This window comes from Paraburkholderia translucens (genome assembly GCF_020881035.1).
Taxonomy (GTDB): domain Bacteria; phylum Pseudomonadota; class Gammaproteobacteria; order Burkholderiales; family Burkholderiaceae; genus Paraburkholderia; species Paraburkholderia translucens.
This window is the reverse complement of record NZ_JAJITC010000004.1, coordinates 400,851-458,521: the sequence shown is the minus strand read 5'-3', so window position 1 is coordinate 458,521 and position 57,671 is coordinate 400,851. Positions and strand designations below refer to the sequence as shown.

52 protein-coding genes, 1 tRNA gene, 2 pseudogenes and 2 riboswitches (2 of these 57 cut by a window edge) are annotated in these 57,671 nt (G+C 64.2%); of the genes and pseudogenes, 27 read left to right on the top strand and 28 right to left on the bottom strand.

Annotated features, from left to right (window positions below; genetic code table 11):
* The 3 genes from LJ655_RS09930 to LJ655_RS09920 all read left to right on the top strand — a co-directional run.
* A protein-coding gene (locus tag LJ655_RS09930) for a flagella synthesis protein FlgN (protein ID WP_230561057.1) crosses the window boundary here: on the top strand, nt 1-357 show its 3' portion. The gene continues 90 nt to the left of window position 1, outside the view; the window shows 357 of its 447 coding nt (coding positions 91-447); its start codon lies off the left edge, out of view; its stop codon occupies nt 355-357.
* 288 nt (nt 358-645) lie between these two features.
* Nucleotides 646-828 (top strand): type II toxin-antitoxin system HicA family toxin, encoded by a 183-nt coding sequence (locus tag LJ655_RS09925; protein WP_230561056.1) that lies wholly within the window; start codon nt 646-648, stop codon nt 826-828.
* A complete protein-coding gene (locus LJ655_RS09920) occupies nt 825-1,235 on the top strand; it encodes a type II toxin-antitoxin system HicB family antitoxin (protein WP_230561055.1) in 411 nt (136 codons plus the stop codon). The genes LJ655_RS09925 and LJ655_RS09920 overlap by 4 nt, the downstream gene beginning before the upstream one ends.
* 102 nt (nt 1,236-1,337) lie before the next feature.
* Here LJ655_RS09920 and LJ655_RS09915 read toward each other — a convergent pair whose 3' ends face one another.
* The 20 genes from LJ655_RS09915 to flhD form a co-directional block, all read right to left on the bottom strand.
* Nucleotides 1,338-2,072 (bottom strand): RNA polymerase sigma factor FliA, encoded by a 735-nt coding sequence (locus LJ655_RS09915; RefSeq protein ID WP_230561106.1) that lies wholly within the window; start codon nt 2,070-2,072, stop codon nt 1,338-1,340.
* A 30-nt stretch (nt 2,073-2,102) separates the two neighbouring features.
* Complete coding sequence (locus tag LJ655_RS09910) at nt 2,103-2,972, bottom strand: MinD/ParA family ATP-binding protein (protein WP_230561105.1); 870 nt, start codon at nt 2,970-2,972, stop codon at nt 2,103-2,105.
* A complete protein-coding gene (flhF, locus tag LJ655_RS09905) occupies nt 2,965-4,824 on the bottom strand; it encodes a flagellar biosynthesis GTPase FlhF (protein WP_230561054.1) in 1,860 nt (619 codons plus the stop codon). Before flhF ends, LJ655_RS09910 begins: the two co-directional genes overlap by 8 nt.
* 248 nt (nt 4,825-5,072) lie before the next feature.
* The gene (gene flhA / locus LJ655_RS09900) at nt 5,073-7,175 is read right to left on the bottom strand and encodes a flagellar biosynthesis protein FlhA (RefSeq protein WP_230561053.1); all 2,103 of its coding nucleotides are present in this window, start codon (nt 7,173-7,175) and stop codon (nt 5,073-5,075) included.
* Nucleotides 7,172-8,407, bottom strand: coding sequence for a flagellar biosynthesis protein FlhB (gene flhB / locus LJ655_RS09895; protein WP_230561052.1), 1,236 nt, complete (start codon nt 8,405-8,407; stop codon nt 7,172-7,174). The genes flhA and flhB overlap by 4 nt, the downstream gene beginning before the upstream one ends.
* A 175-nt stretch (nt 8,408-8,582) precedes the next feature.
* Complete coding sequence (locus tag LJ655_RS09890; RefSeq protein ID WP_230561051.1) at nt 8,583-9,920, bottom strand: DUF3443 domain-containing protein; 1,338 nt, start codon at nt 9,918-9,920, stop codon at nt 8,583-8,585.
* Between the two features lie 14 nt (nt 9,921-9,934).
* Nucleotides 9,935-10,483, bottom strand: coding sequence for a DUF2844 domain-containing protein (locus tag LJ655_RS09885; protein ID WP_230561050.1), 549 nt, complete (start codon nt 10,481-10,483; stop codon nt 9,935-9,937).
* Between the two features lie 261 nt (nt 10,484-10,744).
* Nucleotides 10,745-11,455, bottom strand: coding sequence for a protein phosphatase CheZ (gene cheZ, locus LJ655_RS09880; RefSeq protein ID WP_230561049.1), 711 nt, complete (start codon nt 11,453-11,455; stop codon nt 10,745-10,747).
* Nucleotide 11,456: 1 nt separating this feature from the next.
* Nucleotides 11,457-11,852 carry a chemotaxis response regulator CheY gene (gene cheY, locus LJ655_RS09875; RefSeq protein ID WP_230561048.1) on the bottom strand — a complete coding sequence of 132 codons (396 nt, stop codon included), beginning with the start codon at nt 11,850-11,852 and terminating at the stop codon, nt 11,457-11,459.
* A 61-nt stretch (nt 11,853-11,913) separates the two neighbouring features.
* Nucleotides 11,914-13,002, bottom strand: a complete 1,089-nt coding sequence (locus tag LJ655_RS09870; protein ID WP_230561104.1) for a protein-glutamate methylesterase/protein-glutamine glutaminase — start codon at nt 13,000-13,002, stop codon at nt 11,914-11,916.
* Nucleotides 13,003-13,007: 5 nt separating this feature from the next.
* Nucleotides 13,008-13,721, bottom strand: a complete 714-nt coding sequence (cheD, locus tag LJ655_RS09865; RefSeq protein ID WP_230561047.1) for a chemoreceptor glutamine deamidase CheD — start codon at nt 13,719-13,721, stop codon at nt 13,008-13,010.
* Complete coding sequence (locus tag LJ655_RS09860; RefSeq protein WP_230561046.1) at nt 13,718-14,680, bottom strand: CheR family methyltransferase; 963 nt, start codon at nt 14,678-14,680, stop codon at nt 13,718-13,720. Before LJ655_RS09860 ends, cheD begins: the two co-directional genes overlap by 4 nt.
* 204 nt (nt 14,681-14,884) lie before the next feature.
* Nucleotides 14,885-16,768, bottom strand: coding sequence for a methyl-accepting chemotaxis protein (locus LJ655_RS09855; protein WP_230561045.1), 1,884 nt, complete (start codon nt 16,766-16,768; stop codon nt 14,885-14,887).
* Between the two features lie 39 nt (nt 16,769-16,807).
* Nucleotides 16,808-17,341, bottom strand: a complete 534-nt coding sequence (locus LJ655_RS09850) for a chemotaxis protein CheW (RefSeq protein ID WP_230561044.1) — start codon at nt 17,339-17,341, stop codon at nt 16,808-16,810.
* An 81-nt stretch (nt 17,342-17,422) separates the two neighbouring features.
* On the bottom strand, nt 17,423-19,774 hold the full coding sequence (cheA, locus tag LJ655_RS09845) for a chemotaxis protein CheA (protein ID WP_230561043.1): 2,352 nt from the start codon (nt 19,772-19,774) through the stop codon (nt 17,423-17,425).
* 103 nt (nt 19,775-19,877) lie between these two features.
* Nucleotides 19,878-20,255, bottom strand: a complete 378-nt coding sequence (locus LJ655_RS09840) for a response regulator (protein ID WP_230561042.1) — start codon at nt 20,253-20,255, stop codon at nt 19,878-19,880.
* Between the two features lie 51 nt (nt 20,256-20,306).
* Complete coding sequence (motB, locus tag LJ655_RS09835) at nt 20,307-21,317, bottom strand: flagellar motor protein MotB (RefSeq protein WP_230561041.1); 1,011 nt, start codon at nt 21,315-21,317, stop codon at nt 20,307-20,309.
* Between the two features lie 22 nt (nt 21,318-21,339).
* Nucleotides 21,340-22,200: a flagellar motor stator protein MotA gene (motA, locus tag LJ655_RS09830; protein ID WP_230561040.1), complete on the bottom strand. Its 861-nt coding sequence runs from the start codon at nt 22,198-22,200 to the stop codon at nt 21,340-21,342.
* A 136-nt stretch (nt 22,201-22,336) separates the two neighbouring features.
* Nucleotides 22,337-22,987 (bottom strand): flagellar transcriptional regulator FlhC, encoded by a 651-nt coding sequence (gene flhC / locus LJ655_RS09825; RefSeq protein WP_230561039.1) that lies wholly within the window; start codon nt 22,985-22,987, stop codon nt 22,337-22,339.
* Nucleotides 22,987-23,307 carry a flagellar transcriptional regulator FlhD gene (flhD, locus tag LJ655_RS09820; protein ID WP_230561038.1) on the bottom strand — a complete coding sequence of 107 codons (321 nt, stop codon included), beginning with the start codon at nt 23,305-23,307 and terminating at the stop codon, nt 22,987-22,989. Before flhD ends, flhC begins: the two co-directional genes overlap by 1 nt.
* A 725-nt stretch (nt 23,308-24,032) precedes the next feature.
* On the opposite strand from flhD, the gene LJ655_RS09815 reads away from it, so the two are divergent.
* A complete protein-coding gene (locus LJ655_RS09815; RefSeq protein ID WP_230561037.1) occupies nt 24,033-25,097 on the top strand; it encodes a glycosyltransferase family 4 protein in 1,065 nt (354 codons plus the stop codon).
* 297 nt (nt 25,098-25,394) lie between these two features.
* On the opposite strand, the gene LJ655_RS09810 is transcribed toward LJ655_RS09815, so the two are convergent.
* A complete protein-coding gene (locus LJ655_RS09810) occupies nt 25,395-25,697 on the bottom strand; it encodes an H-NS histone family protein (protein ID WP_230561036.1) in 303 nt (100 codons plus the stop codon).
* Nucleotides 25,698-25,982: 285 nt separating this feature from the next.
* On the opposite strand from LJ655_RS09810, the gene aqpZ reads away from it, so the two are divergent.
* From aqpZ to LJ655_RS09795, 3 genes are all read left to right on the top strand, one after another.
* The gene (aqpZ, locus tag LJ655_RS09805; RefSeq protein ID WP_230561035.1) at nt 25,983-26,723 is read left to right on the top strand and encodes an aquaporin Z; all 741 of its coding nucleotides are present in this window, start codon (nt 25,983-25,985) and stop codon (nt 26,721-26,723) included.
* 141 nt (nt 26,724-26,864) lie between these two features.
* Complete coding sequence (locus LJ655_RS09800) at nt 26,865-27,581, top strand: histidine phosphatase family protein (RefSeq protein WP_230561034.1); 717 nt, start codon at nt 26,865-26,867, stop codon at nt 27,579-27,581.
* A 285-nt stretch (nt 27,582-27,866) separates the two neighbouring features.
* Nucleotides 27,867-28,160, top strand: coding sequence for a PXPV repeat protein (locus LJ655_RS09795; RefSeq protein ID WP_230561033.1), 294 nt, complete (start codon nt 27,867-27,869; stop codon nt 28,158-28,160).
* A 119-nt stretch (nt 28,161-28,279) separates the two neighbouring features.
* Here LJ655_RS09795 and LJ655_RS09790 read toward each other — a convergent pair whose 3' ends face one another.
* Entirely contained in the window at nt 28,280-29,101 is an 822-nt protein-coding gene (locus LJ655_RS09790) for a Cof-type HAD-IIB family hydrolase (RefSeq protein WP_230561032.1), read from the bottom strand.
* A 48-nt stretch (nt 29,102-29,149) separates the two neighbouring features.
* Nucleotides 29,150-30,040, bottom strand: coding sequence for a glucosamine kinase nucleotide-binding domain-containing protein (locus LJ655_RS09785; RefSeq protein ID WP_230561031.1), 891 nt, complete (start codon nt 30,038-30,040; stop codon nt 29,150-29,152).
* A gap of 140 nt (nt 30,041-30,180) precedes the next feature.
* Between LJ655_RS09785 and LJ655_RS09780 the strand changes: the two genes are divergently transcribed.
* Together LJ655_RS09780 and LJ655_RS09775 are read left to right on the top strand one after the other, a co-directional pair.
* Nucleotides 30,181-30,777, top strand: coding sequence for a DNA-3-methyladenine glycosylase I (locus LJ655_RS09780; protein WP_230561030.1), 597 nt, complete (start codon nt 30,181-30,183; stop codon nt 30,775-30,777).
* Nucleotides 30,778-31,002: 225 nt separating this feature from the next.
* Nucleotides 31,003-31,290: pseudogene (locus tag LJ655_RS09775) on the top strand (hypothetical protein).
* A gap of 102 nt (nt 31,291-31,392) precedes the next feature.
* Here the strand turns inward: LJ655_RS09775 and rpsU are convergent.
* On the bottom strand, nt 31,393-31,605 hold the full coding sequence (gene rpsU / locus LJ655_RS09770) for a 30S ribosomal protein S21 (protein ID WP_006050883.1): 213 nt from the start codon (nt 31,603-31,605) through the stop codon (nt 31,393-31,395).
* Nucleotides 31,606-32,187: 582 nt separating this feature from the next.
* A complete protein-coding gene (locus LJ655_RS09765; protein ID WP_230561029.1) occupies nt 32,188-32,442 on the bottom strand; it encodes an aldo-keto reductase family protein in 255 nt (84 codons plus the stop codon).
* Nucleotides 32,443-33,049: 607 nt separating this feature from the next.
* Between LJ655_RS09765 and LJ655_RS09760 the strand changes: the two genes are divergently transcribed.
* The 10 genes from LJ655_RS09760 (at nt 33,050) to LJ655_RS09715 (ending at nt 43,744) form a co-directional block, all read left to right on the top strand.
* Nucleotides 33,050-34,198, top strand: coding sequence for a flagellin (locus LJ655_RS09760; RefSeq protein ID WP_230561028.1), 1,149 nt, complete (start codon nt 33,050-33,052; stop codon nt 34,196-34,198).
* A gap of 157 nt (nt 34,199-34,355) precedes the next feature.
* Nucleotides 34,356-35,861, top strand: coding sequence for a flagellar filament capping protein FliD (fliD, locus tag LJ655_RS09755; protein ID WP_230561027.1), 1,506 nt, complete (start codon nt 34,356-34,358; stop codon nt 35,859-35,861).
* Nucleotides 35,862-35,864: 3 nt separating this feature from the next.
* Entirely contained in the window at nt 35,865-36,179 is a 315-nt protein-coding gene (fliT, locus tag LJ655_RS09750) for a flagellar protein FliT (RefSeq protein WP_230561026.1), read from the top strand.
* A 262-nt stretch (nt 36,180-36,441) separates the two neighbouring features.
* Entirely contained in the window at nt 36,442-38,847 is a 2,406-nt protein-coding gene (locus tag LJ655_RS09745; protein WP_230561025.1) for a tetratricopeptide repeat protein, read from the top strand.
* Nucleotides 38,844-39,989 carry a dTDP-4-amino-4,6-dideoxy-D-glucose aminotransferase VioA gene (gene vioA / locus LJ655_RS09740; RefSeq protein WP_329959690.1) on the top strand — a complete coding sequence of 382 codons (1,146 nt, stop codon included), beginning with the start codon at nt 38,844-38,846 and terminating at the stop codon, nt 39,987-39,989. The genes LJ655_RS09745 and vioA overlap by 4 nt, the downstream gene beginning before the upstream one ends.
* A 5-nt stretch (nt 39,990-39,994) precedes the next feature.
* Entirely contained in the window at nt 39,995-40,693 is a 699-nt protein-coding gene (locus tag LJ655_RS09735; RefSeq protein ID WP_230561024.1) for a WbqC family protein, read from the top strand.
* The gene (locus tag LJ655_RS09730) at nt 40,690-41,667 is read left to right on the top strand and encodes an aspartate aminotransferase family protein (protein WP_230561023.1); all 978 of its coding nucleotides are present in this window, start codon (nt 40,690-40,692) and stop codon (nt 41,665-41,667) included. Before LJ655_RS09735 ends, LJ655_RS09730 begins: the two co-directional genes overlap by 4 nt.
* Entirely contained in the window at nt 41,664-42,188 is a 525-nt protein-coding gene (locus LJ655_RS09725) for a GNAT family N-acetyltransferase (RefSeq protein ID WP_230561022.1), read from the top strand. The genes LJ655_RS09730 and LJ655_RS09725 overlap by 4 nt, the downstream gene beginning before the upstream one ends.
* An 82-nt stretch (nt 42,189-42,270) precedes the next feature.
* Nucleotides 42,271-43,002, top strand: a complete 732-nt coding sequence (locus LJ655_RS09720) for a phytanoyl-CoA dioxygenase family protein (protein WP_230561021.1) — start codon at nt 42,271-42,273, stop codon at nt 43,000-43,002.
* Nucleotides 43,003-43,006: 4 nt separating this feature from the next.
* Nucleotides 43,007-43,744 carry a class I SAM-dependent methyltransferase gene (locus LJ655_RS09715; protein ID WP_230561020.1) on the top strand — a complete coding sequence of 246 codons (738 nt, stop codon included), beginning with the start codon at nt 43,007-43,009 and terminating at the stop codon, nt 43,742-43,744.
* A gap of 225 nt (nt 43,745-43,969) precedes the next feature.
* Here LJ655_RS09715 and LJ655_RS09710 read toward each other — a convergent pair.
* Together LJ655_RS09710 and LJ655_RS09705 are read right to left on the bottom strand one after the other, a co-directional pair.
* A pseudogene (locus LJ655_RS09710) lies at nt 43,970-44,185 on the bottom strand (toxin-antitoxin system HicB family antitoxin); the annotation flags it as partial.
* Between the two features lie 271 nt (nt 44,186-44,456).
* A tRNA-Arg gene (locus LJ655_RS09705) sits at nt 44,457-44,532 on the bottom strand.
* A 307-nt stretch (nt 44,533-44,839) separates the two neighbouring features.
* On the opposite strand from LJ655_RS09705, the gene LJ655_RS09700 reads away from it, so the two are divergent.
* Nucleotides 44,840-45,751: a c-type cytochrome gene (locus LJ655_RS09700; RefSeq protein ID WP_230561019.1), complete on the top strand. Its 912-nt coding sequence runs from the start codon at nt 44,840-44,842 to the stop codon at nt 45,749-45,751.
* A gap of 119 nt (nt 45,752-45,870) precedes the next feature.
* Here the strand turns inward: LJ655_RS09700 and LJ655_RS09695 are convergent, their stop codons facing one another.
* Complete coding sequence (locus LJ655_RS09695) at nt 45,871-47,961, bottom strand: UvrD-helicase domain-containing protein (protein ID WP_230561018.1); 2,091 nt, start codon at nt 47,959-47,961, stop codon at nt 45,871-45,873.
* 305 nt (nt 47,962-48,266) lie between these two features.
* Here LJ655_RS09695 and LJ655_RS09690 point away from each other — a divergent pair, with 305 nt between their 5' ends.
* The 7 genes from LJ655_RS09690 to LJ655_RS09660 form a co-directional block, all read left to right on the top strand.
* Complete coding sequence (locus LJ655_RS09690; protein WP_230561017.1) at nt 48,267-49,316, top strand: oxidoreductase; 1,050 nt, start codon at nt 48,267-48,269, stop codon at nt 49,314-49,316.
* Between the two features lie 202 nt (nt 49,317-49,518).
* Nucleotides 49,519-49,869, top strand: coding sequence for a hypothetical protein (locus LJ655_RS09685; RefSeq protein ID WP_230561016.1), 351 nt, complete (start codon nt 49,519-49,521; stop codon nt 49,867-49,869).
* 217 nt (nt 49,870-50,086) lie between these two features.
* A riboswitch (glycine riboswitch) is annotated at nt 50,087-50,189 on the top strand.
* A gap of 21 nt (nt 50,190-50,210) precedes the next feature.
* A riboswitch (glycine riboswitch) is annotated at nt 50,211-50,358 on the top strand.
* Nucleotides 50,359-50,437: 79 nt separating this feature from the next.
* The gene (gcvT, locus tag LJ655_RS09680; protein ID WP_230561015.1) at nt 50,438-51,556 is read left to right on the top strand and encodes a glycine cleavage system aminomethyltransferase GcvT; all 1,119 of its coding nucleotides are present in this window, start codon (nt 50,438-50,440) and stop codon (nt 51,554-51,556) included.
* 61 nt (nt 51,557-51,617) lie between these two features.
* Nucleotides 51,618-51,998, top strand: coding sequence for a glycine cleavage system protein GcvH (gene gcvH, locus LJ655_RS09675; RefSeq protein ID WP_230561014.1), 381 nt, complete (start codon nt 51,618-51,620; stop codon nt 51,996-51,998).
* Between the two features lie 82 nt (nt 51,999-52,080).
* Nucleotides 52,081-55,017, top strand: a complete 2,937-nt coding sequence (gene gcvP / locus LJ655_RS09670; RefSeq protein ID WP_230561013.1) for an aminomethyl-transferring glycine dehydrogenase — start codon at nt 52,081-52,083, stop codon at nt 55,015-55,017.
* 136 nt (nt 55,018-55,153) lie between these two features.
* Nucleotides 55,154-56,281: an alginate lyase family protein gene (locus tag LJ655_RS09665; RefSeq protein WP_230561012.1), complete on the top strand. Its 1,128-nt coding sequence runs from the start codon at nt 55,154-55,156 to the stop codon at nt 56,279-56,281.
* 29 nt (nt 56,282-56,310) lie between these two features.
* On the top strand, nt 56,311-57,671 hold the 5' portion of the coding sequence (locus LJ655_RS09660) for an L-serine ammonia-lyase (protein ID WP_230561011.1). It continues 28 nt past the right edge of the window; only the first 1,361 of its 1,389 coding nucleotides appear in the window; the start codon lies at nt 56,311-56,313; its stop codon lies off the right edge, out of view.

The following is a 57,671-nucleotide window of genomic DNA, read 5'->3' as shown; positions in this document are numbered from 1 at the left end:
ACCGCGGTCTCGCCGCTGGAGCAGTTGCCAGCGATCGTCGAGAAGAAGACCGAATTGATCGGCGTACTCGCGAGGCTCGAATCAGCGCGCGACGCGCAACTCGCCGAGCTCGGCTTTCCGGGCGGCTGGTCCGGCATGGAACTCGCGGCGAGCACCGACACGCGGATCGCGACGCAATGGAAGCTGCTGCAGAAGGCCGTCGAGCGCGCGCGGCGCGTCAACACCAACAACGGCGAACTGATCCGCGTGCGGATGGACTACAACCAGCGCGCGCTGCAGGCGCTGCAGGTCACCGTGCCGCGCAAGGCGAACCTGTATGGGCCGGATGGGCGAATTCCGGCCTACTCCGGACTTTGACCGGCCCGCCTGCCCGGCCTGCAATCGAGCACGATCCGAAATGAATCAGAAGGCCCGTCATCGACGGGCCTTCTCCTTTCTGCTGCCCCTTTTTCACCGCCTGCCCTCTCCATTTCACACCGCGTTAGCCGTCCGGCTAGCTAGCGCTAGTCCGCCTCGTCGCGGCGAAATGATGCCTTCGCTCAAGTTTTCGCCTGCGCTGCGCGTCGACGTCGCCGCGCATCCACAGGCGGTATCTTGCCCGCTGGTATGTTTGTGTATTCGTGTGTATGATGGAGGGTGTGATGTATGAACAGTGCCGAGGTCGTCAAATTGATTCAAGCGCATGGGTGGCAGCTCGTGCGCATCGCGGGCAGTCACCATCATTTCCGGCACGCGGAAAGACGAGGGCTCGTAACCGTCCCGCACCCGAAAAAAGATTTGCCGGCCGGCACCCTGAACAGCATTCTGAAACAGGCGGGGCTCAAATGAAGCATCTGATCTTTCCGATCGCCATCGAACCCGGAGACAACACGCACGCGTTCGGCGTCGTGGTGCCCGACATTCCGGGTTGCCACTCCGCAGGCGACACGCTCGAAGAAGCGTACGTGAACGCGAAAGAGGCGATCGAATCGCATCTCGAAACGCTGCTCGACGAAGGGCTGCCGCTGCCCGAGCCGCTCACGCTCGGAGAGCATCGGCGCAATCCCGAGTTCGCGGGTTTTACGTGGGGTTTCGTGACAACGCGCAACATTCCGGCGTTGAAGAAGGCGGTCCGCATCAACATCTCGCTGCCCGAGGCGCTGGTGCAGGAGATCGACGCGTATGCGCAGGCGCGCGGCATGTCGCGCTCGGCTTTTCTGGCACTCGCCGCCGAGCATGAGATGGCGGACGCATGAGCAGCCGCAGGGGAGGTCGTGCGCTGCGCGGCACGTCGGCAGCAGCGCGCTGCCGTGTCTGAAGGCCCCGCGAGAAAAGCGGCGCGCTTGCCCGCGGTCGTCTCAGTTCGTTTCGGCGTTCGCCCAGGCCATTTCGCGCAGCCGGGCACGCAGGCGTGCCACGGCCTGACTGTGCAGCTGGCACACGCGCGATTCGCTGACTTCCATTACCGCGCCGATCTCGCGCAAATTCATCCCGCGTTCGTAGTAGAGCGACATCAGTAGTTTCTCGCGCTCCGGCAACCGGTCGATCGCATCGACGACCGCCGAGCGCAGGCTCTCGTCGAGCAGCGCCGAGAGCGGATCGGAATGATCGACGCAATAGCGGTCCAGGAAAGGCTCGTCGTCGGCGGAGCGGTCGAAGTCTTCGTAGTAGATCAGCTGGCTGCCGTGCAGGTCCTGCAGCATCGACTGGTATTCGTCGAGCGGCATTTGCAGGTGCTCGGCGATCTCGGCCTCGCTCGCCGAACGCCCGAGGCTCTGCTCGACCTTATGCACGGCGGTTTCCACTTCGCGCGAGGTGCGTCGCAGGCTGCGCGGAAGCCAGTCGTTGCTGCGCAGCTCGTCGAGCATCGCGCCGCGAATCCGCTGACTGGCATAGGTCTCGAACTGCGCGCCCTGGTCTTCCTTGTAGCGGCCGGCCGCATCCAGCAAGCCGATCATGCCGGCCTGGATCAGGTCGTCGAGATCGACGCTTGCCGGCATCTTCGCGACAAGCTGCAAGCCGAGTCGACGCACGAGCGGCGCGTACTTCGTCAGAACGTCGGCCTGAGAAATCTTTCCCTGGGCGTTGTACATCGTGCTCCCCTTGTCCATCGTGCGCCCCTTCTAAGCGTGCTGCGCGGACGGTTGGTCGGCGTGGTGCGCCGCTGAAACTGTCGCGGGCGCCCGCCGGGGCGTTTGCGACGACATCGCTGGCCGCATCGGCCAGTACTGCAATTCCGCCGCGAGATGGCGGAAGTCGCGCGCCGCCGGCGTCGACGGAAACGCGTCGACCACGCAGCGCGACAATTCGAGCGCCCGCACCACGCGCACGTCCGCTGCGATGCAGCCGGCGTCTTCGAGCGAGACCGTCAGGTAACGGCCGGCCACGCCGGCGAGTTTCGTGAACGCGGCGTGCGCGTCGCTTGCGCTTTGCACGTGATTCGCGAGCACGCGCAACTGCGCGATCGCGTGCGCGTAATGCAAACGCTTGACGCACGCGTACGCGTCGGTGATCGCCTCGCCCGACACGCGCGCGACGATCATCACGTCGTGCGCCTGCTTGGCGAGCGGCGACAAATGCCCTTCGTCGTCGAGTTGCGCGTCGATCAGCACGATGTCGGACGAGCCGCCGAGCAGCACGCTGAACTCGGCCTCCGTATGGCCCTCGCGGTTGTTGCGCGAGGCGGCCAGCACCGAAAAACCGAGCGCATGACGCGCGGCCGCGAAATCGACGGGCGTCTCGCCGCGCATGACGGCGGCGAAGTTGCCCGCGCCGCGCAAGCCGCCGAGCATCGCGCTCACCGATTTTTCACCGACGCATTCGTCGATCACGAGCACGTCCTTGCCCTGCTGCGCGAGCGCCGCGGCGAGGTTGACCGCCACGGTCGTCGTGCCGACGCCCGCCGACGCACCCGCCAACGCGATCACGCGCGCACCGCCGCGCGCGAGCAGCCGCCGCAGCCCTTCCGCCTGATCCGACACGTACTTATCCAAAGCGAACCTCATGCAGCTCGGCCGTCGAACGCGCGGACAGCGAGGACAGCAAAGCGGGGATGTCGTCGTCGTGCGGCACGAACGGCGAGTTGTCGCGCGGAATGCAGAACGTGCTCTTGATCAAAAATTTCTTCGTCGCGACGTACAGGTTCTCCGGCACCTTCTGCCCGGTCGAGACGTAATGCACGGGCAGCTTGTAGCGGATCACCGCATCGAGCACGCCGCCCAGGTTGGTCGCTTCGTCGAGTTTGGTCAGGATGCAGCCGGCGAGCGGCTGCTGGTCCGGCGCGCGCTGATACGCCTGCACGACTTCGTTCAACGTGTCGCCGTGGCTCGTCGCGTTGAGCAGCAGCAGACGCTGCACCGGCTGGCCGGCGCGGCACAGCATCGCGATCTGGTCCGACACGAGGCGGTCGCGCTGGCTCATGCCGATCGTGTCGATCAGCACGATGTGCTTGTTGCGCAGCTCGGAGAGCGCGAGTTGCAGATCGGCGCTGTCTTTCACCGCGTGCACCGAAACGCCGAGAATCTTGCCGAAGATGCGCAGCTGTTCATGCCCGCCGATGCGATAGCTGTCGGTCGTCAAGAGCGCCACCTTGCTCGCGCCGAAGCGCATCACGCAGCGCGCGGCGAGCTTCGCGGTAGTCGTCGTCTTGCCGACGCCGGTCGGCCCCATCAGCGCGAACACGCCACCGCGCTCCATCAGCGCGTCCTCGTCTTCCATCACCGGCAGGTTCGATTCGAGCACCGAACGCACCCAGTCCATGCCGCCGTCCATCGTGTCGATGTCTGCGGGCAGGTTGTCGGCCATCATCTGCACGAGCTGCGCGGAAAAGCCCGCCGCGAACAGATGCTTGGTCAGCGCGGCGCGTGCCGGATTGCGGCGCTGCCGATCGCCCCACAACAGACCCGCGAAGTGCTCTTCCATCATGTCGCGCATCGACGAGAGCTCGTGCATGACGGTGTCCTTGACGACCTGCTCCATGCGCCCCTTGATCGCTTCGGCGACCGCGGCCGACGTGCGGCTTTCGTCGGCGGCGGACGGCGCGGGCGCGATTTTCTGCGCGGTGCGGCGCGCGGCGACTTCAGCGGCTTCGCGCGCCCAGGCCGGCGTGTCGATCACCGGCGGCACGACGGCCGGACGCGCGTCGACCGCGCTGCCGAGGCCTTTGGCGGTGGCGACGGCGGGCGTCATCGCGGCGGGACGCGCGCTGTATACGCCGCTCTGTTGCTGCTGCTCGGCCGCGATGCGGCGCGCGTGATCGATGAGCCACGGATTCGACTCGGCCATCGTGCGCGGCGCGGTGGCTTTGCTCGAGGCGGCGGAAGCGGCGGGCGCGGCCCCGGGCGCCACGGCTGCCGATGCGGCCGTTGCGCCCGGCATCGCCGGGCCGGCCGGAGGATTGCCGGGCAAGGCGGTCGTCGGCACGGACGCTTTCGAGGCGGCGAGAGGCGTTTCATTCGCGGACGCATCGATCGCCTGGTCGACCGTCAGATTCGCCGGCGTCCTGAGCGGCGCGCCGGTCATCAGATCCTTAGCCGCATTCATCGGCGCATTCACCGGCATCGCTTCAGCCCCTGCTTCCGGGCTCGCGCCGAACACCGACGAAAACACGTCCGGCATTGCGCTTGCATACGGATTCGCCGGTGACACGGCCCGTGCGCCGGCCTGAGCCACTTCGCGTGCTTTCGGCGTGATCGCGGCGAGATCGCTGTCGGCGAGCGCGACGATTTCGACGCTGCCGTCGTCCATCGTACGATTCGACAGCACGACCGCATCGGGGCCAAGTGCTTCGCGAACGAGACGCAAGGCATCGCGACTGGTAGCACCGACAAATTTACGAATGTTCAAGCTGGACCCCCGATGAGGTAGACGGACTGACGGACCGGCGATACACCGCTTCCCATTGCGATCCATTATTGCGAAACGTCTCGCGCGACGATCGATGGATAAAGGCCGTTAAAGGTCGGCAATTCGTGCGATGGACGCACGGCAGCCACATTGACCGATGAGCCCGGCGGCGGCGCGCAAACAGAAACCGGCGCCCCACTGGAGCGCCGGTTTGCCAGATACCCACAACGGCGAGCGAGCGGACTTCGTCAGCCGTGCGCGCCGATCAGATTGACCACCTTGACGCTGCGCGTATCGGGCACTTCCGCATACGACAGCACCTTCAGTTGCGGCAGGCTGCGGCGCAGGAAGCGCGCCAGCATCGGCCGCAGCGCGTGCTGCACGAGCAGCACCGGAGCGAGGCCGAGGTTCTGCTGACGCGTCATCGCCTTCTGCGTTTCGGTGAGCAGCGTATTGGCGAGGCCCGGCTCGATGCCCGGGTTCGGTCCGGTCGATAGCGCCTGCGAGAGCACCCGTTCGAGATTGGCGTCGAGGCCCATCACCTGCATGTCGCCGGTGCCCGGGAACCATTGCTGCGTGATCGCGCGACCGAGCGCGAGGCGCACCGCGGCGGTAAGGTCGTGCGCGTCGGTGAGCTTCGTCGCGTGCTCGGAGAGCGCTTCGAGGATCGTGCGCATGTCGCGGATCGGCACGCCCTCTTCGAGCAGGTACTGCAGCACCTTCTGCAACGTGGTGAACGGCAGCACCTTCGGCACCAGATCGTCGACCAGCGACGGCGTGTCCTTCTGCATCCGCTCGATGAGCGCCTGCACCTCGCTGCGGCCGAGCAGCTCGGAGGCGTGCGTGACGACAAGATGATTCAGGTGCGTCGCGACCACCGTGCTCGAATCGACGACCGTGTAGCCGTACACCTGCGCCTGTTCGCGCAGGCTCGTATCGATCCAGATCGCCGGCAGGCCGAACGCCGGGTCCTGGGTCGGCGTGCCCGGCAGCGCGGCCGATACCTGACCGGGATTGATCGCGAGCCACTGGCCCGGATACGCCTCGCCCGAGCCGACCTCGACGCCTTTGAGCGCAATGCGATAGCCGTTCGGCCGCAATTCGAGATTGTCACGGATATGAATGACCGGCGGCAGGAAACCGATTTCCTGCGCGAACTTCTTGCGGATGCTCTTGATCCGCTTGAGCAGCTCGCCGTCGGAGTTCTTGTCGACGAGCGGGATCAGCCGGTAGCCGACTTCGAGGCCGAGCGTGTCGATCAGCGTCACGTCGTCCCAGCTCGCCTCGGCGTTTTCGACCGGCGCCAGCGCGGCCGGCGCGACGTCGACGTGCGCGGGCGCGTTCTTGCGCTCCTCGGCGCGCTTCTTCATGGTGCGGCCGAGCTGGATCAGGCCGCCGCCGAGAACCAGGAACGCGAAGTGCGGCATGCCCGGAATCAGCCCCATCAGCACGAGGATGCAGCCGGTGATCATCAGCACGCGCGGATTCGTGAACAACTGGCCGGTCAGCTGCGTGCCAATATCTTCGTTGGTCGCGACGCGCGACACGATCACGCCGGCCGCCGTCGAAATCACCAGCGACGGAATCTGCGCAACGAGGCCGTCGCCGATCGTCAGCAGCGTGTAGTTCTTGCCCGCCGCCGCGAAGTCCATGCCGTGCTGGACCATGCCGACGATCAGCCCGCCCACGATGTTGATGACCATGATCAGCAGACCGGCGATCGCATCGCCGCGCACGAACTTGCTCGCACCGTCCATCGAGCCGTAGAACTCGGCTTCCTGCGAGACTTCCGCGCGGCGCTTGCGGGCCTGCTCTTCGTTGATGAGGCCGGCGTTCAGATCGGCGTCGATCGCCATCTGCTTGCCGGGCATCGCGTCGAGCGTGAAGCGCGCGGACACTTCGGCGATCCGCCCCGCGCCCTTCGTGATCACCATGAAGTTGATCACCATCAGGATGATGAAGACGACGATCCCGACCGCGAAGTTGCCGCCCACGAGGAAGTGGCCGAACGACTCGATCACCTGACCGGCCGCGTCCGGCCCGGTATGGCCTTCGAGCAGCACGACCCGCGTCGACGCCACGTTCAGCGACAGCCGCAGCAGCGTCGAGAACAGCAGCACGCTCGGGAACGCGGCAAAGTCGAGCGGCTTCATCGTGTACATGCTGACGAGCAGCACCATCACCGACAGCGCGATGTTGAAGGTGAACAGCAGATCGAGCAGGAACGGCGGCAACGGCAGAATCATCATGCCGAGGATCATGCAGATCAGCACCGGCCCGGCGAGGGCACGCAGGTTGGTGCTGTTCAAGGCATCCGGCCGTCGGGCGAGGAAACCGGCGCGAGCGTTCATGCGGAGGCTCCCTTGTTGTCGTTGCTCGTGTCGTCGTTAGCGACGTCGTTGGCGGGGTTCAGCGCGTCGGCGGCTTCGTCGGCGGCGTCCTCGTCCGATACGCCGCCCTTGTCGAGTTCGGGCGGCACGTCGAGTTCGGTCGGCGCGACCGGGGCGTCGCCGCCTTCGGTCTTGAAGCGGCGCAGCTGATAGACCCACGCGAGCACTTCAGCGACCGCCCCATACAGCGACCCCGGAATCTCGCGATTCAGCTCGACGTTGTGATAAAGCGCCCGCGCGAGCGGCGGCGCTTCGAGCAGCGGCACGTTGTTTTCGGCGGCGATTTCGCGAATGCGCGCGGCCACGAGGTTCACGCCCTTTGCGACCACCTTCGGCGCGCGCATCTCGCCATCCGTGTATTGCAGCGCAACCGCGAAGTGCGTCGGGTTCGTCACGACCACGTCGGCCTTCGGCACCTGCGCCATCATGCGGCGCCGCGCGATCGCACGCTGCTGCTGGCGAATCTTGCCCTTGATGTGCGGATCGCCTTCGCTCTCGCGATGCTCGCGCTTCACTTCTTCCTTCGTCATGCGCAGCTTCTTGTGGAACGTCCACAACTGGTAGGGCACGTCGAGCGCGGCCACCGCGAACATGCCGGCCACCGTCATGCCGCAGCACACCGCGATCAGATGTACGGAGTTGGCGAGCGCGAGATCGAGCGGCTGCGTGGCGAGCGCAAGGAATTGCTCATGGCGATTCCAGATCGCCGTCCCGCCGATGAGGCCCACCACGAGCGTCTTCGCGAGCGACATGCCGAGCTGGATCGGCCCGTTGATCGAAAACATCCGGCTCAAACCCTCGATCGGATTGAGCCGGCTGAACTTCGGTTCGAGCCCTTTCGCCGACAGCAGCCAGCCGCCAAGCGCCATCGGCGCAAGCAAGGCGGCGAGTCCGGTGAGGGCGAGGATCGGCAGCAGCGCATAGAGTCCTTCACGGCTCGCGGCGCCCGCGCCGATCAGCATGCGGCTCGTGTCGAACACGCTCGCCCGATTGAACGTGAGCGAGGTGCGCAGCATGTTCTGCAAATGATCGCCGATGCTGCCGGACATGCCCCACACGCCATAGAACCCGGCCGCGAGCAGCGCGAAGGTCGACAGTTCCCGCGAACGCACGATCTGCCCTTCCTCGCGCGCCTTCTGCAGGCGCCGAGGGGTGGCGGATTCGGTTTTTTCGAGGTCGCTGTCCTCTGCCACAAAGCTCTCCGGTCGGCCGAGGCACAACGCCTCTTTCCAGTGACAGCGATTATTCCCGCTCGACGCAAGCGCCGATCGGCGGATAAGGGCCGAGAAACGGGGGTATTTCGACGGATGGCCGGACGGCGTGCGCGTGTCTCACGCGCACGCCGTCCGGCATCGGATCGACGCGGCTTCAGTAGCCGACGTAAGGAGAGGGGCCGCCGCTCGCGGTCTGATCGAGATGGTAGTAGACGTAGCGGCCGTAGAAGAACGGCAGACCGAGGTCGAAGCTGGTGTTGTTGCCGAACTGGCCAGCGAGGTCGTTGAACGCGAAGCTGCTGCCGCTGGCGAACAGCGTCTGCGCATCAAGGATGCCGATGTCGGCGGCCGCCGACACCCCGTTCAACCCCACCAGCGTGACCGTACGGGTCTGCGCCGACGACGGGCAGTAGAAGTTCGGGAATTGGCTGCACGGCGCGAGCGTGCTATCGCCAAAGAAATAGGCGTTCGAGCCGGAATCGAGGAACGCCGTTATTTTCGTGCCGTTGAAGGTGCTGTTCTCGAGATCGCCGGAGGCGGTGGTCGTGAAGACCTGTGACGCGGCAAGCGTGTTGTTCCCCGCCGTGTTGATGCCGAACACGAGCGTGCCGTTCGCCGACGCGGCGCCAGTGCTCGACACTGGCTCCATCTGCACGATCACGCCGTTGTTGTCGACCGGGAAGCTGGCGACCGGGTTGGTGACCTGCTGCGTGAGCGGCACCGCGGTGCGCGTGCACGAGGTGCCGTTCGGGCAGGCGAAGTAGTTGCTGTAGTTCACCGCGGTCGCTGGGTTCGCGCACGTCGCGCCGCAGTCGTTCGGCGCGGTGCCGACGCCGAGAATGCCGTTCGAGCCGAGGTCGCTGACCGTGTTTTCGGACATGCCGCTGCCGCTGCAAATCGCGGGTGTCGTGCTCGCGGCCTTGTCGCCGATGATCTGCAGCGGGATGCGGCTGGCCGTCGTTTCGCCGCCGATCGTGACGGTCGCGGTGCGCACGGAGCCCCACGTGTAGCCGTCTGCGAACCTCGCGCACTCGGCAAGCTGCGCGCCGCTGCCGGCGATCGTGCTGACCGGCAGCGCGCTGAGCAGCGTCGGATTGATCGAATTGAGCACCGAGCCGACCACGCGCAAGCCGAACGAGCCGGTGTCGAGCTGGATGTTGTTGATGGTCGCGCAGTTGGTCGTCGAGCCTGGCGCGCAGATCGTCACGCTGACGGTCGGGATGTTGATGACGCCGGCCGCGCCGTGGCCGACCGTGATCTGCACCGTGTTCGCGGCGTTCGCGGCGATTGGCTGCTGGGTCGGGCTGGGTGGCAGCGAACCGCCGCTCGAGCCGTTCGACGCGCTGCCGCCGCTGCCGGAACTGGAGTTGCCGCTATTGCTGTTGCTGCTACCGCCGCCTCCGCCGCAGGCGACGAGCGTCGCCGTGAGCAACACGGCAAGCATGGCCTGCATCCAGCCCTTGAGTTTCGCGCTCGTGTGCGTGGTTCGCATCGTCGTCCTCGCCGTTACTTGATGTCGGAACCGCTGACGCCGGATGGCAGCGCGGAGGGTAGCCACGCGACGCCGCTGAACGCGCCCATGTGGCCGCCCGAGTGCACCACGAGCCCGCTGACATCGACGCTGACCGGCCCGCGCGCATTGCCGCGCGCTGCCCGCGCCGCCTTCACGCCGGCCACGTACTGCGGGAAATAACTGCCGAGCAGATCGCTGATATCCGGCATTTGCGGACCGTGCCACGAAATGCCGAACACGGCGCCGCTCGAAGAGAGATATTCGCGCACCACGGTGCCGTTGCCGAACGTGGTCTCGCGTACCGTGTAGGACGTTGATGCGGAAGACGTGGAGGACGCCGCGCTCGATTCGGCGCGCATCACACTCTGCGTTGCACCGCTGGCCGGCTGCACCACCCGGGACGATACCGAAGCGTCGGAGGGTGGCGTTAGCGGCGCACTGCCCAATGCCGCATGGGCGGACTGTGCGGCGGCGAGAGCCAAAAACGAACATGGCAAAACCAGCGCCGTGAGTCTCCCGGCGCGACCAACGCGACTCCACATAACGATGCTCCTCCCGAGCTGCAGCGCGCCTCGCCGAGTGCGCGAACCGGCCGCATATAGGCAGATGATACGGACCCGCCGCTGCCGCAAACCCAGACGGGACTGGCGCACAGGGCTACCGCCAGGCGTTACGCCGGCCGGCGCCGTACCGCTTTGACCCCGTAGTATGCCTGCCGATCCTTTCAGCCGACAGAAGGCGTGATTGGCGCCAATTGCATTTGAGCCACCAGCCCGGCGCGCACGCCGGGCCGCATCACCCGGTCAGAAGCCGAGGCTCGCGAGCAGATCGTCGACCTGCGATTGATCCTGCACCACGTCCGTCTTGCCTTCCGGGTTGATCTGCGGACCGTTGAGCAGATGTTCGGGACTGCCCGTCGACGACACCTCGGCCTTCAGAGCCGCTGCGTGCGCCGCGAACTGCTCGCGCCGTTCGAGCGCGATGTTCTCGACCAGCACGCCGAGCAGTTGCTGTTCGATCAGGTAGACGACCTCGGTGATCTTCTTGATCACCTGGCCGGTCAGATCCTGGAAATCCTGCGCAAGCATGATCTCCATCAACTGCGAGTTGGTCGCAGTGGTCGCCTCGGGCACGCCGCGCAGGAAGGTGCGCGTGTCGTTCATCAGGGCGCGCACTTCCTCGCGCTCGATCGGCGCCGCGTACCACTGCTCCCAGCGCGCGTCGAGCGCGCCCGCGTCCTGCTGCAACTGCTCCTGGATCGGCTTCGCGATGTCGATCGCCGACAGCACGCGCTCGGCGGCCTGCTCGGTCATGTTGGCGATGTACTTCAGACGATCGCGCGCATCGGGCACGGCTTCGGCCGCGCGCTCGACGTGCTTGTCGAGCCCGAGCTCGCGCATCGAATCGCGCAGCGTTCGCGTCAGTTGTCCGATGCGCGCGAGGATGCGGTCCGACGCGAGGTCGCCGCTATCGTTGCCCGCTTCGGCGCCAGGCGTTTGGGTCGGCGGCGTCACGTCAGCTCCCGGCTTTCGCCATCTTCTCGAGGATCTTGTTGAGCTTCTCGTCGAGTGTCGCGGCCGTGAACGGCTTGACGACGTAACCGCTCGCACCGGCCTGCGCCGCCGCAATGATGTTTTCCTTCTTCGACTCGGCCGTCACCATCAGCACCGGCAGGTGCGCGAGGTTCGCGTCGGCGCGGATTTCCTTGAGCATCGCGAGACCGTCGAGGTTCGGCATGTTCCAGTCCGAGATCACGAACTCGTAGCTGCCGCTGCGCAGACGCGCGAGACCGGCCATGCCGTCTTCGGCTTCGTCGACGTTCGAGTAGCCCAGTTCCTTGAGCAGGTTGCGGACGATCCGGCGCATCGTCGGAAAATCGTCAACCACCAGAATCTTCATTCCCTTGTCCATTTCTTTCCCTTTGCTTGATCCATGTTGCGGCATTCGACCGCGTCGTTCCATCCGGCACGCATCATACCCGCTGAACGCGGTCGCCCATCGATGACAAACGCGCCATCACGCGCCGGCTCATGTCCGGCAGCGCGGCAATTTCGTCGGCCGCGCCGAGTGCGATCGCCTCGCGCGGCATGCCGAACACGATGCAGCTCGCTTCGTCCTGCGCCAGCGTGTAGGCGCCGGCCTTTCTCATCTCCAGCAGACCGGCAGCGCCGTCGCGCCCCATGCCGGTCAGGATCACGCCGACCGCGTTCTTGCCCGCATGCTGCGCGGCCGAGCGGAACAGCACATCGACCGACGGACGGTGCCGGTTCACCGGCGGGTCGTCGGACAGGTGCGCAATATAGTTGGCGCCGCTCCGCGCGAGCAACAGGTGCGCGTGGCCCGGCGCGATGTACGCGTGCCCCGGCAGCACGCGTTCGCCGTGCTCTGCTTCTTTAACGGTAATCCGGCACAAACCATTGAGGCGTTGCGCGAAAGATTTCGTGAAGCCCGGCGGCATGTGCTGCGCGATCAGCACTGCTGGCGCATCGGGCGGCAACGGCACCAGCACTTCGCGAATCGCCTCGGTGCCGCCCGTCGAGGCACCGACGATGATCAGCTTCTCGGTACTGAGGAGCGGGTTGTTGAAAAGCGGCGCGGCGCCGGCCGGTGCTTGCGCGGCCTGCGTGGCCGCATGCTGCGCAGGCGTGGCCTGGCGCACTCGCGCGCGGGCCGCTGCGCGAATCTTGTCGGCGAGCTTTTCCGCGTAGTCGAGCATGCCGTCGCGAATGCCGACCTTCGGCTTGGTCACGAAATCGACCGCGCCGAGTTCGAGCGCACGCAGCGTGATTTCGTTGCCGCGCTCGGTCAGCGACGACACCATCACGACCGGCATCGGCCGCAGGCGCATCAGCTTCTCGAGAAAGTCGAGGCCGTCCATGCGCGGCATTTCGACGTCGAGCGTCAGCACGTCCGGGTTGTGCTGCTTGATGAGCTCGCGCGCGACGAGCGGATCGGGCGCCGTCGCCACCACCGTCATGTCCGGCTGCCCATTGATGATCTCGGTCATCAGGCTGCGGATCAGCGCCGAATCGTCGACGCACAATACCTTGATCTTTTGCACAGCGCTCACGCCTCCTCTGTGGTTCTGGCGTTGTTGGAATAGGTTGGGCGCGGGCTCGCGCCGAACAGTTCGATTCTCGGCCGCGCGGCGGCCGGCGACGCGAACAGCTCGACTCGCTTGCGCGCGGCGGCGAGCCGCTCGGCGCGCGCTTCGGCGCTTTGCCGCACGAGCGCCTGCTCGCGCTCGGCCACGCCCGCTTCCTGCTGCAAGCGCAACTTCTTCACCATCACCTGACCGGTGCGCGGCATGAACGCGACCTTGCGCGGATGCGATCCCTGCAGGTCCTCGGCGACGATGCGGATCTTTTCGGTGGTCAGATAGCGGCGCACGAACTCCGAGTTGCGATCGCCGATGTTCATCGTCGTCATGCCGGCGAGCACCGCGCCGCCGCCGAACACCTTCGCCTCGAAGCGCTCGCGCCGGCCGCCCGCCTTGATCAGCTCGTTGATGAGCACTTCCATGGCGTACGCGCCGTAGCGCATCGAGTCCGACGCGGCGTGCGCGACGTCGGCGCCGTCGTCGGGCAGCATGAAGTGATTCATGCCGCCGATGCCCGCGGTGCGGTCCTGAATGCAGGCCGCGACACACGAGCCAAGCACGGTCACGAGCACCATGTCTTCGCTCGTCGTGTAGAACTCGTTGGGCAACAGCTTCACGCCGGGGCGCTGGAAGTGATTGTCGTAGTACAGGTTCGAAGCGATCGGCAGTGCGCTGCTCATGCGGCGACCCCGCTCGGTTCGGGCGTGCCATGCGCGTTGGCGCGCGACGGCGCGCGAGCGCCGCTGGTGTCGCGCGTCAGTTCATAGACGGTCTGGCCGCGCAGCCGGAACGCCTCCGTCACGTACGTGAAGTTTTCCGAATGGCCGGCAAACAGCAGACCGCCCGCTTTCATCAGCGGTTCGAAGCGGGCGAGCACCTGCGATTGCGTCGGCTTGTCGAAATAGATCATCACGTTGCGGCAGAAAATCGCGTCGAACTGCGTGCGCAACTGGTAATCGCGATCGGTCAGGTTCAGTTGCTCGAAGCGCACGAGCGCGCGCACTTCGGGACGCACCTTGACCATTCCCGCATGCGCGCCCGTGCCCTTCAGGAAGAAGCGCTTCAGTCGCTCGGGCGAGAGATGCTTGACCTGGTCGAACTGGTAGACGCCGGCCTCGCCCTTCGCGAGCACCTGGGTGTCGATGTCGGTCGCGAGCACCGACGCCTGGCGCGCGCCGCTCTCGCCGAGCGCTTCGATCAGCGTCATCGCGATCGAATACGGCTCCTCGCCGGTGGACGCCGCCGAGCACCACACAGACACGGGCTGCGCGCGGCGCGCCACGAATTCGGCGAGAATCGGGAAGTGATGCGCTTCGCGGAAAAACGCGGTCAGGTTCGTGGTCAACGCATTCGTGAACGCCTCCCACTCGGCCGGATCGTTTTCCGCTTCGAGCAGATCGAGATACTGGCGGAACGTATCGATGCCGCGCGCGCGCAAGCGGCGCGCGAGGCGGCTATACGCCATGTCGCGCTTGTGGTCCGACAGCGAGATGCCCGCCGCGCGATGGATCAGATCGCGGATGCGGGCGAAATCGGCCGCCGTGAATTCGAAATCGCGCCCCGTCTCGACGGATCTGGCCGGCTCTGTCCGCTCCGGCGCGGCCCGGGCGGGGCGTTGTGGTGCGCGCGTTGCCATCATGAAAATTCCTGTCTGCGATATGAACCATCACGCTTGCCGCCCAGCGGGGCTGCCTGGGGGGAAGGAATCGTCTTCGCGGGGTCGCGCCTTCCCGCGAGTGTCATCGACCTACGGCCGGCTCGCGGCACGCGCAGCGCGCGTGCTTCGATGCTTCGCCCATCCGCGGGCGCGATGCCGGTTGACCACATGTCACTCTGCCGTTGCCTAGAAGGTTTCCCAGTCCGCGTCCGAACTTGCACTTGCCGTGCTTGCCGCGGGGGCACGCGTGGACGTGTCGGTCTTGACGCGAGCCGTGGCTGCGGCCGGCTTGGGTTTCAGTGCCGGTTCAATGCGTGCGGCTGCGTCGTGCGAGGCCGGGGCCGGGGCTGGCGCCGCGGTTGTTGTCGTTGCGTTGCCTGCATGCGTTGCGTGCATTGAGTGGCTCGCGCCTGCGCCCACCGCAGTCGCGCCGCTCGCAGCTTGCGGTGCAGCTTTGGCGAGCTGCGCGGGCGTCTGCGTACGCGCCGCCGGTGCGCTCTGACGCGCCGCCGCTGCGCCGGCCACCTTCCAGCCGCTCAGCACCGCCTGCAACTGCCGCGTCTGGTCTTCGAGCGACGCCGCCGCGGCCGCCGCCTGCTCGACCAGCGCCGCATTCTGCTGCGTCACCGAATCCATCTGCACGACCGCGCGATTGACCTGCTCGATGCCGCCCGACTGTTCTTCCGATGCCGCGCTGATCTCGCCCATGATGTCGGTCACGCGACGCACCGCCTGCACGATTTCGTCCATCGTCGTACCTGCACGACCGACCAGCTCGGAGCCGCTCTTCACCTTGTCGGCCGAATCGCCGATCAGCTCCTTGATCTCCTTGGCGGCGCTCGCGCTGCGTTGCGCGAGGCTGCGCACTTCGCCCGCGACGACCGCGAAGCCGCGGCCCTGCTCGCCAGCGCGCGCGGCTTCGACTGCCGCGTTCAGCGCAAGGATGTTGGTCTGGAAGGCGATGCCCTCGATTACGCCGATGATGTCGACGACCTTGTTCGAGCTGGTCGCGATCTCCTGCATCGTCGTGACGACCTGGCTCACCACCTCGCCGCCGCGCGTCGCGATGTCCGACGCATTGACCGCGAGCTGGCTTGCCTGGCGCGCATTTTCGGTGTTCTGCCGCACGGTGCTGGTCAGCTGGTCCATGCTCGATGCGGTTTCCTGCAGCGACGCGGCCTGCTGCTCGGTGCGCTGCGACAGATCGGTGTTGCCCATCGCGATTTCGCGCGCGCCGGTGTCGATCGATTCGGTGCCGCTGCGCACCGCGCGCAGCATCGTCGCGAGGCTGTCCTGCATCTGCTTGATGCCCGCGAACAGACGGCCGATCTCATTGCCGCCATGTACGTCGACCGTGCCGGACAGATCGCCCGCGGCGATCCGCTCGAAGCACGCGATCGCGTCGGCGAGCGGCTGCACGATGAGCCCGCGCAGCGCGAAGCGGATGGCCACCACCACCAGCAGCGCGAACGCCGTGACCGCGCCGATCAGCGTGGTCATCAGCGACGCGTTCGACTGCGCGCTCGCCTGCTGATCGGTCACGCTCTGCCGCAGCGCCTGGATCACCGCGGCGGCGGCTGCGTCGTAGGCGATGAACATCGGACTGATCTTCGTGTCCGCGACCGCGTGATACGCGTCGAGATTGTTCGCGTTCAACGCGGCGAATTCGACGTCGACGCCGTCGTGCATGACCGTCGTGTGCTTGGCGAGCACATCGTCGAGCAAAGCCTGATCGACGCCGTGCTTCGGCGCGTCGAGATACGTCTGCCAGCTCTGGTTGCCCTTGGCTAGCAGCTCCTGCGCGCGATCGAGCACCTTCTTCGCCTCGTCCGCGTTGCCGGCGGCCGTCAGCGTGTTGAAGCGATCGATCGCGATGCGCGAGCGCAGCAGATACGCGGACGCATCGTCAAGCGCATGAATCGCGACCAGGTCGCCGCGCGCGATACGATCGAGCGAACCGCTCGCGCGATTCAGCGCGGTCAGCCCGAGCGCGCCGACCAACACGGTCAGCGTTACCAGAAGAGTCCCCACCAACGTCAGTGACGTGCGGATCGACCACCTGCTCAGCATCTTGATGCTCCCTTTGCCGTGTTCCCTTGCGGCCTGTCGTTAAACGCCGAGCGTTTCGGTCAGCGCCATTTCGGAGCTGGTCATCAGCTTCTCGATATCCATCAGGATCAGCATGCGGCCGTCGACCGTGCCGAGACCTGTCAGGTATTCGGTCGTCAGCGTCGCGCCGAATTCGGGCGCCGGCATGATCTGATCGACCGCGAGCGTCAGCACGTCCGACACGCCGTCCACCACCATCCCGACCACGCGGTGCGCGACGTTCAGGATGATCACGACGGTCTGGTGGTCGTACTCGACGCGGCCCAGATGAAACTTGATGCGCATGTCGACGATCGGCACGATGATGCCGCGCAGGTTGATGACGCCCTTGATGAACTCGGGCGCGTTCGCGATGCGCGTCACGTTGTCGTAGCCGCGGATTTCCTGCACCTTGAGGATGTCGATGCCGTACTCTTCCGCGCCGAGCGTGAAGACGAGGAACTCCTGACCGCCGGCGTCCGCCTGCGCGTCGCGGCGGCCATTCGTCCCGCTCGCGTTCGCGGCGCTCGAATTGATGGATTGGACTTCTGCCACGTTAGCCCCCAATCGGTTGGGATGAGTTGAGTTGAAGTTGTGTTGCGAGGTCTGTCGTCATTGCAGTGTTCAAGGCGCGCGTCATGCGAAGCTCATCGCCTGATGCGCCTGCGCATGCCCATGTGCATGACGCGTTTCACGGTTCAGCGCCGCGACGTCCACGATCAGCGCGACGCTGCCGTCGCCGAGAATGGTTGCCGCCGAAATACCGTGCACCTTGCGGTAATTGGTTTCCAGATTCTTCACGACCACCTGCTGCTGGCCGACGAGTTCGTCGATCAGCATCGCGAAGCGCCGTCCCTCGGTCTGCATGATCGTAACGATGCCCTGGGTCGGCTCCTGCTTCGCGTCCGACACGTTGAACACTTCGTGCAGCGCGACGAGCGGCAGGTATTCGCCGCGCACGCGCACCACGCGCTCACCGTTGGCGACCGTATAGATGTCTTCGGCTTGAGGCTGCAGCGACTCCATCACGAAGTTCAGCGGCAGGATGAAGATCTCGTTGCCGACCTTCACCGACATGCCGTCGAGAATCGCGAGCGTGAGCGGCAACACGATGCGCGTGGTGCTGCCCTTGCCTGCGTGCGACGTGATTTCGACGTGACCGCCCATCGACTGGATGTTGCGCTTCACCACATCCATGCCGACGCCGCGGCCCGACACGTCGGTGACCTGCTCGGCCGTCGAGAAGCCCGGCAGGAAGATCAGGTTCCAGACTTCCTCGTCGGTCATCGTGTCGCTGACCTGCATGCCTTGCTTCGCGGCCTTGGCGAGAATCTTGTCGCGGCGCAGGCCGGCGCCGTCGTCGCTGACCTCGATGACGATGTTGCCGCCGTGGTGCGCCGCCGACAGCACCAGCTGACCGGTCGAATCCTTGCCCGCCGCGCGCCGCGCTTCCACGGTTTCGATGCCGTGATCGAGGCTGTTGCGCACGAGGTGCGTCAACGGATCGATGATCCGTTCGATGAGGCTCTTGTCGAGTTCGGTCGCCTGACCGAAGGTGACGAGTTCGACCTCCTTGCCGAGTTTCGCCGCGAGATCGCGCACCAGACGCGGGAAGCGGCTGAACACGTAATCCATCGGCATCATGCGGATCGACATCACCGCTTCCTGCAGATCGCGCGCGTTACGCTCGAGTTGCGCCATGCCGTTGAAGAGCCGGTCGTGCAGCGCCGGATCGAACGTGCTCGTGGTCTCCGCGAGCATGGCCTGCGTGATCACCAACTCGCCGACCAGGTTGATCAGCTGATCGACCTTCTCGACACCGACGCGAATCGAGCTGCCTTCGCCGCCGGCCGCCGCGGCTGCCGGACGACCCGCCTTGCGGTCCTGGTCGGCGGATGCGGTGGAAGCAGGTTTGGCCGCCGCCGGCGCCACGGCGGGTGCCGCTGGCGGAGCCGGCGGCTCGGCGCTGGCCGCGCTTGCGGGTGCAGCGGTTTGGACCGCCGCCACCGCGGGGTGCGCGTGCATGACCGGATGCGCTTGCGGCTGCGACACCGCAGCGGCAGGCACGGCTTGCGCGGTCTGCGGCGGTGTCGGGACGGCTGCGGCGGGCGTTCCAGGTTCGCCCGGCTGCGCGTCCTCCGCCGGCGCGGTGCCGCGGCCGATCGTGATCTGACTGTCGTCGATCACGAAGCAGCACACGGCGATGATGTCGTCGGAGGGTACGTCGGTCGAGAGCCACAGCATCAGATCGCCGCCGCTCTTGACCTGCCCAACGATATTGCCCAGGTTGCCCAACTCTTCGGTCAGCAGTTCCTGGTCTTTCTCTCCCACGCCCCGTAGCGTAATTTTCAGATGAGGCCCGGCGCCGTCGGCCGTGGCCGCGGCTTGCCCGGTCTGCGCCGGTTCGCCGCCCCCCCATTCGCCTGCCGCCTGCACCGCCTGTTCGACGACGTGCTCGGGCGGGATGCCGCCTGGCTCCTGTAATGCCGTTGTGTGCGCCGCCGTTTGGGTTGCCGCTGGCTGTGCTGCCACGGGCGCGGGCGGCGCGGTGTCGGCGCTCGCCGCCGCGGCTGCCGGCGCCAGTGCGCCGCCCATGCGGCTTTCCGCATGCAGTTGCTCGAGCTTCGCGCAGATCGCGCGCGCCACCGCCGCATCGGGCTCGGCGCTCGCGCGATAGTCGGCGAGCTGGCCGGACAGCACGTCCTTGGTTTCGAGGAACGTATCGATCATGTCCTTGCGCAGCACCAGCTCGTTGTTGCGCGCGCGATCGAGCAGCGACTCGAGAATGTGCGTGGTCTCGGTGAGGGCGGTAAAGCCGAACGTCGCCGCGCCGCCCTTGATCGAATGCGCGGCGCGGAAGATCGCCGCAAGGTCTTCGGGGTCCGGGCGGGCCACGTCGAGATTGAGCAGCAACTGCTCCATCTGCGCGAGCAGTTCGTCCGCTTCGTCGAAGAACGTCTGATAGAACTGTGTGATGTCGAGTGTCATGCCTGGTTCACCGCGAGAGTGCCTGTCTGGCGTGAGCTGCCGTGCAGCCGCGTCGAGAGCTATCGTTCCGTATTAGGTCTAAAGGTGGCGTCGATTGCGCGGATCACGCCGGGTCCGGTTCGGACAGCGCTGCCACCAGCTCGGTCAGCATGTCCGGGTCGAGCGGCTTTTCGATCCACCCGGTCGCACCCGCCGCGCGCGCCGCCTCTTTGAAGGGTTCGCCCGATTCCGTCGTGAGGACGAGGATGGGCGTCGCCTGATAGGCCGGATTTCCGCGCAACGCGGTGATCAGATCGAGACCGGTCTTGCCGGGCATGTGCTGGTCGGTCAGCACGAGATCGAACGCCATCGCGAGCGCGTTTTCGAGCCCTTCGTTGCCGTCCGCCGCGAGCGTGACCTCATAGCCGGCACCCGTCAGCGTGGCGGCGAGGATTTGCCGCATCGATGCCGAGTCGTCCACTGCCAGGATGTGCCTGATCATGAAAACCTCGCTGCGCTCAACACTGAGCCGCGGCCCGGCGGCCGCGACCTGTTACTGGGCCGGCGGCGCTGCCGCTGGCAACTTCGGTGCAACCGTCACCGGCTGCGCAAGTCTTTGCAGGAGCGGCTTCGAGCCGGCTGCGTCGTCCGATAGGGTCGTCGTCGTGGAGTCGTCGTGATTGAGCGCCTCCTCGGACTTCCTGTTCAGCACGATGATGCTGATGCGGCGGTTCTCCGGATCGAGCGGGTCCGCCTTGTTCAGGTTCTGCGTCGACGCGAGACCGATCACCCGCATCACCTTCGCTTCGTCCATGCCGCCCCCGATCAGCTCGCGCCGCGACGCGTTCGCGCGATCGGCCGACAACTCCCAGTTGCTATAGCCCTTCTCGCCGCCCGCGTACGGCACCGCGTCGGTGTGGCCCTGCACGATGATGCGGTTCGGCACGTCGTTCAGCGTGTGGCCGATTTCGCGCAGAATGTCGCGCATGTACGGCTCGACGACGTCGCGCGCGGTCGCGAACATCGGCCGCTTCTGCGAGTCGACGATCTCGATGCGCAAGCCGGTCAGCGTCGAGTCGATGCGGATCTGCTGCTTGAACTGGCGCAGCACCGGGTTCGCCTCGATCGCGGCCATCAGCTTGACCTGCAGGTCATGCAGACGCACCTGCTCCTGGCGTTCCAGCGCGCCTTGCAACTGCTTCACCGCGTCGTCGTTGTTGTGCGACGCGGTGCGCTCGGCGCGGCTGCTGCTGCCATCGGTCGAGCGGGTCACGCCCTGCGCGTCGGTGGAGATGTCGCGGCCGCCGCCCTTCAGGATGCTCGAATCTTCGGCGCTGCGATCGCCACCCCACAGCGTGATCTTCAGCGGCTGGTTGAAGTAGTCGGCGATGCCTTTCAGCTGCACGGTGGAGGCCGAGCTCAGCAGCCACATCAGCAGGAAGAACGCCATCATCGCGGTCATGAAGTCCGCGTACGCCAGCTTCCACGCGCCGCCGTGATGACCGGACTTTTTGGGCGAGGCGCGCTTGACGACGATTGCGCGGTCTTTGTCCTTGCTGCTCATCGGTTCGGTTCCCGTCGCCTTCTTATTTCGCCTTGACGCGGCGCACGTGCTCTTCGAGCTCCGCGAACGACGGGCGCTCGGTCGAGAAGAGCACCTTGCGGCCGAACTCGACCGCAATGGCGGGCGCGTAGCCGTTCAGGCTCGCGAGGATCGTCACCTTGATGCACTGGAACATCTTGGTCGACTCGGTCACGCGCTGCTCGGCGACGCTCGCGAGCGGCCCGATCAGCCCGTATGAAAGCAGAATGCCGAGGAAGGTGCCGACCAGCGCCTGCGCGATCATCTCGCCGAGCACCGCGGGCGGCTTGTCGGCCGAGGCCATCGTGTGCACCACGCCCATCACCGCGGCGACGATACCGAACGCCGGCATCGCGTCGCCGACCTTGGTCAGCGCGTGCGCGGGCGCCTCGCCTTCCTGGTGATGCGTTTCGATCTCCTCGTCCATCAGGCTTTCGATCTCGAACGCGTTCATGTTGCCGCCGACCATCAGCCGCAGGTAGTCGGTCAGGAACTCGATGATGTGCTTGTCGGCGAGGATCTTCGGATACTGGGTGAAGATCGGACTCTTCGACGGATCATCGATGTCGGCTTCGAGCGTCAGCGTGCCTTCCTTGCGCGCTTTCGCGAGCAGCACGTACAGGAGCCCCATCAGCTCCATGTAGACGTCCTTGTTGTACTTGGCGCCCTTGAACAGAGTCGGAATGACGCGCAGTGTCGCCCGGATCGTCTTCATTCCGTTGCCGAGAATGAACGCGCCAAGTCCAGCGCCGGCGATCATCAGCACTTCAACGGGTTGCAGCAGCGCGCCGAGATGGCCGCCTTCGAGCGCATAACCGCCGAAAACGGACAATAGCGTCACGAGTGTTCCCACGAAAATCAGCACTGCCGAGCCCTCACAAAGAAGCGACGGTAACCGTCGTTAGTCTGGTTTACGGCACCGCAGCGGAAAACTTTGGGGAAAAAGGGGGTGCTCGAGTCCGGTGTAAACCAGAGGCTTGCGCCCCGTCAGAGCTTGCCGCTCAGAGTTCGACGGGCTCGAGGGTTTTGAGCGCGGAAGCGGTGCAGAGAGCTTCGTGAGCGCGAGCGCCGGCGTCTTGCGGCGCTTGGGCCGGGACCCGGGGGGCAACGGTATTCCGCTCGGCCCGTGTTTGCGCCGCCTTCTTCGTCTTGCCCGCGCGCGAAGGCGGCTGGCACAGCCCGCAAACGAATGCGTGCTGCGGATCGTGCGCGTGCGCGACGAAGTGGCCGCCGCAACGGCGGCAGGCGCTCGTCTGCAGCATGCCCGAGTCGAAGAAGCGCACCAGTGTCCACGCGCGCGTGAGACTGAGCACCGGCTCGTCGTCGTGCAACTGGATATGTTCGAGATACAGCCGGTAGCTCTTCACGATCGATTCGATCGCGCGGCAGCCGCCGTGACCGGCCATGAAACGGTAGATGTTGTAGAACAGCGAAGAGTGAAAGTTCGGCTGCCAGGTCATGAACCAGTCGGTCGAGAACGGCAGCATGCCCTTGGGCGGTGATACCCCTTTCAGTTCCTTGTAGAGCTTGATGAGCCGGTCGCGCGACAGGCTGGTTTCCGCCTCCAGCAATTGCAGGCGCGCACCGAGTTCGATCAGCTCGATCGCGAGGGTGATTTCCCGGACTTCCAGTATGACGCTCTTGCTGGCCATCAGCCGAGCTGCTCGACCGGCTGGCTCGCCATCAAAATCGCCGAATGCGCATGCGCGATCGCACTGGCCTTGTCCTTGTCCGCGAGGGCGGACAACACCGTGTGATCGTCGAAGCGGAAGCGGCACAGCATCTGGTTGGACGCCGCGAGCTTGACGGTCTGCGCCAGGGACAGATTGGCTATCACGTCGGCCAGCTGGTCCGAAATACCCATGCGGAACATGCCCATCGGCTTGTCTTCGCGCAGCAGGCGCTGGGCGAGCAGCAGATAGGAAAGATTGACTTCCCTGATCTCGCTGAGCATCTGGCTAGTCGTGCTCATGGTTTCCCCCTCTAGGTATGCGCGGCTGGTCGGGCCGTTTTTTTGCGGAAACGTTTGCTCGGACGCGCAGGATGAACCCGCGCGATTCAACTCGTTTCTGGTCTTGCACGCATTGTGTCGAAAGGGGACACAGCCGAAAATCGGAGAGACACCCCACCCGGCTGCCGGATTAATCCGTCATTTGCGTAGGAATTTTTCCTACAAGTCTGGCTGTGGAGAGGTGCAAATTGGGAAGAAATGATACCCGCAGCGTAACTGCCGATGCGCGCTGGGAATATTCAAGCCGCGGCGCGTACTAAATGGTGAGTTTTTCGAACCGCGCGGCCGCACCGTAAGCCGGCCGACGGCGATTATAAGACCTTTTCCCTCGCCCGCAATGTGGCTCGTTTAGAGGCTTTTCCCGATCCGTTCGTCGTTCCGGGTCTGCCGCTTGCTACTGTGCTTTCCGCTCGGTGAGCGTTTGCTTTAGTCGCTGGAATTGGACTTCCCGATTATCGGGACGGTGAGTCAGTGAACGCCTCTCGAAGGCTGTAACGGCGCCTGTTTCGCGCTGTAACAACATTAAGCGTTTGAAAAATGACTCGAATTAGCGCGGCCGATCCCGATAATGAATCCATAGGGATTACCCGACACCTATTCGGAGCCACCCCCGGGTAACTAGCCAAACTGTCATGGGATCCGAGTCAGCGCCTGGCGCCCGCTCCGATCGACACAGGAGAAAATGCATGCGAATCGCACAAATCGCGCCGCTCTATGAGGCCGTCCCGCCAAAACTGTATGGCGGCACCGAACGTGTCGTGTCGTATCTGACCGAAGCGCTGGCCGATCTCGGCCATGACGTCACGCTGTTCGCAAGCGGCGACTCGGTCACGTCGGCGAATCTCGAGGCGTGCTGGCCGCGCGCCCTGCGCCTCGACCCGACGATTCGCGACGCATTGGCGCCGCATATTCTGATGATGGAGAAGGTCCGTAAGGTCGCGCACGAGTTCGACGTGCTGCACTTCCACCTCGATTACATGCCGTTCCCCCTGTTCGCGACGATGGACACGCCGTTCGTGACTACGCTGCACGGCCGTCTCGATCTGCCGGAATTGCAGCCGGTGTTCGACGCGTTCTCGCACGTACCGGTCGTGTCGATTTCGGATTCGCAGCGCATTCCGCTACCGCAGGCCAACTGGCTGAGCACGATCTATCACGGCCTGCCGGACCAGTTGCTGACACCGCAGCCGCACAAGAAGCCCGAATACCTCGCGTTCCTCGGCCGCATCTGCCCGGAAAAGCGCGTCGATACAGCTATCAGGATCGCCGCACAAAGCGGTCTGCCGCTGAAGATCGCCGCCAAGGTGGACAAGGTCGACATGGAGTACTTCAAGCGCGAGATCGAGCCGCTGCTTTCGATGGCGCACGTCGAGTTCGTCGGCGAGATCAACGAGGCGCAGAAGCCTGAATTCCTGTCGGGCGCGAAGGCGCTGCTGTTCCCGATCGACTGGTCCGAGCCGTTCGGCCTCGTGATGATCGAGTCGATGGCTTGCGGCACGCCGGTTATCGCGTTCAACCGCGGCTCGGTGCCGGAAGTGATCGACCACGGCGTGACTGGCTACATCGTCGAAGACGTGCAAGGCGCGGTTGCCGCTCTGCAGCGTCTCGACGAGTTGTCGCGCACCGAAATCCGCGCGCAGTTCGAACGCCGCTTCAGTTCGAAAACGATGGCGCGCAACTATCTCGACGGCTATTCGGCGTTGATTGAAACGACCCGGCGCCCGGTATTGCGCCAGGTGGCGGTCGGCTAAGTGCGTTTGAAAACGGCCGACGCTTTGCGCCCGGCCGTTTTCGGTACGCTTTGAACGACGCACTGTGTGCCTTCGCTTATATCCGCCAATCGTGGATGAATCCCGCAGCGAAATCGTTTGCGCGAGCGGAAAAACAAGTTCTCTTGCTGTCGGACGCCAAAAAAGCCGCCCCATATGGGCGGCTTTTTTAATCCAGGGATGGTTGCGCTTCCATACCAGATTAGTGCCCGGCCAATAAGCCGAACAACAGCAACCTTCAGTCCGCTTTCACCCCTCTCGCCTAACCGCGGGTGGAATTCAGGCGGAGCCAATCAGGAAGCGCTCGCGATTCTTGCCGACGATCCATTTCGGCGGTTTTCCACGCCCGCTCCATGTATTGCCTGATTTCGGGTCCTGGTATTTCGCCGGCAGCGGCGCCTTCTTGGGCGGACGGCCCCGTTTGGCGGCGACCGCGAAGCCGAGATCCTGCGCAGTCAGACCGTATTCGGCGATCTTCTGGCGGATGTCGGCGACGACAGTGTCGATTTCCGTGCGCCGCGCTTCCTCCGCCTGAGCCTGCAACCGGGCGATCTGCGCCTTGAGGTCTGCATATTGAGACATTCGGTTCTCCCTCTCTGGAACTCATTCGACCGCAGACTAGCTGCAATTATAAAAATTCGCAATGGCCAGTAATACCGGTTTAGAAATTTTCCTCTGATAATTATTAAAGCATGTGAATTGTAAAACCTGCGCCTTATCTCACAATAGTTTATAAATCCTGTCCGAATTGACAATCCTTGACACTCGATTTGGCGCTGCCTGCCTAAAATTGCGCGCTCAAGGTACGCACTCGTCCTTTTTCGATGCGTGCTTCTGATGCACCCATTCTTTTTAGGATTGCCAAAAATGCAGTTGTCAAAGCGCCTCGTTGCCGAACTGTTCGGCACCTTCTGGCTCGTGCTCGGGGGCTGCGGCAGCGCGGTCCTCGCCGCCAACTTTGCCGGACCGCTTCACGGTCTGGGGATCGGCTTCGTCGGCGTCTCGCTGGCCTTCGGCCTGACCGTGCTGACGATGGCTTTTGCAATCGGCCATATTTCGGGCTGCCACCTGAATCCGGCGGTGAGCGTCGGTCTGACGGTCGCCGGCCGCTTTCCGGTGCGCGATCTGCTGCCCTACATCGTCGCGCAGGTGATCGGCGCCGTGCTCGGCGCATTCGTGTTGTCGCTGATCGCGTCGGGCAAACCGGGCTTCGACCTCGTCGCGAGTGGCTTCGCGACCAATGGTTACGGTGAGCAATCGCCGGGACACTACTCGCTCGCCGCCGCCTTCATTTGCGAAGTGGTGATGACCGGCTTCTTCCTGTTCGTGATTCTGGGCGCGACCGACCGCCGCGCGCCGGCCGGCTTTGCGCCGATCGCGATCGGCCTGTGCCTGACGCTGATCCACCTGATCTCGATTCCGGTCACCAACACGTCGGTCAATCCTGCGCGTTCGACAGGACCCGCGCTGTTCGTCGGCGGCACGGCGCTCGATCAGTTGTGGCTGTTCTGGGCCGCACCGATCATCGGTGCAGTGATAGCGGGCGTCCTCTATCCGCTGATCGCCGAACATCACGGCAGCAATGCGCGGAATCTGGCGCTCGACTGATGGCTAGTTAGCATCGATGGGCGCCCCGGCGCCCATTCTCATTGCGGCATCTGCTGGATATGAACGGCGCAACGGCCCCGTGCAGGCGCGCACCGCTGCTAGAATCGGGCGACTTTCCAGCTTCGAATACAGGTGCTTTCGATGAACCGTTTCCGCGGATTCCTGCAAGGCGTCGCACTGTCGCTCGGCGGCTTGTGCGCTTGCATGGCAGCGTTGCCGGCCGTGGCCGCGGCAAGCGGCAATATCGAAACACTCGTATTCGTTCGGCATGGCGAGAAGCCTGCACAAGGCTATGGCCAGCTCGACTGCCAGGGGCTCAACCGTGCGCTCGCGCTGCCGGCCGTCATCGCCGCCAAATTCGGCAAACCCGATGCGATCTATGCGCCGGACCCTGGCCAGCAGAAAGACGACAGCGGTCATCCGTATTACTACGTGCGCCCGCTCGCGACGATCGAGCCGACCGCGATTCAATTCCAGATGCCGGTGCAAACGCCGTACGGCTTTGCCCAGATCGACCAGCTCGGCAACGCGCTCGTCGTTCCGGCCAATCGCGGCAAGCTGATCGTCATCGCGTGGGAGCACAAGCTGATCGAGAAACTGTTGCGGCAGATGTTGAGCGCGCATGGCGGCAACGCCGCCGATGTGCCCGAATGGCGCACCGACGACTTCGACAGCATTTACATCGTGCGACTCGACTGGCGCGACGGCACACCGCGCGCGAGCTTCAAACACGATCGCGAAGGACTCGACGGACGGGCAACCGATTGCCCTTGCGCGGCACTGCCGGGAGTTTCGGCGCCCTCCGCCGGCGCAGCCGCTTCAGCAATTTCGGCCGCTTCGGCGCGTGCCGCGGATTAATCGGCCAATACAGATGTAAGCCGCGATTACGCGTGCTGGCGCGTCCATCGGCAAACGCGCGCGACCGGCCGCCGCCTGACTTCAGCTGAACGGCCGCCAATGCCGGTGCGGTGCGGCTCCTGGCGAAGCAGGCTGATCAGGCGCAGCGCACGGGGGATCTTTCCGGCTGCAATCGATGGCCCGGACGATGCTTGCAGTCCGTAACATCTCGTCGCAGTCCACCTTGCCCCGAGTGCGTACATTGGTCCTGTGCGACAAACCCACGTCGCTTCACAGGAGAGGAATATGAAACGCATCGTCACTCACTTGCTGGTTGCTGCCGGCCTCGCGGCGGGCGCATGCGGTGTCGCGCAGGCGCATACGGATCTGAGCGTCGGCCTGTCGCTCGGCGCTCCGGTTTATGCAGCCCCCGCGCCTGTTTATGTGGCGCCGGAGCCGGTGTATTACGGCGGCTGGGATCATCGCTACGAGCGCGGCGGCTACTACCGCGACTACCACCGCGATGACCGCGATTGGCGTCGCGACGACCATCGCTGGGGTCACGACGATCGCGGCGAGCATCGCGGCTGGCGGGATTGATGAGCGCGAACGCGGACGGCCTTACGGCCGTCCTGCTGGCTCCGCATTGCGCGAGCCACTTCTGCGGCCCGCACCCCTACTAGTGGATGTGGGCCATTTTCAATCGCGATGAATCCGACTCAGGGCATCAGTTCGTCATTGAGCGCAAACAGTTTGCGCAGATGGTGCGCCACGCCCGCCTCGAAATTGTTGCCGATGCGTGGCACGTGCGGCAGGCGCGTGATGAGATCAGGATTGGCGTTGTTCATCATGAACGGATGGCCTGCCGTCTCGAGCAGGTCGATGTCGTTCATGTTGTCGCCGAACGCGACGCAATGCGACGCGTCGACACCGAGGCGCTCGAGCACGATCTGCAGCGCGCGCCCCTTCGACACATTCGCGGTCATCACTTCGAGACAGTCCGGCAACGAATACGTCACGTACAGACGGTCTCCGAATTCGCGTTCGAGATTGGCGGCCACCTCTGCGAGATCGGCGGGATCGCCAATATATAGTGCCTTTGCAATGTCGACGCCATCGTGCTTCGGCAGGTCGGCCACCTGGTAAGTGAAGCCCGAGTCCTGGTGGAATTCCAGCAGATGGGGCGCATCGCGGTCGATGAGCCACGCCTCGTCCGCAAACAGACTGACGATCACCCGACCGTGCGCGCCGATAATTTCGGGCTGCACGAGACGCTGGACGATCGCCGGCGGCAGGTCGTCGGCATGGATGACCGCGTTGTCAGGGGAGTGAATGCGCGCGCCGTTCGATGTGATCAGATACGGCTTGATGCCCAGCACATCGCGGATGCCCGCGACGTCACAGTAATGCCGCCCCGTTGCGATCACGAATTGCAGCCCGTCAGTTTCGAGCTTGCGCACCGTGGCGATCGTGAACGGGTCCACCTGGTGATCGGCGTTGAGCAGCGTGCCGTCGAGATCCGTGGCGATGACTTTATACATGGTGAAGTGCAACGGCGGGGCCGTCGAGGCAGCGTCAAAACGGCTATTTTACAGGGCTCGTCCAGCAAGCCGCTGCGCCTCGCGCCGCGCCAGTTGCAAGCCGCCATGGGCCGAATCCGCTCGCGGTTCGCGCAAACGCGCCTGATACACCTGCGGCACATACTCCCGCAACGGCGCACCGAGGCCGCCGCACAGTGCTACCGGCAGTGCGCCCGTTGCATCCAGCGCGGCGATCATTTTGCCGACTTCGACGCCAGCCTCGCTCAGCAGCCGGGCCGCGAACGGATGCGCGCGGTGTTCGATCGCGATCGGCGCGAGCCGCGCATAGGCGGTCTGATTGGCCGCGCACAGCCACACGACAAGACTGTCGCGATCCTGCGCGCCGGTGTGCGCGAGCAGCGCGTGTACAAGGTCGTCGACGGGCACGCGGCCGTCGAGGGCCTGTTGCGCGTGCACGATCAGCCGAAGGCCGAGCCACGCGCCGCTCGCTTCGTCGCCCGACGGAAAGCCGTAGCCGCCGGCCATGCGGAACTCGCCGTTGCCCGCGAGCGAGGCAGCGACGCTGCCAGTGCCCAACGCGACAATCACGCCGGGCGCGCCGCCGTGCGCGCCGAGCAGAGTAGTGTAGGCGTCGGTTTCGACGGCCAGTCCTGCTAGCGGCGGAGCCTGCTCGTGAAACCCGGCGAGCCAGTCGCGGTTGTTGACGCCCGCGAGTCCGCAACCGAGCACGCAGCGCGACCAGTCCAGCGCGATGCCGGCCCGCTCGAACGCCTCGCCGCAGGCGGCCTGAATGGACTGCCACGCGCGCGGAATGCCGAGCCCAAGGCCCGACGGGCCGCTCGCCGCCTGCGCAAGTTCGCGGCCGTGCGCGTCGCCGAGCACGACGCGCGTGCCGGTGCCGCCGCCGTCGACGCCAATCAGGAAATAGTCGTGGTTCATCGAATCGAATCAGTTCCGTGGGTGAGTAACGCGTAGCGTGGCAGGTCAGATTGAATCACGCAATTAGCCGAACGGTCAGCTTGCGGTGTACCCCGCTTCCGCTATGCTGGCAAACGACATGACCTGGCGGGAGCGCAACAGTGACACAACGATGCAAGTGGGTATGGAGCGAGGCGCTCGCACAGTACCACGACACCGAATGGGGCGTGCCCTCGCGCGACGACCAGCACCTGTTCGAGATGCTGGTGCTCGAAGGCGCGCAGGCCGGGTTGTCATGGTCGACGATACTCAACAAGCGTGCCGGCTACCGCCGCGCCTTCGCCGACTTCGACATCGACAAGGTTGCGGCCTTCACGCAGAAGCATGTGGATGCGCTCGTCGCGGATGAAAGCATCGTGCGACATCGCGGCAAGATCGAGGCGGCCATTCTCAACGCGCGCGCCGTGCAGCAGATTCAGGCCGAACATGGCTCGCTCGCGAACTTCGTGTGGTCATTCGTCGACGACACGCCGATTCAGAATGAATGGGCTTCGTATAAGCATGCGCCCGCGAAGACGGAAGTATCGGACGCGCTAAGCAAGGCGCTCAAGCACTACGGCTGCAAATTCGTCGGCTCGACGATCTGCTACGCATTCATGCAGGCGGTCGGCATGGTCAACGACCATGAGACGAACTGCTCATGCCGCGAGCGATGCGTGTCGCTGGGCAAGAAGGGGCGCGGTCGCAAGGCGGGGTGAGGCGCAGGCGGGCGGCGGAGCTTTGCTTTACTCTGCGCAGAAGGTTCGGGGTTAGGGGCAGCGGATCCAGCAGACTCCGGAACGGGACGGACAAAAGCACGAATTTGGGCCTTTTAATGCTCGTAGTCGGCCCTTCGTCGGACGCCGCACGACGGATACTCGTCGCCATGCGCTCACGCAAAGTACGTTAAAAAATACCACCGCGCCGGTCGCGGGAGACCAACCATGAAAAATAGCTTCAACTTCCTGACTCATCAGGACATTTCCGACCGGTCGGTCACGCATCTGTTTGACCAGAAACGCACCGTATTGCTGCCAAGGGGCGGCGGTGCCTACTGCGGCTTTAACGGCGGCTGCCCGGTCGGCAACTTCATCTAGCCGTGCGACTACATGAGCGCGATGGAAGGCGTGCCGGTCCGATTCATCGGCGGCGTCTGGGAATGGCACGACCGGCTGGGTCCGATCGCGCGCGAGTTCGGCCTCTCGGCCGAGCGCTTGAGGAACGCCGCGTAACGAGGGTACGCAGACGGCAAAAATTGGGCGCCCCAAAAGCAAAACGGCGATGTGGCTTCTTTCGAAGCTCACACCGCCGTTCGGCGTGCGTAAAAAGCGTGCTTAGTGCAGCTTTTTCGGCAGCATCTGGCTGCGCAGACGCTTGTGCAGGCGCTTAACAGCTGCTGCCTTCTTGCGCTTGCGAGCCGTGGTCGGCTTTTCGTACGATTGGCGCTCACGCAGTTCAGCGATCAGGCCATTCTTTTCGATGGCGCGACGAAAGCGGCGAATTGCCACTTCGAACGGCTCGTTTTCCTTCAGAAGAATCGTCGTCATGTAATTCCTAACTCAATCACTAGATACGGGTTTAGTTGCATGGTGGTGACCGCTCAGGTCACTACTCACGCGCCGGCCCTCCGGTCGCTCCGATCCATGGCCAGTAACAGGCAAACGCAGGGTTCATGGACAACCCCGGCCAAACCACGAATGAAGCGAGAGGCAAAGCGGCCACGGAGGCCGGAAAAGAGAGGTGGGAGCTCACCGCGGAACGCGGACAGACGTAATTCAAAAGCCGCGCCTGTTGCCGTTTCGCCAACCTTTCGTCAACAAAGAACCCTGACGAAACAGGCAAAGATCTCAATTCACTCCCGATGATATCAGGAAACTCTCCATCGTACCAGGGGTTTACCAATTGCGCCAGGCTTTTCCCTGGCCTTCGATGCTCCCGCCTCAGCGCCCCATCAGGCGCTTGCTTCATCCGGCTCGCGGACATCGTCGGCTGTCCGGGACAGTCGGGCGGCCGAGGCCAAGTTCTTCAACTGCTCGACCGAGGTCGCGCTGGCAATAGGGGCCGCAACGCTCGGCCAAGCGATGAGCAAGGCGAGCGCGAGTGCAGCCGGGGTGCTGCCGCGCCGTTGCTCAAGATGGTCGAAACCCGCTAGCGAAGCAGTGATGGTTCGCGAGCACCACCAGCCCGCTGTCGCGTTCGCAATGCGAAAGATCGTACAAATTGTATTCGGGCTGCAGCAACCGGTACCCGGGCAGCCCGTGCACGCGCCACACCGCGAGCGCTTGCCCGACGCGCGCGCGGCAATAATCCGACGCGCCGATGACAGCCACCTTGCCCGCCTCGATCAGCTTCTGATATGCGCCGAGCACCTCGGCAAGCGGCATGGCGGCGGCGTCATGTGAAAATCGACGTCGATGTAATCGGTTTGCTGGCAGCGCCATGGGTCTTCGACCGCCACTTGAATGTTGGACGCCGTCGGCCCCTCGTCGCGAGGGTCCTTCAAAACTTTCGTGGCGAACACGATCGTGTCGTGCTCGCCGCTCTGGCCGAGCCACCTGCCGATGTTCGACTCATCACGCACCTTCTCGGCCCCCACCCGGAATAGACATCGGCGGTATCGACAAAGTCGCGAACCGCATTAACTAACGCATCCAGAATTGGAATCGACGTGGCTTCATCGGCGCGACTCACATTTCCGCACTTCCAATCCAGCGCTTTTGCATGATTTCTCAGGGGTTTTGCGATATGGGCAAAAGACAATGCGCCGTCCATACAAATCCCGCAGCCTCCGCGCCGAAAAGGCCGAAAACCCTTTCTCCGAGGGGGCGGCGGCGGCCGCAGTGTAAAAGAATTGGGTAGCTATTACAGAAAGTTCCTCAAGTTTTTTTTAGGAGGGCCGTCATCCTTCACTGAGGCGGCCAGCAATGAACGAGTGCTTCCGCCGATGCCAACGTGGCTTACTGGGCTCAAGGCTTTTTTAGGAGTTTTTCCATGCTCGGAATCAATAGCAACATCAACTCGCTGGTTGCACAGCAAAACCTTAACGGCTCGCAAAGCGCCCTTTCGCAGGCGATCACCCGCCTCTCGTCGGGCAAGCGGATCAACAGCGCGGCAGACGATGCAGCAGGTCTGGCAATCTCGACGCGTATGCAAACGCAGATCAACGGCCTGAACCAGGGCGTGTCGAATGCGAATGATGGCGTGTCGATGATTCAGACCGCGGCGAGCGCATTGTCGTCGCTGACCTCGAGCCTGCAACGTATTCGCCAGCTGGCGGTGCAAGCATCGACCGGTTCGCTGTCGTCGAGCGACCAGGCCGCTCTGCAGAAGGAAGTCTCGGCGCAGATCGCTGAAGTCAACCGTATCGCATCGCAATCGACGTACAACGGCACCAACATTCTGGACGGCTCGGCAGGCAGCGTGACGTTCCAGGTCGGCGCGAACGTCGGTCAGACGATCACCCTGGACCTGAGCCAATCGATGTCGGCAGCGAAGATCGGCGGCGGTCTGGTGCAAACGGGCGCAACGGTCGGCACGGTCACCGTGAGCACGGATTCGACCGGCACGTACACCAGCACGGGCGCGACGATCACGTCGGTCAACGTGCTGTCGGACGGCAAGGGCGGCTACACGTTCACCGACCAGAACAACCAGGCAATTTCGTCGGGCGCAGTCGCCAATATCTTCTCGAATGGCACGGGCGCAGGTTCGGGCACGGCAATCACCAACCTGACGCTCAGCAACACGCTGGCCACGGCGATGGGCGCGACGGCCTCGGCCGCTGCAACCGCAGCGATCAACCAGATCAATGCGATCAACAACCCGCCGACGGTTTCGGGCCTCGACATCAGCACGGTCACCGGCGCGAACGAAGCAATGGTCTCGATCGACAATGCACTGCAGACCGTGAACACGCTGCAAGCTGCACTGGGCGCCGCACAAAACCGCTTCACCGCAATCGCGACGTCGCAGCAAGCTGAATCGACGGACCTGTCGTCGGCACAATCGCAGATCACGGACGCCAACTTCGCACAAGAAACGGCGAACCTGAGCAAGGCGCAAGTGCTGCAACAAGCAGGCATCTCGGTGTTGGCGCAAGCTAACTCGAACCCGCAGCAAGTTCTGAAGCTCCTGCAGTAAGAGCTGACGCAGTAACGGCGATGCACCGCGCGTGAGCGGGGTGCATCGCCGGATTTCAGACAACGGGAGGCATGCCTCCCGCAGTGCATTTCGATCATCTAGTGATGTAGCATCGCGCACCACCTGATACAGATTCCTAGACGCCCGGAGCCTCCGCATGTCCTCGATCTCAACCACGTCTTCTACAGCAAGCGCCAACGCCGAGCTGCAGTCGGCCGCCCAATCGATCATCAGCGGCTCGACCGGTAATTCGTCGATGGACGTGTCGACGCTCGTCACGGCACTCGTCAACGCGAAGACCGCAGGACAAACCGCGGCGCTAACGGCGCAACAGACCAGCGACAACACCAAGCTGTCCGCTTACGGCGCGCTCAGTTCGGCTTTGAGCGCCCTGCAGTCGGGCATCACCAACCTCGCGAACGGCACCACGCTGTCCACGTTCACGGCAACTGCGACCGGCAGCGGGCTCACCGCGACCGCGGGTTCGGGCGCCGTGGCCGGCAGCTACTCGGTCGCGGTGACACAGGTCGCCAGTTCGCAGGCGCTTTCATCGGCTGCCTTTGGCGCGACCACGCAGCTTGGCACCGGCACACTGAGCATCTCGGTCGGCGGCAAGTCGATGGACATCAGCGTCGACAGCACCAACAACACGCTGTCCGGTATTGCCGCGGCGATCAACGCAAGCAGCAACAACCCCGGCGTCACGGCGACCATCGTGACCGGCACGGACGGCGCGCACCTCGTGCTGCGCGCGTCGAACACCGGGGCGGCGAACGTCATCAACGTTTCGACCAGCAATGTCACGACCGACAACGGTCTGTCGAGCCTGGGCGTGACTTCGACCGCTAGCACGACCGGCGGCCAGTCGACGATCACCTCGGCCAATTCGAGCAGCGCGTGGACCCAAAGCGCAGTTGCGCAGGACGCAGAGTTCACGGTCGGCGGCATCGCGGCCAGCAGCTCGACCAACGCGGTGACTAGCGCGATTGCCGGCGTGACGCTGAATCTGACGTCCGCGGCGGCGGGAACCACGCAAACGCTGACCGTCGCGCAGGACACCTCGTCGCAGAGCACGGCGATCAACAATTTCGTCAGCCTCTACAACACCGTCGTGACGACGATGTCCACTCTGACCTCGTACAGCTCCGGAGCGAGCTCGCAAGGCGCGCTGCTCGGCGATTCGACGCTGCAGACGATCAGAAACACGCTCGCCAGCATCGTCGGCGGCGCGGTCGGCTCGGGCAGCACCGCCGCCACGCTGGCCTCCATCGGCATCACGCTGAAGGGCGATCCGGCCGACGGCACCCTGGTGGTCGACAACACGGCGCTGAGTACGGCGCTGACCAGCAGCCAGGCGACGGTTGCCCAGCTCTTCAACTCGACCAACGGCATCGCCGAGCAGTTGAACACCAGCATCACCAACTTCACGCAGACCGGCGGCATCATCGACACGCGCAATACCGCGCTGAACGCCGACCTGAAGAGCATCACCACGCAGCAAAACTCACTGGCCCTCTACGCGGCGCAGTTGACGAGTCAGTACCAGGCGCAGTTCACCGCGCTGGATACGCTGATGGCGACGATGAACAACAACTCGCAGTACCTGACCCAGCTGTTCGGCGGCACCAACAGCGCCGGCGCGTTGGCCACGAACAAGGCTTAAGTCATGAACGCACACAGCATGAACCAGCCGGAACTGGTCGAACGCGTGCTGTCCATGACGCGGGAAATCGAACAGGCGGCCTCGCTCGCCGACTGGCCGAAAGCGGCCCGCCTGACCGAAGCGCGCTCGCCGCTCTTGATGTCGCTCACCGCGGACCAGGAGCCGGCTGCGCTGGACAAGATCCGTGAGATTCGGGCAATCGACGCAGCGCTGCTTGCAGACGCGGAAATCACTCAAAAGGAACTGCGCATCGAGTTCGAAGCGGCGATCGGGCGCACCAGAGCCGCAGGCCAGTACCAGCGGATGGCGCGTTTGTAATTGATGCGGAGCGGCGCTGCCTTGGGCGGCGTCCGTCCCAGAGAAGCCAGGTCAGCTGGCACACCCAATAATAAGAACCACGCGCCGAAGTGAGGCGCGCTCGTTCCCTCAGCCCGCCTCGTGCGGGCTTTTTTCTTGCGGCTCGGGCGTCCGCACCTCCCTCCATACGCTAAACAAGCGACCTTTTCACCGTCATCTCCGAGCATCGGGAACGCCTTCTCCATCGCACAATTTCCCTCATAGACCAATTCGCGCTGAGACCATGACTCACCTGTACGAGCAGCCGACGGCTGAACTGCTGACGCCCGCACAACAGCTCGAGCAAGACATAGCGCTCGTGCTGCAAACGGCGCTGGAGCACCATCACAAGGGCGAATTCGACGACGCCGAAGCGCTTTATCAGGCGATCCTCGAAGCGAATCCGCATCACGCGGACGCTCTTTACGATCTTGGCGTGCTGCTCGTGCAAACGGAGCGTCCCAAAGACGCATTGACCCGCTTCGAGCTGGCGCTGGGTCAACAGCCGCACAACGGTCAGTATTGGGCGGCCTACATCAGCGCACTGATCGACGCCGGCGAAACCGCCGCGGCATGGCTCGCGCTCGAAATGGGCCAGAAGCAGGGGCTGAAAGGCCCGGCGGTGGACGGCCTGATCACCCGGATGGCTAATCCGGGCAAGATCGTGCTGACACGGCCAGTGGCAGTCCAGAGCGCACCGACGGAAAGCGGCGCGGCCGCCGAGACCAATGCCGACGCGCCCCAAGCGGCTGCAGCCGCAGCATCGGCCTCGGAGTCCCATAAGTCCACGATCGCAGCCGGTCGGCGCGTCAGCCAGCAGGAAACGACGCGCTTCACTTCGCTCTACAACAAAGGCCACATCGCCGAGGCCGTCAAACTGGCGCGCACACTGACCCAGCGGTTTCCCATCGACGGTAACGCGTGGCGCTGGCTCGGCATTGCGCTGCATCGCCTGGGCCGCTACGACGACGCGCTGATCCCCTTGCGCAAAGCCGCCGAACTCCTGCCGGAGGAACTGGAAAGCCGCGCCGTGCTCGCGGATACGTTGCGCCTGAAGGGCTTGCACAAGGACGCCGAAGAAGTCTGCCGCCAGATCATCGCGATCAATCCTGGTTACGCCGAAGCACAGCGGATCTACGGCATGTCGCTGGTGCACCAGGGACGTGTGGCCGAAGGTCTCGCCGCGGCGCGGCGCGCGATCGAACTCGCGCCGGACAAGTCCGGCATGCACAACACGCTTGGCGTACTGCAACTCGATTTGGGCATGGTGACCGAGGCAGAGCAAAGCTTTCGCACCGCCCTGGAGAAAGACCCCAAAGACGCGATCGCGGCGGACAACTATCTGTTTGCGCTCACGCACAATCCCGAAGTCGAGCAGGACAAGCTGTTCGCCGAACACGTCAAATTCGCCGAACAGCATGAAGCGCCGGTGCGCTCGCAGTGGCCGCGTCACGTGAACAGACGCACGCCGAATCGCAAGCTGAAAATCGGCCTTGTGTCCGGCGACCTGTTCCGTCATGCCGTTGCCTCCTATCTGCTGCCGATTATGGAGCGCCTGGCGAAGGATCCTGGGCTGTCGCTGATTGTGTACAACAACCACATCGCGGAAGACGACTACACGCATCTGTTGCGCAAATGCGCGCATGAGTGGCATCAGGTCACCGGCATGCCGGACGCGCAGTTGGCCAACAGGATTCGCGACGAAAGGATCGACATTCTGTTCGATCTGTCCGGCCACACAGGCCGCAACCGCCTCCTCACGTTCGTGCGCAAGCCCGCGCCGATTCAGGTCAGTTGGCTGGGCTACCCCGCCACGACCGGTCTCGAGGCGATGGACTACTACCTCGTGGACCGGTTCGGCGTGCCGTTCGGCCCGGCGGAGCGCATGTTCTCCGAAAAGATCGTCCACCTGCCGGCCAACGCGCCTTTCCTGCCGGAAGAAAGTGCGCCGCCGGTCAACATCCTGCCTGCCATGCACAACGGCTACGTGACGTTCGGCAGCTTCAACCGCCTGAACAAATTGCGGCCCGACGTGATCGCTCTATGGGCAGAATTGCTTCACGCGCAGCCTTCGTCGCAAATGTTGCTGGGCGCGATCGCGACCGACGAGGACGAACAGCTCCTCATAGACTGGTTCGCCAAAGCGGGCATCTCGCGTGAGCGCCTGTCGTTCCGCCGCCGCTCGAGTATTCCGGTCTACCTGCAACAGCATTTTCACGTCGACATCTGCCTCGATACGTTCCCTTACACCGGCTCCACCACGGTACTGAACTCACTGTGGATGGGCGTGCCGACTTTGACCATATCTGGCGACACGTTGCCGAGCCGCGCCGGCGCCACCTGGATGTCGCACGTCGGACTGCAACAGTTTCTCGCCACGGACAAGGCCGATTTCGTCGCCAAAGGCGTCGCGCTTTCTTCCGATATCCCCGCGCTCGCCGCGTTGCGGACCGGATTGCGACAGCGCTGCATGGCGTCGGCGGCATTCCGGCCGGAGGTGGTCGCCGCAGGTTTGTCGCGCGCGTTGCGAATCATGTGGCAACGCTGGTGCGACGGCCAGCCACCCGTCGCGTTCGCAGTGTCGGAAGAAGAAGCCATCGACGTTGCAGGCGAGCCAACCACGTCGTCCGAGACAGGGGAAAACAAGTGAACGCTGCCTTACCGCTTGGTGCCATCGAGCCGCAGATCGACGAGCGCATTTACGTCACACAGCCGCATCTCGCGCCGCTCGAAGAATTCATTCCTTATCTTCAACAGATCTGGGACAGCAAGATCCTGACCAATGCCGGTCCGTTTCACCAACAGTTCGAAGAAGCGCTGTGCAAATACCTCGGCGTACGTCACCTCGCGCTGTTCACCAATGGCACGCTGGCGCTGCTCACCGCGCTGCAGGCGCTGCGCGTGACCGGCGAAGTGATCACCACGCCGTACTCCTTCGTTGCAACCGCGCATTCGCTGGTCTGGAACGGCATCAAGCCGGTATTCGTCGACGTCGATCCGCACACGCTCAACCTCGATCCCGCGAAGATCGAAGCAGCGATTACGCCGCAAACTACCGCGATCATGCCGGTACATTGCTACGGCAAGCCGTGCGACGTTGAAGCGATCCAGAAGATCGCCGACAACTACAACCTGAAAGTCATCTATGACGCGGCCCACGCGTTCGGCGTGCAGACCGAAGCCGGCAGCGTGCTCCAGCATGGCGATCTCGCGGTGCTGAGCTTCCACGCGACCAAGGTCTTCAATACGTTCGAAGGCGGCGCGATCATCTGTCAGGACGCCAAGACGAAACAGCGCATCGACCACCTCAAGAACTTCGGTTTCGTCGATGAAGTGACCGTGGTCGCCTCCGGCATCAACGGCAAGATGAGCGAAATCAACGCGGCATTCGGGCTGCTGCAACTACAGCACATTGACGAAGCGCTGGCACGCCGCGCGCAGATCGACGCGATTTACCGCGAACAACTGCGCGACGTGCGCGGTATCCGCTGTCTGCCTGAAGCGCGCGAGACAGTGGCGAATCACTCGTACTTTCCGATTCTCGTCGGGCCGGACTATCCCATCAGCCGCGACGCGTTGTATCAGAAGTTCCGCGATCAGAATATCTACGCGCGGCGTTATTTCTATCCGCTGATCTCGGACTTTCCAATCTATCGCGGACTGCCTTCCGCGCGTCAGGACAACCTTCCGGTCGCGCATGCCGCTTCGCAACAGGTCCTGTGCCTGCCGATCTTCCCGGCGCTGACGGACGGCATGCTCGATCGCATCATCGGGATCATCGCGAATCCCTGAATGTCATGAAGCTCGCGATCATGCAGCCCTATCTGTTGCCGTACATCGGATATTTTCAACTGGCCGCGGCAGTCGACAAGTTCGTCTTTTATGACGACGTCAACTTCATCAAGAATGGCTGGATCAATCGCAACCGGATACTGCTTGGCGACCAGGTGCGTTATCTGACCGTACCGCTCAGCTGCGCGAGTCCTTCGCTGAAAATCAACCAGGTGCTGGTCGAGCCGCGCGAGCGCTGGCTGCGCAAGCTGCTCGAGTCGATTCGCCACGCCTATGCCAAAGCGCCTCATTACCCTCAGGTCAGCACGTTGATCGGGCGCATTCTGGCCGAGCCGCTCGCGCAGATTTCGCAGCTCGCCTCGCACACTGTGATGGAAATCTGCAAGTACCTCGAGATCGACACCGAGTTCGTCCCCTCTTCGACGAAGTACGGCAATGCGCAACTCCAGGGCAGCGAGCGGGTCCTCGACATCTGCGCACGCGAGCAGGCGAGCACCTATGTGAACCTGCCGGGCGGCCGCGCGCTTTACGACAGCGAAGCGTTTTCGGCGCGCGGCGTGACGCTCGCCTTCATCGAACCCAATCTCTGCCCGTATGCGCAGTTCGACAACGCTTTTCACCCCGCCCTGTCGATTCTCGACGTTCTGATGTTCAATAGCAAAGACAGCGTCAGAGACATGCTGCGCGTCGAGGTGAGCGCGTGAGCCCGCGCGAGCCGCGCGCCGTCGGCGGATATTTCGAACTCGAACTGCCGCAATACGCGGCGACGCTTCACGACGGCGCGCTTCGTTTCCAGTCGTCGCGCGCGGCGTTTCTGGCACTGCTTCGCGCGGCGCGCCCGGCCGCCGTGTGGATGCCCTGGTACATTTGCGACGCGATGATCGAGCCGCTACGCATGACCGGCACGCCAGTCAAGCGCTATCGTCTCGACGCCGGCTTGCGCGTGCAATCCGCCGATATCGGACACGGTGAATGGCTCGTCTACGTCAACTATTTCGGCTTGTCTGCGCCCAACGTCGACGATGTGCTCAACCGGTTTCCGCGCGAGCGCGTCGTAATCGACAATGCCCAAGCCTTGTTCGCGCAACCGTCCGATTGCCTTGCCACGCTGTACTCGCCACGCAAATTTCTCGGCGTGCCGGACGGCGGTTGTCTCGTCACGCAGCAGCCCGTCGAAATGCCTGACGCGATCGACGAAGCCTCGTTGTCGCGCTGCGGACATTTGCTGACCCGCCTCGCGAAAGATGCGGAAGCGGGTTATGCCGACTATGCGACGGCCGAAGAGGGCCTGAAGCAGCTCGAGCCGCTGCGGATGTCGGCGCTGACGCAACGACTACTTGCCGGCATCGACTACGACAGCGTCCGTGAACGGCGAATCGATAATTTCGCTTTTCTGCACGACAAGTTGCAGCGCTACAACCGCCTCACGTTGAGTCCCGGCGACGATGCCGTGCCGCTCTGCTATCCGCTTTTCGGCGCGCCCGCGGGAGTGCGCGAAGCGCTTCGGGCGCAGCGCATCTATACGCCCACTTACTGGCCGGACGTTGTGGACGCTTCAGGCGCACCCGACTTCGAGCGCAGTCTGCCTGGCTCGACGCTGTGCCTGCCCTGCGATCAGCGACTGACTCGCGATGATCTGGCGCCGATGGTAAAACTCTTGATGGACTGGCTCGCATGAACAACGACACGATCTTTCTGCGCGAGATCGAACGCGGCGACCTGCCGACTATCAATGCGTGGCGCGCGGACAAGGCGCTGGTCAGTCTGCTGGGCGGCGCTTTCCGATACGTGGGTCCCGCGATCGATAACGCATGGTTCGACAGTTACCTCGGTTCGCGCGCGAACAATGTTCGCCTCGCCGTTTGCCTCGCGTCTACGCGGGAACTGGTCGGCGTGACGTATCTCCTGGGCATCGACTGGGTGAACCGCTGCGCGGAGTTTTCGATCCAGATTGGTGCCGAGTCTGCACGCGGCCGCGGAATAGGCGAGGCCGCAACGCGCCTGACGCTCGATCATGCGTTCGATGACCTCAATCTCAACCGTATTTCGCTGACTGTGCTCGCGTCCAACGCTCGCGCCATCGCGCTCTACGATAAGGTGGGCTTTCGCGCCGAAGGTCTTTTGCGCGAGGCCGTTTTCAAAGGCGGCCGCTATCTCGACATGGTTCCGATGGCCCTTCTCGCCGCCGATCGACGCTGAGCCCTTCACTTTGCCCGCTGCTCCGCTTATCAATATGATTGACGCCCAACATCAAACTGCGCTTGCCACGGCAGGGTGGACAGTGCTTCCGCGCCTGATCCGCAGCGAGTTGATCGATTCGCTCGTCAAGGCGCTCGGTCCTTCCCTCGCGCTGCGCGACGCCATCCGGCGACGCAACGGCGTGCTGGAAAATAGCGCCGGCACGTTGCATCACTTGCTGATGGATGACGCGTGCTACGTCGAATTGCTGTCAGAACTCTCGGTGCTGGAGCCCGTTCTCAGAGGATTCTTTGAAGGCAACTTCGTTCTGAACTCGTACGGCGGCGTCATTAACGAACGCGAATCGCGCTCGTATGTGCAGAGCGTGCATCGCGATATCCGCTTCGGCTCCGACACGCGACGCTTCATGATGAACGCGTTGGTGATGCTCGACGACTTCACGTTGGAGAACGGCGCGACGCATATTCTCGCGCAGTCGCAAAACGTCCGGGAGCAGCCCACCGACGAGCACTTCTATAGGCATGCATCGCGCGCGATCGGTGAGCGCGGCTCGGTTCTGCTATTCGATTCACGTATGTGGCACGCCACCGGGCGCAATACCACCGACGCGCCACGCCGCGCGCTGACACTGACATTCACCAGCCCCTTCTTCAAGCCGCAGCTCGACTACGCGCGGCTGTTCGGCTACCGCAATCTCGACCGCTGCAACGCATGGATGCGCCAGGTGCTTGGTTTCAATGCACGCGTACCGGAGTCGCTCGATGAGTTTTACGTGCCGGTGGAGCAGCGGTTCTATCAACGCGGACAGGATTGACGACATGAGCAGAGACTACAACGCGGAAGCGAAAGATCATCCCGAACATCGCTACGCTTACGACTTCGACTATCTGATGCATGAATACATGCTTCGGACGTTCGCGCCGTTTCTCGTCAATGGCAACGCGATCGAGCTGGGATGTTTTGAAGGCAACTTCACGCGCCTGCTGATGCAGCGCTTTGATTCACTGGAAGTCGTCGAGGCATCGGCAGACTGCATTGCCGTTGCGTCGGATAAAACCAGGGGTGCCGTCCAATTCCATCACTCGACGTTCGAAGCCTTCGAACCCACGCGACGCTACGACAATATCTTCCTGATCCATACGCTCGAACACCTCGATGAACCTGTCGAGGTACTGAGCCGGATCCGTGGCTGGCTATCCGACGCTGGCCGTCTGTTCGTCGCCGCGCCGAATGCGCGCGCCGGATCGCGGCAGATTGCGGTCAGCATGGGACTGATCGACCATCACGCGGCCGTGACGACAGCGGAAGCCGCACACGGCCACCGCGTGACCTATTCGATCGATACGCTGCGAGCCGATCTGCGTGCGGCCAAACTGCGCCCGGTCACCGAAGGCGGCGTCTTTTTCAAGGGCCTTGCCAACTTCCAGATCGATGCAGCATTGCAAGCCGGCATCATATCCAGAGAGTATCTGGACGGCTGTTTCGAATTGGGACGGATCTATCCCGACTTGTGCTCCAGCGTGTACGCAATTTGTGAGCGCGGCACGGGTGAATGATCGGGCAGCGCGCCTGGCGCCGCGCCGCACTCGTCCGTCGCGCGGGTGCGCGGGCGCGCGGCGCGAATAGTGGCCCAATTGAGCCGGACTATCGGACAGCGCCGAGCCGACCAAGTCCCGACTTTTACAGATGTGCACACGAGTGTCCCGCAAAAGGGAGTCCCTCACGTCATGTAGCATGCCAAGCGCGCGATGAACAAGTGGCGGCAGGCGCACCTCGAACTATCCGCTGCACGGGCGGCCGGCGAGCGGCCTCGGGACCGGCTCACCACTGACCGTCAGTTCTTCGACGGTTTCGGCAACGATTTTCCGGATGCCTGCTAGCGCCTTTTCCGGTGTTTTTTCCAGCCATGACAGCCCGGGAAATTCCACGCACAGGCCGACATGCTCCCCATCTTCAGGGGACCACGTAACCCGGTACGTAAAGTGGTCGTTTTTCATATCCAATGCTCCTTCCGAGCCAAGCGTGCCGTAAACGGCGAAACGCAGCAATCTCCCAGGCACATCTCATTTTGGTGGGTAGACAACATCACCCAGCCTAAAACCGCCACCCGCATTGAATCCTTAACGGACACCGCCAAAGCCGAATGAAGCCGGGATGCCGCCGACTATGAGCAGGCTTCGTTGTGCGGAATTTGGCCTACTGGTGCCCTAGCGGGCCAATGCTGGGATTTCTAAAGGGAGAGGATCGGGCGGAAACCCTTATCAGACTTGGCGCGCCCGGCTGGGATCGAACCAGCAACCCCTGCCTTCGGAGGGCAGTACTCTATCCATTGAGCTACGGGCGCTTCACCACAAAACTGCGGGGAATTTACGCGAAAGCGGGACAACCGGAACGGCCCCGACGCCAACGCGAGAGACCGCAAGGATACCCGGTTTCGGCCGAACCGTCCACCGGACGGCCTGCGACACCCGCTCCTGCGTCTTCCCCGCGCTCCGAGGAAGCCCATGACGATCCGGGTAAACGCCTGCTGAACACGATCCGGGCCCCCTCGCCGCCGCCGAAACCTTGCGTCTATAATCGTCCGTGGCTGATAAAGAACAAGAAGTTGCCGTCGCGCTGTACCGCTCACATACCACGGAGACGAGACAAGCATGAGCGAAGCACCACACGGAGCCCCGATCAAAACCCCAGCACAGCTCATTGCCGCCGTCATCGCCGGATTTGCTGTGCCGATTGTCATCATCGTTCTGCTCGCCGTCTACGTCGACAATTCGACCCGCACCGGCGCCGGCACCGACTCCCTCTCCGAAGCCGAAGTCGTCTCCCGCATCCATCCGCTCGCCCAGGTCGAGATCCGCGACGCCAATGCGCCTCGCGTCTACAAGAGCGGTGAGGAAGTCTACAAGGCGGTCTGCTCGGCGTGTCACGCATCGGGCGCGGCAGGCGCACCAAAATTCACCAACACCGCCGACTGGGCTCCGCGCATCGCGCAAGGCTTCGACACGCTGTGGCACACCGCGCTGTCGGGCAAGGGCGCAATGCCGCCGCGCGGCGGCACGAGTCCCGACGACTACAGCGACTTCGAGATCGCGCGCGCGGTCGTCTATATGGCAAACAATTCCGGCGCGAACTTCCCCGAGCCGGCGCAACCGGCGGCGGGCGCGCCCGCGGCGTCCGGTGCGGCGGCGGCGTCCGGAGCAGCCGCCGCGGCAGGCGCATCGGCCGCGAGCGCGGCTCAACAGGCCGCCGCGGCCGTGGCGGCATTGGCGAGCGTGCCGCAAACTGCCGCCCCTGCGGCTGGCGGCGCGCAAAGCGCGGACGCTTCGCAGGCCGGCAAGGCGCTGTATCAGTCAGTGTGCCAGGCCTGTCACGCGGCCGGCGTGCTGAACGCGCCCAAGTTCGGCGACAAGGAAGCGTGGGCGTCGCGTCTGAAAGATCCGATGGACACGATCTATAACTACGCGCTGCACGGCAAGGGCGCGATGCCTCCGAAAGGCGGCTCAAACGCGTCGGATGCGGACGTCAAGGCCGCGGTCGACTATATGGTCGGCGCGGTGAAGTGAGGCGGGCGGCATCGGCCGTCGCTGAAATGAGTAATCCCTGCATGCGCTAACGCGATGCAGGGATTGTTTTTATGCGCGGGCTAGCAACCACACCGGGAATGCGCTCGAGCGCTGCCCGCTCATGCCTTCTGCAACAACGCTTTCAGACTCGCGAGCCGGTCCTTCGGCGACATCGGCGCCTCTTCGGGTGTCGGCGGCGGCGCATCGTCGAGCAGCATTTCGTTGATAAAGCGCGACGCCTCGCAGACGATCGTCTCTCGCGCGCGCTTGCGCTTTTTGCACCAGTTCAGGTGCAGGCTGCGCTGCGCACGCGTGATGGCCACGTACATCAGCCGACGCTCCTCCTCGATGCGCGCGTCGTCGATCGGCTCGTCGTCCGCGCCGCCGCGATGCGGCATGATGCCTTCCTCGACGCCGACGAGGAACACGTGCGGATACTCGAGCCCCTTCGACGCATGCACGGTCGACAGCCGCACCGCATCCGGATCTTCCTCGCGGCCTTCGAGCATCGACATCAGCGCGACGGTCTGGATCAGGCCGAGCAGATTCTTGCCGGTGTCGCCGAAGCCGTCGGCGGTGTCATAGCCGGTCGCCTCGCCGCCGCGGCCGTGCTCCGGCTCTTCCTTCGTCCCCTTGCGCTTCAACCACTCGATGAACTCGAGCACGTTCTGCCACTTCGCCTGCGCCTGGCGTTCGTCGAACGCGTCGTACAGATATGCTTCGTAGTGGATCGCCTCCATCAGCTCATCGAGCAGCGTGCCCGCCGGGTCCTTTTCGGCGCGGTCGGTCAGGCGCTGCATGAAGTCGCAAAACGCGCGCATCGGCTCGATCTGACGCGGCGACAGGCGCGCCTCGATGCCGCCCATGTAGACCGCCTCGAACAGCGACACCTTCGCCTGACCCGCGAACGCGCCGAGCGCCTCCAGCGTCGTATTGCCGACGCCGCGGCGCGGAGTCGTGATCGCGCGGATGAACGCGGGGTCGTCGTTTGCGTTGGCGATCAGGCGCAGGTACGCGCAAATGTCCTTGATCTCGGCCTTGTCGAAGAACGACTGACCGCCCGATAGCACGTATGGAATCCGTTCTCGGCGCAGCACCTGCTCGAAGATGCGCGCCTGAAAGTTGCCGCGATACAGGATCGCGTAATCGCGGAAATTCGTGCGCCGCTCGAACTTGTGCGCGGACAGCCTGAACACGACGGACTCCGCCTCGTGTTCCTCGTCGTTGCAGGCCGTTACGGTGATCGCATCGCCCATGCCATGCTCGGACCACAGCTTCTTCTCGAACAGCTTCGGGTTGTTCGCGATCACGTTGTTCGCGGCGGTCAGGATGCGCACCGTCGAGCGGTAATTCTGCTCGAGCTTGATCAGGTGCAGGTTCGGAAAATCCTTGCCGAGCTGGCCGAGGTTTTCGAGGGTGGCGCCGCGCCAGCCGTAGATCGCCTGGTCGTCGTCGCCGACCGCCGTGAACGCGGCGCGCTTGCCAGCCAGCAGCTTCACCAGTTCGTACTGGCACGCGTTGGTGTCCTGATACTCGTCGATCAGCAGATAACGCAGCTTGTTTTGCCAGCGGTCGCGCACCTGCTCGTTGCTCGCGAACAGTTCGGCGGGCAGGCGGATCAGATCGTCGAAATCGACCGCCTGATACGCATGCAGCGTCGCCACGTAGTTGCGATAGACGATCGCCGCCTGATGCTCGTCCTCGGTCGACGCGGTCGCAATCGCCTGCTCGGGCATGATCAGGCCGTTCTTCCACAGCGAGATGATCGACTGGATCTTGCGGATGAAGCCCTTGTCTGTCGAGCCGACCTGCTCCTGGATCATGCCGAAGCAGTCGTCGGAATCCATGATCGAGAACTGCGGCTTCAGACCGACGTGCTCCGCCTCCTGCCGCAAGATCTGCACGCCAAGCGAGTGGAAGGTACACACCGTCAACTGGTTCACGGGCACCTTGCGGCCTTCCTTGCCGGGCGCGGTCAGCGTCTTGCCTTCGAGCAGCTTGCCAACGCGCTCGCGCATTTCCGCCGCGGCTTTGTTCGTGAACGTGACGGCGGCGATGTGGCGCGGCTCGAAGCCTTTCGCTTCGATCAGGTGCGCGATCTTCTGCGTGATCACGCGCGTTTTGCCGCTGCCCGCGCCGGCTAGCACGAGACAGGGACCGTCGAGATAGCGGACCGCTTCACTTTGAGCGGGGTTCAAGCCTGCGGACATCGTTTTGTGGATGGGTAACACGGTTGAGGGCCGTTGAGATCGGACTGGCGAGAGGCGCCGGCCGCAGGCCCGGGACACGCTGGGCGGCGCAATGCGCGCGAGCGGTGCGATGTTAACATGGACGCCCCGATGGACGCCCGATGGCCCCCGCGATAGACGCCCTCGGCGACCCCGGCGCCCGTCAGAGTGCGCGCGAGACCGTCCGATGCCAAGCCCACAGTCCGGCCCGCTAATGCCACAATCATGTGATTGCGCGCCGCCGCCGCGGTGGCAAGGCGGCGCGCCGCTCTTCCAGGAAAACTCGCATGGCCGAATCGCTGAAAATTGGATTGATGGGCTACGGCTTCGCCGGCGCGACGTTTCACGCACCGGTGATCGAACATTGCGGACGCGCGAGTGTCGCCGCGATTGCGACGGGACAAGCGGAGCGGGCACGCGCGGACTATCCGCACGCGAAAATCGTCGCCGATCTCGATGCGCTACTCGCGCTCGACGACATCGACTGCATCGTGATCGCGACGCCCAACGACACGCATTTCGACCTCGCGCGCCGCACGCTCGAAGCCGGCAAGCACGTGGTCGTCGACAAGCCGGTCACGCTGAGTTCCGCGGATGCTCATACCCTCGCCAACATCGCGCTCGCGCGTGGCAAGCTGTTCGCACCCTTTCACAACCGCCGCTGGGACGGCGATTTTCTGGCCGTGAGGGATCTGCTCGCGCGCGTGGAACTGGGTCGCGTCACGCACTACGAATCGCATTTCGACCGCTTCCGGCCAGGCGTGCGCCAGCGCTGGCGCGAGGAGGTGAGCCGCGGCGGCGGTCTGCTGTTCGATCTCGGTCCGCATCTGATCGACCAGGCGCTCGTCCTCTTCGGCGCGCCGCAGACGGTATCCGCAACGGTGCGCTCACATCGCGACGAGGCGAGCGCACCTGACTACGTGCACATCCAGCTCGGCTACGACGACTTCGAGGTCGTGCTGCACGCCAGCGCGCTGACCGCGCTGCCGGGACCGCGCTTTGCGATTCACGGCACGCGCGGCAGCTACGTCAAGTACGGGCTCGATACGCAGGAAGACCAGTTGAAGGCTGGCCTGCGCCCCGGCGACGAAGGCTTCGGCGCCGGTAATACTCCTGGCGTGTTGCGCGTGCTCGAAGGCGACCAGGAAGTCGAGCGCGAATGGCCGACCCCCAACGGCGAGTACGCCAGCTTCTATATAGCGTTGGCCGACGCGATCCAGAACGGTGTCGCGTTCCCGATCCGCACGCAGGATGCGGTCGACGTGATGACGATCATCGAACTGGCCGCGCGCAGCTCGGAACAGGGCGTGCGGCTGCCGTTCGAGCGCATTCGCTGAGCCGCGCGCCGCGGGCCGCCCCGCGCTGTGTACCGAAAACGGCGCGGACTCGGCGCCCTGAAGGCCGGCAGCACGGGCCTACCTGACGTTTCGGAAAGGAATATAACGTTACACATTCGCCCGCTGCGCGGTAAGCGGGCGTTCGTCGTCATCCGTTGCTAACGGGTAGCAACTCAATTCGACAACGACTCCGGGAGAATCCATGTCTCGAATCATCCGTGCCCTTGCCGCATGTGCGCTGCTCAGCTCCGTCGCCGCCTGCGTGGTGACGCCTCCGCCGCCGCCGCATCCGGGCCCCACTCCGCAGCAGATCGCGGATCAGCGCCTGCATCAGGTGGACGGCCGCATCGGCAATCTCGCACGCCGGATCGACAACCGCGTGAATCAGGGCTATTACCCGCCGCCACAAGGCGCGGCGCTGCACCACCGCCTCGAGACGATTCGCCAGGAAGCGCACGATATGGCCTCGCAGCATGGCGGCGGTCTGTCCGCGGAAGAACAGCGCGTGCTGAATCAGGAGTTGGATAACGCTGCTCGTGCGATCGGCGAGTGAGCCGGGGGATAGATTGGCAAACCGGATCGGCAAACGAGCCGCCTGGAGAGCACCCCACTACCATTCATCGTGCGGTGATGGGCCGCACGGAAAGAAGCGCCACCAAAGCGCGGGCCGCAGGTCCCGCGCTTTTTTTGACGCCGTCACAGCGCTGTGCCCGCCTCCACACCGCTCGCGGGCCTTTATTTGACAAGCCCCGGCCCGTCGCGTACATTCGCCGCACGCGTCGGGAGAGCGCGCTGGCAAGCGAAAGAACGCAGGCCGCGCCGCCGAAGGGGCACACCCGCAAACTCTCAGGCAAAAGGACCGACCGCGTCGAAAGAACCCGCCTTCCCGCGGTTTTTTCGCACTCTGGAGAGCGGCAGTAGCCATCCGCGTCGCACGTCGCGCACAACTGGCAGGCTGCCCACCGAAGGGGCGCGCGTTCATCGTGACGGATCAGCGTCACGGCAGCGCAATCTCTCAGGTATCGAGGACAGAGGGGTCATGCAGAACCACGCTCGCAGGCATACCGCCGCGACGCGTTGCACCGCATGGCCTTTTTGTTTCGCGAGATGCCCGAGGCCCCATGACCGAACTCAATCACACCCCGCTTCACGCCGCTCACCGCGCGCTCAACGCCCGCATGGTCGACTTCGGCGGCTGGGACATGCCCGTCAACTACGGCTCGCAGATCGAGGAACATCGCGCGGTGCGCACCGACGCCGGCATGTTCGACGTGTCCCACATGTGCGTGATCGACTTCACCGGCGAGCGCGTACGCGCGTTCTTCGAATACGCGCTCGCGAACAACGTCGCGAAGCTGCAAACGCCGGGCCGCGCGCTCTACTCCTGCATGCTGAACCCGAACGGCGGTGTGATCGACGATCTGATCGTCTATTACTTCGGCGAGAACCACTTCCGCGTGGTCGTCAACGCCGGCACCGCCGATAAAGACATCGCCTGGTTCGGCCAGCTCAGCGCCGAGGGCGGCTTCGGCCTCACCATCACGCCGCGCCGCGACCTCGCGATCGTCGCCGTACAAGGTCCGAACGCGCGCGAAAAAGTCTGGCAAACCGTGCCGGCCGCGCGCGCCGCGACCGAAGCGCTGAAGCCGTTCAACGCCGCGCGGGTCGAAGCCGCTCCGTTCGGCGAGCTGACCGTCGCGCGCACCGGCTACACCGGCGAAGACGGCTTCGAGATCATCGTGCCGGCTACGCACGTCGAAGCGCTGTGGAACGCGCTCGCCACCCAGGGCGTGCGTCCGGCCGGTCTCGGCGCGCGCGACACGCTGCGTCTCGAAGCCGGCATGAACCTGTACGGCCAGGATATGGACGACAACGTCTCGCCGCTCGACGCCGGCCTCGCCTGGACCGTCGACCTGAGCGCTCCGCGCGACTTCGTCGGCAAGAGCCGGCTTGAAGCCGACGGCTCGCGCGCCGCGTTCGTCGGCCTGATCCTGTTGAAGGAAAACGGCAAGGCCGCCGGCGTGCTGCGCGCGCATCAGAAAGTCGTCACGCCGCACGGCGACGGCGAGGTCACCAGCGGCACGTTCTCGCCAACCATGCAGGAATCGATCGCCTTCGCGCGCGTGCCGAAAGGCGTGCAGCCGGGCGACACCGTGCACGTCCAGATTCGCGACAAAGCCTGCCCCGCAAGCGTGGTAAAACTGCCCTTCGTGCGCCACGGCAAGGTGCTGGCGGTCTAAGCGTCCGGCGCACGCCCCCTACATTCAAAACACTACCGAACATACCGTTTAGGAGCATCCGATGAGCATCCCGGCCGATCTGAAATACACCGAATCGCACGAATGGGTCCGCACCGAAGCGGACGGCACGCTGACGGTCGGCATTACCGACCACGCGCAGGAAGCGCTCGGCGACATCGTCTTCTTCGAAGTCCAGGAACTGGGCAAGTCCGTCACCGCGGGCGATACCGTCGCCGTGATCGAATCGGTGAAGGCCGCTTCCGACATCTACGCGCCGGTTTCGGGCGAAGTCATCGAAGCGAACACGGCTGTCGGCGACTCGCCGGACACCGTCAACAGCGCGCCGTACGACAGCTGGCTGTTCAAGATCAAGCCGGCCGCCGACGCGGCGCTCGACCGCCTGATCGACGCCGACGCGTACGCGAAGTCGATCGGCGCCTGAGTCACCGCCTGAGTCACCTTTTGTTTTAACCGTCAGGCGCGGCGCTCGCCCATCAGCGCGCACCGCGCCGCCTGGAACACCCATGAAGCTCGAACACCCGGATCGTCTGATGAACCGCACTCCTCTCTCGCTCGCCGCGCTCGAAGTGCACGACGCCTTCGCCGAACGGCATATCGGCCCGGATGCGGCCGACCAGCAAGCGATGCTCGAAGCCCTCGGTTTCGCGTCGCGGGCGGCATTGATCGACGCCGTCATCCCGAAGACGATCCGCCGCACCGAAACGCTGCCGCTCGGCCCCTTCGCGCAACCGAAGAGCGAAGCCGAAGCGCTCGCCGCACTGCGCGAGCTGGCGGACAAGAACCAGGTGTTCCGTTCCTACATCGGCCAGGGCTATTACAACACCCATACGCCGACGGTGATCCTGCGCAACGTGCTGGAAAATCCGGCGTGGTACACCGCGTACACGCCGTATCAGCCTGAAATTTCCCAAGGCCGTCTGGAAGCGCTGCTGAACTTCCAGCAGATGGTCACCGACCTGACCGGCCTCGCCATCTCGAACGCGTCGTTGCTCGACGAGGCGACCGCCGCCGCCGAAGCGATGACGCTGCTGCAACGCGTCGGCAAGCCGAAGTCGAACGTGTTCTTCGTCGCCGACGACGTGCTGCCGCAAACCATCGAAGTCGTGAAGACGCGCGCGACGCCTGTCGGCATCGAAGTGAGAGTCGGCCCGGCCGCTGAAGCCGCCGGTTCGAACGCGTTCGGCGTGCTGCTGCAATACCCGGGCGTGAACGGCGACGTGCGCGACTACCGCGCGCTGACCGAAGCGATCCACGCGGCGGGCGGCCATGTGGTCGTCGCCGCCGACCTGCTCGCGCTGACGGTCCTCACGCCGCCGGGCGAATGGGGCGCGGACGTCGCGGTCGGCAATACGCAGCGTTTCGGTGTGCCGGTCGGCTTCGGCGGCCCGCACGCCGCGTACCTCGCGGTGCGCGACGAATTCAAGCGGCAGATGCCGGGGCGTCTGGTCGGCGTGACCGTCGACGCGCAAGGCAACCCCGCGCTGCGTCTCGCGCTGCAAACACGCGAGCAGCATATCCGCCGCGAAAAGGCGACCTCGAACGTGTGCACCGCGCAGGCGTTGCTCGCGATCATGGCGAGCATGTATGCGGTCTATCACGGTCCGCACGGTCTGAAGACGATCGCGCTGCGCGTGAACCGCATCGCCGCGCTGCTCGCCGAAGGCGCGAAGCAACTCGGCTACAAGCTCGTCAACGACACATTTTTCGATACGCTCACGTTCGAAACGGGCGCGCGCACCCAGGCATTGCACGACGCCGCCGCCGCCAAGCGCATCAACCTGCGTCACGTGAGCGACACGCGCGTCGGCATCTCCATCGACGAAACGACGACCCGCGGCGATCTGGCCGATCTGCTCGCCACGTTCGCGCAGGCCGCCTTTGCCGGCGATGTGCCGCAAGTCGATGCACTCGACGCTGCGTTGAGCGCGGCGGATGTGTCGTCTGTGCCTGCATCGCTCGAACGCACGAGCGCGTACCTCACGCATCACGTGTTCAACCGTCATCATTCGGAGACGGAAATGCTGCGCTATTTGCGCAGCCTGTCGGACAAGGACCTCGCGCTCGACCGCTCGATGATCCCGCTCGGTTCGTGCACGATGAAGCTGAACGCGACCTCGGAAATGCTGCCGGTCACATGGCCCGAGTTCGGCCAGATCCATCCGTTCGCGCCGGCCGAGCAGACTGTCGGCTATCGCGAGATGATCGATCAGCTCGAACAGATGCTCGTCGCCGCGACCGGTTACGCGGCCGTGTCGCTGCAGCCGAACGCGGGCTCGCAGGGCGAGTACGCGGGTCTGCTGATCATCCACGCATATCACGCATCGCGCGGCGAAGCGCATCGCAACGTCTGCCTGATTCCCGCTTCGGCGCACGGCACGAACCCGGCCTCGGCCCAGATGGCCGGCATGCAGGTCGTGGTCGTCGCATGCGACGCGCAGGGCAACGTCGATATCGAAGACCTGAAGAAGAAGGCCGCGCAGCATGCCGACAAGCTCGCTGCCATCATGATCACGTATCCGTCGACGCACGGCGTGTTCGAACAGAACGTCCGGGAAATCTGCGAGATCGTGCATGCGCACGGCGGCCAGGTGTACGTGGACGGCGCGAACATGAACGCGATGGTCGGCCTGTGCGCGCCGGGTCAATTCGGCGGCGACGTCTCGCACCTGAATCTGCACAAGACCTTCTGCATTCCGCACGGCGGCGGCGGACCGGGCGTGGGCCCGGTCGCGGTCGGCGCGCACCTCGCGCAGTTCCTGCCGAATCAGATTTCGTCGGGCTACGAGCGCGCGGAGCAGGGCATTGGCGCGGTGTCGGCCGCGCCGTACGGCTCGGCGTCGATCCTGCCGATCTCGTGGATGTACATCGCGATGATGGGCGCGAAGAACCTGACCGCCGCGACCGAAACCGCGATTCTCAACGCGAACTATCTCGCGAACAAGCTCGCGCCGCACTATCCGGTGCTGTACTCGGGCCCCGGCGGCCTTGTCGCGCACGAGTGCATTCTCGATCTGCGTCCGATCAAGGACACGAGCGGCATCACCGTCGACGACGTCGCCAAGCGCCTCGCCGACTACGGCTTCCACGCACCGACGATGAGTTTCCCGGTGCCGGGTACGCTGATGGTCGAGCCGACCGAATCGGAGTCGAAGGAGGAACTGGACCGTTTCATCGAGGCGATGATCGCTATTCGCGAGGAAATCCGCGCGGTCGAGGAAGGCCGCGCCGATCGCGAGGACAATCCGCTGAAGCACGCGCCGCATACGGCGGCCGTCGTGATCGCCGATGACTGGAAGCATGCATACGCACGTGAAGCTGCCGCCTACCCGCTGAAGACGCTGATCGCGAACAAGTACTGGCCGCCGGTCGGCCGCGCGGATAACGTGTACGGCGATCGCAATCTGTTCTGCTCGTGCGTGCCGATCGCCGATTACGAGTGAGAGCGAGTCAACGGGACGTCACATGCGGCGCCGTGAAGGTCAATCAGCGTGCGCGGGCGGTTCACGTGCGCTTCTGTCGTTGAATGTCGCAACCGGCTAACATCACACACCTGATCAGCCTAACGAGGAGTTTCGCATGGCGCGAAAGGTGCGATTGATGCAAAGCCGGGGCGAGGCGGCTGTGCGTGCGTGGCGGCCCGCTTACGCGGCGCTGCTGGCCGGCGCGGCCGCGCTGCTGCCGCTGCGTGAGGCGCAGGCCGCGATGAATTTCTGCGCGGCGCCCGCGCTGCAAACGAGCGAGCGCACCAATGCCGAGCCCGGCGTCAAGGCACTCGTCGCCAATGTGCAGGCGCATCTGAACCAGCAAGCGCATGCGCTCGCGAAGCTGCACACCGAAGGCACGCTGCCGCACGAAGGAATTTACGATCAAAGCGTCGAAGCGGAGAAGGATCTCGACCTGCTGCGCGACGCCGCGCTTGCGTGGCGCGCGACCAGCGACGACCGCTTCCTGAAGCTCGTCGACCGTCTGCTGTATGCGTGGGTCACGACGTATCAGCCGAGCTTCAATCCGATCGACGAAACGCGCTTCGAAGGGCTGATTCTCGCCTACGACATGACCGCGAGCGCGCTGCCCGTCAAAACGCGCAACGCGACGATGGCGTTCCTGACGAAGCTCGCGAGCGGCTACATCGCGCAGATCGACGCGCAGCCGCGGCCGCTGACGGGCACGTTCCGCAACAATTGGCAAAGCCACCGCATCAAGCTGATCGCGATGGCCGCGTTCACGCTCGACAATCGCAAGATGATCAATGCCGCTCAGCGGCTGTTCGTCGAGCATATAGGCGACAACATCGCACCGGACGGCTCGACGATCGATTTTGGCGAGCGCGATGCGCTGCACTACGTGACCTACGATCTGCAACCGCTCGTGATGGCCGCGCTCGCCGCGCGCCGCCACAACCGCAACTGGCTGCAGGAGAAGGGGGCGAACGGCGCGACGCTGCTCGCCGCGCTGAACTGGCTCGTGCCGTTTGCTACCGGCGGCCAGACGCATGAGGAATTCGTGCATTCGAACGTCGCGTTCGATGCAAAACGCCGCGAGGCCGGCTTGCCCGGCTATTCGGGTCAGTGGGACCCGAAAAACGCGACGGAACTGTTTCACCTGGCGGCGCGTCTCGACGGACGCTTTACGCCAGTCGCGCTGCAGCTCGCACCGACGCCGCCCGCGTGGCTCGCCGTGTGTTTGCCGCTGCCGGCGCGATAACCTATTTCTCTATCGGCAGGAGGCAGTACATGGCAGTCAGCGTCTTCGATCTCTTCAAGATCAGCATTGGTCCATCGAGCTCGCATACGGTCGGACCGATGCGCGCGGCGCTGATGTTCGGCCAGGGACTCCAGCGCGACGGGCTGCTCGATGCCACCGCAGCGGTGAAAGCGGAGCTGTACGGCTCGCTTGGCGCGACCGGCAAGGGGCACGGCACCGATCGCGGCGTGATGCTAGGCCTGATGGGCGAGGCGCCCGACACCGTCAACCCCGATACGATCGCGCAGCGGCTCGAAGCGGTGCGCGTGTCGCGCAAGCTCGGGCTGCTCGGCACGCATGAGGTGCCGTTCGTGCAGAAAGAGCACATCGCGTTTTATCGCCAGGCGCTGCCCGAGCATCCGAACGGACTCAAGCTCTTCGCGTTCGATGCGCAAGGCGCGACGCTGCGCGAGTCGACCTATCTGTCGGTCGGCGGCGGCTTCGTCGTGACGGCCGGCGCGCCGAACACGAAGGTGTTGAGCGCGGTCGATCAGCTTCCGCATTCGTTTCGTACGGCCAGCGAATTGCTCGCGTTGTGCGCGTCGACCGGCAAGAGCATCGCGCAGCTGATGTGGGAAAACGAACGCGTCTGGCATACCGAAGAAGAAGCCCGCGCGGGTCTGCTGAAGATCTGGGACGTGATGCAATCGTGCGTCGCGCGCGGGTGCGGCATCAACAATCCCGACGCCGATGGACACCTGCCCGGGCCGTTCCAGGTGAAGCGCCGCGCGCCGCAGTTGTATCGCGCGTTGACGGGCAACCCCGAGCGCGCGCTGCAGGATCCGCTGTCGATGGTCGACTGGATCAATCTCTATGCGATCGCCGTCAACGAAGAGAACGCCGCGGGCGGGCGCGTCGTCACCGCGCCGACCAATGGCGCGGCCGGCATCATTCCGGCGGTGCTGCATTACTACACGCGCTTCATGCCGGGCGCGAACGAGCAGGGCGTGGTCGACTTCCTGATGACGGCCGCCGCGATCGGCATTCTGTACAAGCTGAACGCATCGATTTCGGGCGCCGAAGTGGGCTGCCAGGGTGAAGTGGGCGTCGCGTGCTCGATGGCCGCAGGCGCGCTCGCCGCCGTGATGGGCGGCACACCGAAGCAGGTCGAGAACGCCGCGGAAATCGGTATGGAGCACAACCTCGGGCTCACCTGCGATCCGGTCGGCGGCATGGTGCAGATTCCGTGCATCGAGCGCAATGCGATGGCGTCGGTGAAGGCGGTCAATGCTGCGCGCATGGCGTTGCGCGGCGACGGCAGTCACTACGTGTCGCTCGATTCGGTGATCAAGACGATGCGCGAAACCGGCGCGGACATGAAGACCAAGTACAAGGAAACGTCGCGCGGCGG

Excerpts from the sequence above, each read along its gene's own strand:
- LJ655_RS09785 (WP_230561031.1), bottom strand. The coding sequence starts at position 30,040 with ATGAACCACGACTATTTCCTGATTGGCGTCGACGGCGGCGGCACCGGC.
- LJ655_RS09665 (WP_230561012.1), top strand. The coding sequence starts at position 55,154 with ATGGCGCGAAAGGTGCGATTGATGCAAAGCCGGGGCGAGGCGGCTGTG.
- LJ655_RS09715 (WP_230561020.1), top strand. The coding sequence starts at position 43,007 with ATGAGCAGAGACTACAACGCGGAAGCGAAAGATCATCCCGAACATCGC.
- aqpZ (WP_230561035.1), top strand. The coding sequence starts at position 25,983 with ATGCAGTTGTCAAAGCGCCTCGTTGCCGAACTGTTCGGCACCTTCTGG.
- LJ655_RS09690 (WP_230561017.1), top strand. The coding sequence starts at position 48,267 with ATGGCCGAATCGCTGAAAATTGGATTGATGGGCTACGGCTTCGCCGGC.
- LJ655_RS09925 (WP_230561056.1), top strand. The coding sequence starts at position 646 with ATGAACAGTGCCGAGGTCGTCAAATTGATTCAAGCGCATGGGTGGCAG.
- LJ655_RS09800 (WP_230561034.1), top strand. The coding sequence starts at position 26,865 with ATGAACCGTTTCCGCGGATTCCTGCAAGGCGTCGCACTGTCGCTCGGC.
- fliD (WP_230561027.1), top strand. The coding sequence starts at position 34,356 with ATGTCCTCGATCTCAACCACGTCTTCTACAGCAAGCGCCAACGCCGAG.
- gcvH (WP_230561014.1), top strand. The coding sequence starts at position 51,618 with ATGAGCATCCCGGCCGATCTGAAATACACCGAATCGCACGAATGGGTC.
- LJ655_RS09760 (WP_230561028.1), top strand. The coding sequence starts at position 33,050 with ATGCTCGGAATCAATAGCAACATCAACTCGCTGGTTGCACAGCAAAAC.
- motB (WP_230561041.1), bottom strand. The coding sequence starts at position 21,317 with ATGAGCAGCAAGGACAAAGACCGCGCAATCGTCGTCAAGCGCGCCTCG.
- LJ655_RS09885 (WP_230561050.1), bottom strand. The coding sequence starts at position 10,483 with ATGTGGAGTCGCGTTGGTCGCGCCGGGAGACTCACGGCGCTGGTTTTG.
- LJ655_RS09920 (WP_230561055.1), top strand. The coding sequence starts at position 825 with ATGAAGCATCTGATCTTTCCGATCGCCATCGAACCCGGAGACAACACG.
- cheA (WP_230561043.1), bottom strand. The coding sequence starts at position 19,774 with ATGACACTCGACATCACACAGTTCTATCAGACGTTCTTCGACGAAGCG.
- rpsU (WP_006050883.1), bottom strand. The coding sequence starts at position 31,605 with ATGACGACGATTCTTCTGAAGGAAAACGAGCCGTTCGAAGTGGCAATT.
- LJ655_RS09790 (WP_230561032.1), bottom strand. The coding sequence starts at position 29,101 with ATGTATAAAGTCATCGCCACGGATCTCGACGGCACGCTGCTCAACGCC.
- LJ655_RS09765 (WP_230561029.1), bottom strand. The coding sequence starts at position 32,442 with ATGCCGCTTGCCGAGGTGCTCGGCGCATATCAGAAGCTGATCGAGGCG.
- flhA (WP_230561053.1), bottom strand. The coding sequence starts at position 7,175 with ATGAACGCTCGCGCCGGTTTCCTCGCCCGACGGCCGGATGCCTTGAAC.
- LJ655_RS09745 (WP_230561025.1), top strand. The coding sequence starts at position 36,442 with ATGACTCACCTGTACGAGCAGCCGACGGCTGAACTGCTGACGCCCGCA.
- LJ655_RS09735 (WP_230561024.1), top strand. The coding sequence starts at position 39,995 with ATGAAGCTCGCGATCATGCAGCCCTATCTGTTGCCGTACATCGGATAT.
- LJ655_RS09695 (WP_230561018.1), bottom strand. The coding sequence starts at position 47,961 with ATGTCCGCAGGCTTGAACCCCGCTCAAAGTGAAGCGGTCCGCTATCTC.
- gcvT (WP_230561015.1), top strand. The coding sequence starts at position 50,438 with ATGACCGAACTCAATCACACCCCGCTTCACGCCGCTCACCGCGCGCTC.
- LJ655_RS09890 (WP_230561051.1), bottom strand. The coding sequence starts at position 9,920 with ATGCGAACCACGCACACGAGCGCGAAACTCAAGGGCTGGATGCAGGCC.
- LJ655_RS09855 (WP_230561045.1), bottom strand. The coding sequence starts at position 16,768 with ATGCTGAGCAGGTGGTCGATCCGCACGTCACTGACGTTGGTGGGGACT.
- cheD (WP_230561047.1), bottom strand. The coding sequence starts at position 13,721 with ATGAGCAGCGCACTGCCGATCGCTTCGAACCTGTACTACGACAATCAC.
- cheY (WP_230561048.1), bottom strand. The coding sequence starts at position 11,852 with ATGGACAAGGGAATGAAGATTCTGGTGGTTGACGATTTTCCGACGATG.
- LJ655_RS09815 (WP_230561037.1), top strand. The coding sequence starts at position 24,033 with ATGCGAATCGCACAAATCGCGCCGCTCTATGAGGCCGTCCCGCCAAAA.
- LJ655_RS09795 (WP_230561033.1), top strand. The coding sequence starts at position 27,867 with ATGAAACGCATCGTCACTCACTTGCTGGTTGCTGCCGGCCTCGCGGCG.
- flhD (WP_230561038.1), bottom strand. The coding sequence starts at position 23,307 with ATGAGCACGACTAGCCAGATGCTCAGCGAGATCAGGGAAGTCAATCTT.
- flhC (WP_230561039.1), bottom strand. The coding sequence starts at position 22,987 with ATGGCCAGCAAGAGCGTCATACTGGAAGTCCGGGAAATCACCCTCGCG.
- gcvP (WP_230561013.1), top strand. The coding sequence starts at position 52,081 with ATGAAGCTCGAACACCCGGATCGTCTGATGAACCGCACTCCTCTCTCG.
- fliT (WP_230561026.1), top strand. The coding sequence starts at position 35,865 with ATGAACGCACACAGCATGAACCAGCCGGAACTGGTCGAACGCGTGCTG.
- LJ655_RS09810 (WP_230561036.1), bottom strand. The coding sequence starts at position 25,697 with ATGTCTCAATATGCAGACCTCAAGGCGCAGATCGCCCGGTTGCAGGCT.
- LJ655_RS09685 (WP_230561016.1), top strand. The coding sequence starts at position 49,519 with ATGTCTCGAATCATCCGTGCCCTTGCCGCATGTGCGCTGCTCAGCTCC.
- LJ655_RS09915 (WP_230561106.1), bottom strand. The coding sequence starts at position 2,072 with ATGTACAACGCCCAGGGAAAGATTTCTCAGGCCGACGTTCTGACGAAG.
- LJ655_RS09700 (WP_230561019.1), top strand. The coding sequence starts at position 44,840 with ATGAGCGAAGCACCACACGGAGCCCCGATCAAAACCCCAGCACAGCTC.
- LJ655_RS09860 (WP_230561046.1), bottom strand. The coding sequence starts at position 14,680 with ATGATGGCAACGCGCGCACCACAACGCCCCGCCCGGGCCGCGCCGGAG.
- LJ655_RS09725 (WP_230561022.1), top strand. The coding sequence starts at position 41,664 with ATGAACAACGACACGATCTTTCTGCGCGAGATCGAACGCGGCGACCTG.
- LJ655_RS09840 (WP_230561042.1), bottom strand. The coding sequence starts at position 20,255 with ATGATCAGGCACATCCTGGCAGTGGACGACTCGGCATCGATGCGGCAA.